Source organism: Streptomyces sp. AMJ-169 (genome assembly GCF_055597585.1).
Window position 1 is genome coordinate 1 of the sequence record NZ_JBVLTJ010000012.1, and the last position, 56,297, is coordinate 56,297.

Consider the following 56,297-nt stretch of genomic DNA (forward strand, 5'->3'; position numbering starts at 1 on the left):
GCTTCCCTTCGTTCTTGCGTTTCCGACTCTATCAGATCTTTTTCCGATCCGATTTCCTCGGTGCTTTCCAGTTCCCCGCTTTTGTTTCGCGGTTTCCTTTCCGGCGGCTCCGACTTTATCAGAACTTCCGGGCCGGTCTGACCGGCCGTTCGTTTTCCGATTTCATCGGGGGAGGCTTCAACGGGAGCGAATTGAATCGATCTTCCGGAGAGGCGCTGTAGATACTAGCTGACTGCCGACCGGATCAGATCCAGTTCCAGGCAACTGTTCGAATCTACCGCCCTGCAAGACCCGTGTCAACGGTTCTTGTGGGGCGAGGAGGAGACTAACAGCTCAACGGCGGTCGACGCACATCAGGCGGCTGTGGGAACAGTGGCGCTGCGTTCGGCGGCTGCCACGTCCCCCGTCGTACCCGTGCGGGCCGCGCGTCCGCCGACGACGTAGACGTAGGCCAGGAAGGCCAGCTCGGCGGTGACGCCGATGGTGATGCGGGCCCAGGTGGGCAGGCCGGAGGGGGTGACGAAGCCTTCTATGGCGCCGGAGACGAACAGGACCAGGGCCAGGCCGATCGCCATGCCCACGGCGGCGCGGCCCTCCTCCGCGAGGGCGGTACGGCGGGTGCGCGGGCCGGGGTCGATGACGGTCCAGCCCAGGCGCAGACCCGTACCGGCGGCCACGAAGACGGCGGTCAGTTCGAGCAGGCCGTGCGGGAGGACCAGGCCGAGGAAGGTGTCCAGGCGTCCGGCGGAGGACATGAGGCCGAAGCCGACGCCCAGGTTGAGCATGTTCTGGAAGAGGATCCATAGGACGGGCAGTCCGAGGAAGACCCCTAGGACGAGGCACATGGCGGCGGCCTGTGCGTTGTTCGTCCAGACCTGGGCGGCGAAGGAGGCCGCCGGGTGGCTGGAGTAGTAGGTCTCGTACTCCCCACCGGGGCGGGTGAGTTCGCGCAGGTGGCTGGGGGCGGCGATGGCCGACTGCACCTCTGGGTGGGTGCCGATCCACCACCCCAGGAGGACGGCCACGGCGGTCGACAGGAGCGCGGTCGGCACCCACCAGCGGCGGGAGCGGTAGACGGCGGCCGGGAAGTCGTGGCCGAGGAAGCGGGTGACGTCGCGCCAGGAGGCGCGGCGGGTTCCGGTGACGGTGTTCCGCGCGCGGGCGACGAGTTGGCTGAGGCGGCCGGTCAGCTGGGGGTCGGGGGCGCTGGACTGGATCAGGGAGAGATGGGTGGCCGTGCGCTGGTAGAGCGTGACGAGTTCGTCGGCCTCAGTGCCGGTGAGCCGGCGGCGCAGAAGGGCGTCGAGGCGGTCCCATTCCGCGCGGTGGGCGGAGACGAAGACGTCGAGGTCCATCGGTGTGCGTGCTCCTGGGCTGTTCGTCGGCGTCCGGTGCGCTCGGGTCAGCTTGTCGTACTGGGGCGCGAAGTGCGTTCAGCTTGGCAGACTTGCCGTTCAAGGGGCAGGCCAGGGAAGGGGACGGGCGTGAGCGAGCTGGTGACGGGTGAGGCGGTGGCGCTGGAGGTGCAGCCCGCGCGGTTGCCCAGCAGGGCGCTGGCCGTGGTCCTGGATCTGGTGGTGGTGTTCGTCGTCTACGTGGTGGTGTCGGTCGGGTTGCTGGCGGCGACGGCGTCGTTGGACGAGGCGGCGCAGTTCGCGGTGGCGGTCGCCGCGTTCCTGCTGGTGCTGGTGGGGGCGCCGATCGCGGTGGAGACGCTCAGCCAGGGGCGTTCCCTGGGGAAGCTGGTGTGCGGGCTGCGGGTGGTGCGCGACGACGGGGGGCCGATCCGGTTCCGGCACGCGTTGGTGCGGGGGGCGATCGGGGCGGTGGAGATCCTGTTCACGGGCGGGGTGGTCGCCGTCCTGGCTTCGCTGGTGTCCGCGCGCGGGCGGCGGCTCGGGGACGTCTTCGCGGGGACGCTGGTGGTGCGGGAGCGGGTGCCGGTGGCGCGTACGGGGTTCCTGGCGCCGCCTCCGCCGTGGCTCGCGGGCCGGTTCGCGGAGCTGGACCTGTCGGCCGTGCCGGACGGGCTGTGGCTGGCTGTACGGCAGTACCTGGGGCGGATGGGGCAGTTGGACCCGAAGGTCGGCTGGGACATGGCGGTGCGGCTGGCGGGCGATCTGGCGGCCTGCACGGGGGTGCCGGCGCCGGAGGGGGTGACGCCCGCGGCGTATCTGGCGGGCGTGCTCCAGGAGCGTCAGGCGCGCGAGTCCCGGCGGACGTTCCCGGGCACTCCCCCGGTCCCGGACGCTTCCCCGGTCCCGGGCGCTCCCCCGGCGGGTGGTTCTTCGGCGTACGAGGCTCAGGGCGCCGTTCCTCAAGTGCCGGTCCAGCCTTCTCGTCCCGAGCCGTCGGTGTCTCCGGTGTCTTCCGTGTCCGAGCCCGCCGCCGTGCCGAGGACGGGGTTCGTGCCGCCGGTGTGACGTCGGGTCAGGTGAAGGTCGACGGGGGTGAGGTCAGGTCTTCCAGTTCGATGCCGGGGGCGGACAGGACGACGTCGCCGGTGAGGTGAACGGTGTGCCGTTCGCCGGTGTCCAGGGCTGTGACCTGGTATTCGTCCACGGTCAGGGGGCCGTTGTCAGTGGCGTGTGCTTCGCTGTTCACCAAGGCCCAGGACTGGTCCACGGTGCGGGGGGCGAGGACGGGGTCGGTGAAGGAGACGAGGCGGACGCGGGTCGCGGGGGAGGCGGGCGTGAGGCGCAGGAGGCGGGCGGTGGCGATGAGGAAGGCCGGGGAGGTGCCGGTGAAGGCGTGGGCGGGGGCGTTGCCTTCGGTGGCGTGGGCGCCGGTGGGGTCGCCGCGGACCCAGGTGACGCCGTCGAGGGCGGCGGCGCGTACCTGCCAGCCGGCGGCGTGGAGTTCGAGGCGGATGGGGCGGCCGAGGGCGTCGAGGGCGAGGTCGACGGAGCCGGCGGGTTCGCCTTGGGGGGTGGTGCGCTGGGCGACGTAGCGCCAGCCGGTGGGGCCGGGGGCGCATTGGAAATGTTCTTCTGCGAGAGGGGTGTGGTCGTGCGGGTCGTGGAGCGAATAGCGGCCGCGGGGCATGGGGGTCCTGGGTCGTGACAGGGCGGGCCGGGATGTCTTAGCGCGGGCTGGGGCGCGTGGACGCTGGACGGCCCGGCTGGAGCGTCGTGGGCGCTGGTCGGCTCGGGCTGAGGCGCGTAGGCGTTGCCCGGTCCGGCTGGGGCGTCGTGGGCGTGGCTCGGGTGGGGCGGGAAAGGGGCAGGCCCCCGGCACGGGGGTGCGGGGGCCTGCCTCTGCGGTGCTGCCGGGTGCTGCCGGGTGGGCTCTGGGGGAGCCTCGGCCCGGCGGCGGGGGCGGTCAGTAGCGGTAGTGGTCCGCCTTGTACGGGCCCTCGACCTCGACGCCGATGTACGAGGCCTGCTCGGGGCGCAGGGTCGTCAGCTTGACGCCGAGCGCGTCGAGGTGGAGGCGGGCGACCTTCTCGTCGAGGTGCTTGGGCAGCGTGTAGACGCCGACCGGGTACTCCTCCTGCTTGGCGAACAGCTCGATCTGGGCCAGGGTCTGGTCCGCGAAGGAGTTGGACATCACGAAGGAGGGGTGGCCGGTGGCGTTGCCCAGGTTCAGCAGGCGGCCCTCGGACAGGACGATGAGGACCTTGCCGTCGGCGAAGGTCCAGGTGTGGACCTGCGGCTTGACCTCGTCCTTGACGATGCCGGGGATCTTGGCGAGGCCGGCCATGTCGATCTCGTTGTCGAAGTGGCCGATGTTCCCGACGATGGCCTGGTGCTTCATCTTGGCCATGTCGGCGGCCATGATGATGTCCTTGTTGCCGGTCGTGGTGATGAAGATGTCGGCCTTGTCGACGACCTCGTCGAGGGTCGTGACCTGGTAGCCGTCCATCGCGGCCTGGAGGGCGCAGATGGGGTCGATCTCGGTGACGATGACGCGGGCGCCCTGGCCGCGCAGGGACTCGGCGCAGCCCTTGCCGACGTCGCCGTAGCCGAAGACGACGGCCGTCTTGCCGCCGATGAGGACGTCGGTGGCGCGGTTGATGCCGTCGATGAGGGAGTGGCGGCAGCCGTACTTGTTGTCGAACTTCGACTTGGTGACGGCGTCGTTGACGTTGATCGCCGGGAAGAGCAGGACGCCGTCGCGCTGCATCTCGTACAGGCGGTGGACGCCGGTGGTGGTCTCCTCGGTCACGCCGCGGATCTCGGAGGCGAGCTGGGTCCACTTCTGGGAGCCGCCGGAGATGGTGCGGTTGAGGAGTTCGAGGATGACGCGGTGCTCGTCGTTCTCCGCGGTGTCGACGGCGGGAACCTTGCCGTCCTTCTCGTACTCGACGCCCTTGTGGACGAGGAGGGTGGCGTCACCGCCGTCGTCCAGGATCATGTTCGGGCCGCCGGTGGGGCTGTCCGACCAGGTCAGGGCCTGCTCGGTGCACCACCAGTACTCCTCCAGGGTCTCGCCCTTCCAGGCGAAGACCGGGACGCCCTGAGGGTTCTCGGGGGTGCCGTCCGGGCCGACCGCGATGGCGGCGGCGGCGTGGTCCTGGGTGGAGAAGATGTTGCAGGAGGCCCAGCGGACCCGCGCGCCGAGGGCGACGAGGGTCTCGATCAGCACGGCGGTCTGCACGGTCATGTGCAGCGAGCCGGTGACGCGGGCGCCGGCCAGGGGCTGGGTCGCGGCGTACTCCTTGCGGATCGCCATCAGGCCGGGCATCTCGTGCTCGGCGAGGGTGATCTCCTTGCGGCCGAAGGCGGCCAGGGAGAGGTCGGCGACCTTGAAGTCCTGTCGGTTCTCGACAGCCATGGTGAACTGCTCCTCGGGTTCGGGGCGAGGTCGATGGGTACGGCTGGTCTGCGCGGCGGCGGACACAGAAGTGCCCTCCGGGCATGGGAACGCACGGAGGAACACGGGCGGGCCCGCGTACGCGCAGCGCAGTCCGTCGGAGGCCCTCTCTCCCTCGGCCGGCCCGTGTACGGGCCGCCCGACCGCCATCAGCAGCGACGTCTGGCTTCCGCTCCAAGCTACACCGGCACGCCGGGCCCGCCCCAGCCCCTCTCGGAAGATCACGCCGATTCCGGGGTGAAGTCGGCCGGAAAGACGGGGTTGTAGGGGGAGGTACTGGGGTGAGGGGGCGGGAAGGGGGGCGAGGGTGGGGTGACGGGCGGCCGGAGCCGGGTTCCGGGGCCGGCCGGGGTGGCTGTCCGTGTTGCTGCGGTGCAGGTCGGAGGGGGGTCGAGGGGCTGCGGGGAGGGCGTTGCGGGAGGGGGCCGTGCGGCTCGGGGCGGCCCGCTCGCGGGTGCCGGTTCGCCGCCGGGGTGGCCTCGCCGGTGGCCGACGGGCCGTGGTTTTTCCGGGCCGTCGCTCCAGCGGGCGTCGAGTTCGCCCCCAGCAGCCGCGGGTCTCGCCTGATGGAACCCCCTCTCGATCAGTGAGCCCCCGCTCCCGTTCCCGGCCCCCCGGGCGCCGCCTCCTTGTCCGCGCCCTTGGCCGCCTCCCTCTCGCTGTAGATGTCCGGCTCCAGGTAGATGACCCGGGCGATCGGGACGGCCTCCCGGATGCGGGATTCCGCGGCGTTGATGGCGGTGGCGACCTCGGTGGCGGTGTCGTCGTGCTGGACGGCGATCTTGGCGGCGACCAGGAGTTCCTCGGGGCCCAGGTGGAGCGTGCGCATGTGGATGACCCGGGTGACGGTGTCGCCGTCGACGATCGCCTTCTCGATCTTGCGCACCTCGTCCAGGCCCGCCGATTCGCCCAGCAGGAGGGACTTGGTCTCGGCGGCGAGGACCAGGGCGATGAGGACGAGGAGGATGCCGATGCAGAGGGTGCCGACGCCGTCCCAGACGCCGTCGCCGGTGGCCAGGGAGAGGGCCACGCCGGCGAGGGCGAGGACGAGGCCGATGAGGGCGCCGAAGTCCTCCAGGAGGACGACGGGGAGTTCGGGGGCCTTGGCGCGGCGGATGAAGTCCTTCCAGGACTGCTTGCCGCGCAGGGCGTTGGACTCCTTGATGGCGGTGCGGAAGGAGAAGCCCTCGGCGACGATCGCGAAGACGAGGACGCCCACCGGCCAGTACCAGTTCTCCAGCTCGTGCGGGTGGCGGATCTTCTCGTAACCCTCGTAGACGGCGAACATGCCGCCCACCGAGAACAGGACGATCGACACGAGGAAGGCGTAGATGTAGCGCTCGCGGCCGTAGCCGAAGGGGTGCTGGGGCGTCGCCTCGCGCTGGGCCTTCTTGCCGCCGATGAGCAGCAGCGCCTGGTTGCCGGAGTCGGCGAGCGAGTGCACGCCCTCGGCGAGCATCGACGACGAGCCGCTGAAGGCGAACGCCACGAACTTCGATACCGCGATCGCGAGGTTGGCGCCGAGTGCCGCCACGATCGCTTTGGTGCCGCCTGACGCGCTCATGTGCTCGCGTGTTCCCTTCCTGTTCGGCGCTGTGCCGGGCTTCTGTACGGCGCCGGTGCCGGGCCTCGGCGCTTTGCCGGGCCTTTGCCGGTGCGCCATTCTTGCAGCCCCGGCGCCGGCCACGTCGCAGGTTGTCCACAGCCCCGGTGCGATGATCGGACCGCCCGCAATAGGGGCAGGTCAGACGACGACCGTCGCCCGGAACACCGTCCCCGCCCCGCTCACCCCGACCCGCTCCCCCGCCGGCACGAACACCGCCTGCCCCGGCGCCAGTCCGTTCTCCCCGGCCCGCACCGCGCCCGCCGTGCAGAGCAGGATCTGCGGGGTCTCCAGGGTGAGGTCCGGTCCTGCGGCGCCCTCGGCCAGGACGTACCGCGAGAGCCGGAACTCGTCGATCGGGGTGTCGTAGACCTCTTCGCCGTCCGGCGCGGCCTCGGGGCGCAGGACGCCCGGGTCGGTCGGCTCGAAGCGGACGACGCGCAGGAGTTCGGGGACGTCGACGTGCTTGGGGGTGAGGCCGCAGCGCAGGACGTTGTCGGAGTTGGCCATGATCTCGACGCCGAGTCCGCTGAGGTAGGCATGCGGGATGCCCGCGCCGAGGAAGAGGGCCTCGCCGGGCTGGAGGCGGACGTGGTTGAGGAGCATCGCGGCGATGACACCGGGGTCGCCGGGGTAGTCGCGGGCGATCTCCGCGTACGGGGCGTAGTCGCCGCCTATGCGCGCACACGCGTGGGTGGCCTCGGTGACCGTGCGGGCCATCTCCGTGCGGTCGGCGGTCAGGACGGCGGTGAGGACCTCGCGCAGGGCCGCGTCCTCGGGGTGGGCGCGCAGGAGGTCGACGTACGGCTTCAGGGAGTCGACGTCCAGGCCGGCGAGCAGGTCGGCCGCCCGGAGGGGGTCGCGGAAGCCGCACAGGCCCTCGAACTCGGTGAGCGCGCAGATGAGTTCGGGCTTGTGGTTGGCGTCCTTGTAGTTGCGGTGCGGGGCGTCCACGGGGATGCCCCGGCGCTCCTCGTCGGCGTAGCCCTCCTTGGCCTGCGCCAGGTTCGGGTGCACCTGGAGGGACAAGGGGGCGCCCGCGGCGAGGAGTTTGAGGAGGAAGGGGAGGCGGGGGCCGAACTTGGCGACCGCGCGGGGGCCGAGTTCGGTCTCCGGGTGGGCCGCGATGACCTCGTCGAGCGTCCCGCGCGCGGTGCGCGAGGGGGCGCCCGGGTGGGCCCCCAGCCACATCTCCGCCTGCGGCTCACCGGTCGGCTCGACGCCGAGGAGCTGCGGGATCGCGGTGGTCGAACCCCAGGCGTAGGGGCGGACGGTGTTGTCGAGGCGGTCCATGGGGTGCTTTCTGTACGACGGTCAGGGGGCCGTGGGCATGATCAGGCTCCCGAGGCGAGCGCCAGGTAAACGGCGGCGAAATCCGTGACGGCGATCAGCTCCGCGAGGGTCTCCAGTTCGGCGCCCGGTTCGGGGTCGAGCTCGCTGATCGGGGTGTCGTGGCCGAGGGCCAGGTCACGGGCGTTCGGGGCGGCGGTGAGGCCGCCGATCGGGCGGTCCCGCAGGAGCACCACGCGCGCGTGGAGGGTCGGTGCCTCCTCCACGCGGTCGCGGAAGAAGTCGTCCGGGTCGGCGCTCGCCGCCAGCGGGCCCGCGAGGAGGGCGCTGTGTTCGGCGAGGGCCTCGGGGAGTTCGGCGACCAGGGCGGGGCGGCCGGCGAGTTCGGCCAGGGCGGCGGCGAACCTGCGGCCCGCCGGGCCCGCCGAGACGCCTTCCGTCCAGATCACCGGGAGGGCGTCGGCGAGTTCGGCGGCCAGGGTCTTCGCCGGGTTGCCGTACGTCGCGATCGCCGGGCCGCAGCGCTCGGCGACGTGGTCGAGCCGGTCGGCGATCTTCTCGACGGCCTCAGGAGGGGCTGTGAGCAGCCCTACGCGGTCCAGGAGCGCCAGCAGCGGGGTCAGCAGCGCCCACAGCGCCCCGGGCGCCGACGCGGCCGTCTGCTGCCGTTCGTAGGACGTCGTCGCCATCGGGATGAACAGGCTGTGCGTCGCGCCCACCGTCTCCGTCAGCGGGGAGCGGCTGGGGGCCACGGCGACGACCGTGCAGCCGCGGCGGTACGCCTGTTCCGCCAGCAGCGCCAGGCCCGGCTCGCTGCCGTCCGGGGTCGCGATGAGCAGCAGGTCCACCGAGCCCGCCCAGCCCGGGAGTTCCCAGCGCAGGGCGCCCGCCGCCGGGGCGACGCCGGTCGGGGCGAGGCGGGTGACCGGGCAGGACGCGCCGGCCAAGGTGCGCAGGAGGTCCGCCACGCAGGTCGCCGCGGCGCCGGGGCCCGCGATCAGGATCGCCCGGGGGCGGCCGTCCGGTTTCAGCTCCTGTAGGCCGGCCTCGGCGGCCAGTCTCGCGGCCGTGCGGACGCGGGCGCCGGCCTCCGCCGCGCCGCGCAGGAGGCCGCGGCGGTCGGCCTCGGCCAGGGCGTCCGGCGAGTCCAGCAGCGATTCGTCGAGCATGTGCGGGGGTCTCCGATCACCGGGGTCTTCGGGAGCGGGGCGGCTTGGAGCGGGGGGGTCCTGGCAGGGCTTTGGGAGCGCGTGGGAGCTTCGGCCGGGACTTCGGCAGCCGCCTCGTCAGAGGCTTCGGCGGCTTCGGCCGGGGGGTCTGCCGTAGGGCTCGCCTGGGGCTCTGTGGGGTACGGCTGCCGCGCTCGGCGGGGTGTGCCTCGGGCGGGCTCGTACGGGCGGCTCCGCGCGGGTCACGCGGGGCGGCGGGCCTCGTCGACCAGGAGGACGGGGATGCCGTCGCGGACGGGGTAGGCGAGGGCGCAGTCCGTTGCGGTGCAGATCAGCTCGGTGTCCTGCTCCTTGAGGGGGGCGTGGCAGGCCGGGCAGGCCAGGATCTCCAGGAGGCCGGCTTCGAGCGGCATGGGGTGTCCCTTCGGTGGGATGCGTGACGTGCCTGGTCAGGGTACCGCCGTGGGGGCGGGCGGGCCGCGCCGTCCAGCTCCTTCGCCCCCGCCGCCCCTACCCGCCCCTCCCGCAGCACCCCCGCGATCACCCCCTGATGATCCCCAACACCTCATCCCGCACCCTCTCCATCGTCTCCCGGTCCCTCGCCTCCGCGTTCAGGCGGAGCAGGGGCTCTGTGTTGGAGGGGCGGACGTTGAACCAGTAGGTCGGGGTCGTCACCGTCAGGCCGTCCAAGTCGTCCAACTCCGTGTCCGGGCGGGACGCGTACTCCTTGCGGATCGCGGTCAGGCTTGCCTGTTGGTCGGTCACCGTGGAGTTGATCTCGCCGGAGCCCTGGTAGCGGTCGTACTCCGCCACCAGGGAGGACAGGCCCGCTTCCTGGGTGCCCAGGGCGGCCAGGACGTGGAGGGCGGCCAGCATGCCGGTGTCGGCGTTCCAGAAGTCCTTGAAGTAGTAGTGGGCGGAGTGTTCGCCGCCGAAGATGGCGCCGGTGGTGGCCATCTCGGCCTTGATGAAGGAGTGGCCGACCCGGGTGCGGACGGGGGTGCCGCCGTGCTCCTTCACCACCTCGGGGACCGTCCAGGAGGTGATCAGGTTGTGGATGACGGTGCCCTTGCCGCCGTTGCGCCTGAGTTCCCTGGCCGCCACCAGGGCCGTGATGGCGGAGGGGGACACCGGGTCGCCGTTCTCGTCGACGACGAAGCAGCGGTCGGCGTCGCCGTCGAAGGCGAGCCCCAGGTCGGCCTGTTCCTCGCGGACCCGCTTCTGGAGGTCCACCAGGTTGGCCGGGTCCAGGGGGTTGGCCTCGTGGTTGGGGAACGTGCCGTCGAGTTCGAAGTACATCGGGACCAGGGTCAGGGGCAGGCCCTCGAACACCGTGGGGACGGTGTGGCCGCCCATGCCGTTGCCTGCGTCGACGACGACCTTGAGCGGGCGGATCGAGGTCAGGTCGACCAGGGAGCGGAGGTGGGCCGCGTAATCCTCCAACGTCTCGCGGCGCGTCACGGTTCCCGGCCGCCCGGAGAACTCCGGCGCCCCCGACTCGCTCCAGAGTTCGGCCAGTTCACGGATCTCGGTGAGGCCGGTGTCCTGGCCGACCGGCGCCGCCCCGGCCCGGCACAGCTTGATGCCGTTGTACTGGGCGGGGTTGTGGGAGGCGGTGAACATCGCGCCGGGCAGGTCGAGGGCGCCGGAGGCGTAGTAGAGCTGGTCGGTGGAGCACAGGCCGATCTCGGTGACGTCGGCGCCCTGGGCGGTGGCCCCGCGCGCGAAGGCGGCGGTGAGGGCGGGTGAGGAGGGGCGCATGTCGTGGCCCACGACGATCGCGCGCGCGTCGGTCACCCGGACGAAGGCCGCGCCGAAGAGTTCCGCCAGGGGCTCGCCCCACTGGTCGGGGACCACTCCGCGCACGTCGTACGCCTTCACGATCCGCGACAGGTCAACAGCCACAGCCCAACCCTCCTGAAGTCCCACTGGTCGCCTCAAACTACCCGGCCCGGTGCCGGGTGCGGGGCGCGGTCGGCGGGCTGTGCCCCGGTGGGGGCGGGGCCCGCCATCGGGGCGTCATCGGCGCTTCACGCGGGCTTCCGGGGAGCTTCATGTCGTGGCGCGACAAAGGCTTCGGGGGGCCTCAGGTGAGAGGTCGGCAAGAGGTTGTGCGGGGCTCCTGAAAGCCCGTCCGCGCGTGGGAGGCTGCCGCAGGAACCGTTCCTCAGGGAGGGTCAGTTGTCGGGTGAGCGCAGGACGCGGAGGTGGCCGCGGCGGGCGACCTCCATGGGGTCCGCGGCGCGCCCGGTGGGGCCTTTGGAGGCGCGCTCCTGGGGGCGGGCGGCTTCGCGTACGGCGTTGGCGAGGGCCTCCAGGTCGTCGCCGCTGGGGCGGGCCGGGGCGGAGGCGTCGAGGAGGCGGACGACCTCCCAGCCGCGCGGGGCGGTGAGGCGCTCGGAGTGCTCGGCGCACAGGTCGTAGCAGTGGGGTTCGGCGTAGGTGGCGAGCGGTCCGAGGACGGCCGTCGAGTCGGCGTAGACGTACGTCAGCGTCGCGACGGCGGGTCGGCCGCAGGCGGTGCGCGAACAGCGACGTACAGGGCTCACGACGTTGGACGGTACCGCACTCTTGAGCGGGCCGCGACGACTCTCCACCAGGTCACTCCACCGTGTCGGGTTGTGAAACGCCCCACAGATCTCTTCAGTCATACCCCGCTGACCTGCGTCGACGCCAGTTTCCGGCCGGGCGGGACGGACTGTATCCGGTCACCGTCACGTACAAACCCCGCCCATTGTCATGAAATCGACGGCCTCTTGGGGATACGAAATCGAGCCCAACCTTGGCTTGATCACTGATGGTGCGACATGCCGGGGAGGTCGGCGGGGCGGCCTCGGCGGGGACTACGCTTCAGTAGTGATGGACGAGTCCGTACCGCCCCCTGCCGCAGGCCCCCGGCCCCGCCGTCGTGATCGCCATGGGCGCGGTATGCGCGGGCCGATCGCGCCGCCGCAGGTGCCGCTGGCCGCGAGCCGTGCCGAGCTGTTCGCCGACCTCGTGCAGGACTCGGTGGAGCGGCTGGAGCGGCGCTGGCCGCAGCTCGCGGACATCGACTTCATGGTCCTTGAGGTGCCCCGGCTGGATGCTCCCGGGGAGCCGTGGAACGACGAGGCGGTGCCCCTGGGTGGGACGGTGCCGTCGCGGGAGGGGCGGCCCGCGCGGGTCGTCGTCTACCGGCGTCCGGTGGAGATCCGCACCAAGGGGCGTGACGAGCGGGCCGCGCTCGTCCATGAGGTCGTCGTCGAGCAGGTCGCGGAGCTGCTGGGGCTGACTCCGGAGACCGTCGATCCCCGGTACGGGGAGGACTGAGCGTCCGCCTAAGGCTCACTGAGCGTCTGCTCAAGGCTTGGGGCGCCCCCTAGGAGGCGCCCCTGCTGCTACTTCTGGAGGACCGTCAGGTCCTCGCGCGCATCCGGTACCGCCACCGTCCCCCGGTCGTCCGGGAGGGTCTGGGTGGTGAACCCTGAGGCGTCCCCGTCGCTCTCGGAGAGCATGCGGGAGGCGTAGACGGGGCCTCCGGAGACGGTCTCGACGGTCAGCGCGTAGGTGCCCTTGAGCCCCGCGGGGACGGGCGGGGTGATGTCCTGGGTCGTGCCGGCCTTGACGGTGTACGTCTTGGAGACGGCCGTACCGCCCTCGGTGCCCGCCGAGGAGGTCACCTTGATCTGGGCGTCGGCCGTGGGGGCGGTGACGGACAGGACGGTGCCCTTGGCGGTGTTGCCGACGGCGGACGCGCGCGTGCCGACCGGGGCGGTGGCCGGGATGAACGACGTCTCCGCCTTGTCGCCCTTGCCGCGGGTGATGCGGACGGCGGCGACGACCGGGGTGGAGACGTCGCCCGGGGAGAGCACCAGGGAGCCCGCCTCGCCCCGGGTGACGTCGCCGAGGTCGACGGCGGTGGTCATGCCGGCCTTGACGTGCAGCGTCTCGTGGCCCGCCGGGGTGATGAGGCTGCTGGCGGAGGCGAGTTGGAGCTTCAGGTCGGCGTCGGAGTCGTCCGGGGTGAAGGCGACCAGGCGGACGGCGGTGGCGTCCTTGGGGATGCCGGGGATGACCAGGGTGTTCGAGGGGTCGGTGGCGGCGGCCAGCCAGTCGCCGCCGAGCTTGTCGTCCAGGGCCTGCACGGCGGCGCCGACGCGTCCGCTGCGGACGGTGACGCGGACGGTGACGTCGTCGAGCTTCTGGTCGGTGAGCGTGGAGAGCAGCACCGGGTCGCTGGAGTGCGCGGGGATGGTGATGCCCTCGCCGACGGCGCTGGTGAGGGCGCCCTCGGGGCCGTAGAGCTGGAGATCGACGACGGCCGCGGAGTCGTCGGGGTTGGTGAGGTGGAGGTAGTCGGTGCGGTCGGCGGCGGTGGAGGCGCCGGGGAACCAGAACTGGGTGTCGGGGGCGGTGCAGGCGACGCCCAGGAGGCCGCGGCCGGTGCCGGCGGCGACCTCGGTGGTGGCCTGGAGGGTCCAGCCGGGGGCGTACTTGCCGGTGGCGGTGGCGACCAGGGCGGGCGCGCCGCCGCCGCTGACGGTGCCGGCGGCGGGGGTGCCGGGCTCCTTGGCGGTGAGCGGGGACTTGGCGGTCTTCTGGGTGGCGCCGGCCTTGCTGGCGTCGGCGCTGTCCTCGGCGGCCGGTTGGAGGGTCGCCTTGCCGTCGCTTCCGGTGCCCTTGGTGACGGGCGTGAACGACTCGTAGGACGTGTCGGCGAGGTCGGAGGTGCTGGGGGCGGGGCAGACCAGGCTGGTGCGCTCCACGGGCAGCTGGGCGGCCGTCGTGGCCGTGCTCGCGGTGCCGGTGGCGGCGGGGGCCTCCAGGACGGCGAACCCGGCGACGGCGGCCAGCGCGGCCGTACCGGCGATCAGGGACAGGGTGGTGCGGTTCACTGCTGGCTCCCGTCAGGGCGCTGGTACGGCTGCTGCTGCGTCTGGTCGTAGCCCTGCGGGTAGCCGGCCGGGTCGTAGCCCTGCGGGTCGTACTGCTGCTGTTGCGGGGCGTTCGGGTCGTAGGCGTACGGGTCGTACTGGCCGGCCTGGTAGGGGTCGTACTGGGCGTTGTAGTCGTAGCCCTGGGCGCTTTGGTACTGCTGCTCGGCGCCCGCGTAGGCGTTCGTGTCCCAGTCGCCGTAGGGCTGCTGCTGGGGCGGGACCGCGGCCGGCTCTTCCTGGGCGGGCGGGGGCTGTTCGGCCTCTGTGGGTTCCTCGGCCTCCGCGCGGTCGCGCAGGCGGCGGGCGCGGCGGCCCTCGCCGCTCGCCTGGGCGGGGATGGGCTGCTCCTCCTCGGGGAGGTCGTCGTCGACGTCGCGGCGGCGGCCGGGGAGGGCGAGGACGACCAGGACGACGGCCAGGAGGCCCTGGGCCCACAGCCACAGGGTGTGGCCGATCGGATCGTCGTAGGTGACGTCCAGCTTGCCGCCGGTGGAGGGGAGTTCGAAGCCCTGGGCCCAGCCGTCGACGGTGGTCCTGGTGAGGGGCTTGCCGTCGAGGGTGGCGCTCCAGCCGTCGGCGGCGGCGTCGGCGAGGCGCAGGACGCGGCCGTCGGTGCCGTCGGGGACGGTCGTGTGGATCTCGACGGGACCCGCGGCGACGACGGCGGGGGTGCCGGAGCCGTCGGCGGCGACGATCGCCGCGCGGGACACCTCCCGGTTCACCCGCCACAGGGCGCCGCCGCTCTGCGCGCTGAGCCGGCTGAGGCCCGGGGTGGCGTCGAGGACGCGGGTGATGTCGCGGGGGGCGCCCTTGTGGACGAGGACGTAGCGGACGGCGAACTTGCCGAGCTCGTCGGTCTGGTCGGCGCCGGAGCCGGCGACCAGGTTGGCGACGACCTTGTCGAGCTGCTTGTTCTCGCCGTCGGCCGCCGCGCTCTCGGCGTCCCCGAGGCGGGCGCCGGAACCACGCACCAGCATGTAGGAGACGTGGGCTGCGGAGGCGGAGTCGAGGACCAGGGTGCGCGCCTGGTCGCTCGTACCGGCCTCCTCGGCGACGAACGCGGGCACCTGCACGGGGTCGCGGCGCTCCAGGGGGCCGTCGGCGCCGCGGATCATCCAGCCGGCGGCGATCAGCAGGGGGCCGGCCGCGCAGGCGAAGGCGATGAGGGCGGCGACGGGCTGGCGCCAGCCGAAGCTCTGCTCGGCGACCCGCGCGCGGGCGCCGTCGGCGCCGATGACGGCCGCGCACAGCAGGGCGATGCCGTAGACCAGGGTGGCGGGGCCGGCCCAGCTGGAGGTGTTGGACAGGACGGCGAAGACCAGGCCGACGAGGGCGACGGCCCAGGAGGCCCACACTCCGGTGTGCCGCTCGGAGCGCAGGAGGGCGGCCAGGGCGGCCAGGACGACGCCGGTGAGCATCAGTCCGCTGACGGTGCCGGGGCCGCCGGGGCTGGCGCCCAGGAGGTCGAGCGGGGAGGCGGCGGAGGCGCCGTACTCCAGGCCCGCCTGGTGGAAGAAGCCGGTCGGCAGGAGGGTCAGCGACCAGGGGGCGAGAATCAGCAGGGGGGTGCCGAGCTGGGCGAGGAACCGCAGGCCGTACGGGACGGGTTCGGTGCGGCGCACGGCCAGGACGGCGAGGCCGAGGACCAGCGCGATGGGCCACACGATCGGCGTGAACGCGGTGGTGACCGTCAGCAGCAGCGCGTACGCCCAGGTCGCGCGCCAGCTGCCGCGCGCGCCCGAGGAGCTGGCCAGGCCGCTGGCGGCGAGGCCCGCGCGGGCGATGAGCGGGAGCAGGATCGCGAGGACGGCGGTGCCGATGTGGCCGCCCGCCAGGGCGCCGGTGGCGGCGGGCAGGAAGGCGTAGCCGACGGCCGCCCACGCGCGCAGGAGGCGGGATTCGACGAGGGGCCGGGAGGCGAAGTAGGCGGCGAACCCGGCGAGCGGGACGGAGCAGACCAGCAGGACGGTGACGGCCAGGCCGGTCGAGCCGAGCAGGAGGGTCGCGAACGCGGCGACGATCGCCAGGTAGGGCGGCGCGGCAGGGGTGCCGCCGGCGCCGACGGGATGCCAGCTGTCGGTGTAGCGGGCCCACAGGTCGGAGGCGTCGGCCGGGGCGGGCAGGAGGGCGCCGCCGGAGAGGGCGCCGCTGCCCAGGAGGGCGCGGCAGGCGGCCAGGGAGACCAGCAGCAGGATCAGGAAGAGCACCGGGCCGGGTTTGCGGGCGATCCGCTTCAGCCGCGCGAACTGCTCGATCTCCAGGAAGTCCGCGTCGTCGCCGCCGGGCCCGGACTCCAGGCCGCCGCCGTGCCGGCCCGCGGTGGTGTCGGTGTCGGAAGAGCCGAAGAAGCTGCTCGCGGCCTGTTCGACGGTCGCGCGGACGGTCGCGCCGGGCGGCGGGAACAGGGGGCGCAGTTCGCCCTTGTCGACGACCGGCTTCTCGCGCGCGCGCCGCCCGGCGATGATCCGCTCGGGCCGCAGCAAGGTGCCGAGCAGCCCCCGGATCTCGTCGAGGGCCTGCCCCGGGACCTTGCCGACGAGGTTGGCGACGGTCCGCAGGACGGTGCCGACGATCAGCCGCAGCAGCACCCAGGGCAGCGCGGCCGCACGGCTGTTGACGAGGAGGGTGTAGGCGGCGCCCGCCTTGTCGACCTTGTGCGGCGAGGCGGTCGTACGGCCCGCGCAGTCGACCGCGCGGCGCTCGCGGGAGGCGGCCTCCGCGTGGCGTACGACGGCCTCGGGGGCGACCAGGACGCGGTGGCCGCGCGCGGTGGCGCGCCAGCACAGGTCGACGTCGTCGCGCATGAGGGGCAGGCGGCGGTCGAAGCCGCCGAGTTCCTCGAAGAGGTCGCGGCGGATCAGCATGCCGGCGGAGGAGACGGCGAGGACCGCGCGCACGTGGTCGTGCTGCCCCTGGTCCTGTTCGCGGCGGTCCAGGCCGGTCCAGCGGCGGCCGGAGGGCGCGATGGTGACGCCGACCTCCAGGAGCTGGCGCCGGTCGTACCAGCCGCGGAGTTTGGGGCCGACGATGCCTACGTCGTCGCGTCCGAGGTCGAGTTCGTTGTCGACGACGCGCAGCATCTCGGCGAGCGCGTCGGGTTCGGGGGCGCAGTCGTCGTGCAGCAGCCAGAGCCACTGGAGCGGTTCGCCGTGCGGCAGTTCGGGCAGGTCGTAGGCGTCGTCGCGCCAGGTGCGCGTGACGGGGTCCCAGCCGCTGGGGCGTTTGAGGTAGGGCAGGTCGTCGGGGCCGAGGACCGGGGTGGAGCGGGCGGCCTCCTCGACGGCCTGGCCGAAGCCGGTGCGCCGGGCGAGATGCAGGACCCGGCCGTCGCCGAGGGCGTCGGTCAGGAGCCGCGCGGAGTCGTCGGCGCTGCCGGTGTCGGCGGCGACGGCGGCCTGGACGGGGCGCTCCTGGCCGAGCAGCCCGGCGAGCGCGTCGGGCAGCCAGCGGGCGCCGTCGTGGGCGACGAGGACCGCGGTCACCACGTGACGCGGGAACTCTGGCGTGGCAGCGCCTTGCTGGGCTGCCGTATGGCTGTGCACGGACATCGAGGTACGGGCCCCGGTTCGATGGACTGCGGTGGACGCCTGCGCCGTCTGCTGACGACGGGGTGTCTCGGACGAGCGCCCACACTACCGACTGGGCACGACGACGGCCCGCCGCCTGTGGATAACCCACCTGCGACGGGCCGTTGAAGAGGTTTAACCCGAGGCCAGAGGCCCGTAAGAAAGTAGTACAGCGGTCAGACGGCCGCTTTCTTGAGCCTGCGCCGCTCGCGTTCGGACAGGCCGCCCCAGATGCCGAAGCGCTCGTCGTTGGCGAGGGCGTATTCGAGGCATTCGGAGCGGACCTCACAGGCGAGGCAGACTTTCTTGGCCTCGCGCGTGGAGCCGCCCTTCTCGGGGAAGAAGGACTCGGGATCGGTCTGGGCGCACAGCGCGCGCTCCTGCCAGCCGAGTTCCTCGTCCGCGTCGTCGACCAGCAGTTGCTGCACCAGCTCGGTCATGTGCGCCCCTCGTCTGTCTTTCGCGTCCCCGTGCCGTGGTCGTCAACCATCGGTACCGACCAAACGACACGAGTGAAATTACAAGTGTGCTGCTCCGGGCGAGTCAAGCCGAGATCTGCTATTGGGCCCCTTATTCACTCTGCGGAACCAAGGTGGCGCAGAAAGTGTTCAAATCGCCATAAACCTTGACACGCAGACGAGGCCTGCCGGCCTGTACGAGGAAGGACGCCCTCAACCGCGTTCTCGTTCCGACACGCAGGTCGCGCGCCCGGTTGTGCGCCATGTGTCCCGGTCAGACCACGAACAAACCTTTCACCGCACAGACGTACCGGATGAGGTGAATCGCGTCCCACTTTTCGGGGGTCGGGTTGACAGTGGAGGTGTGAACCGATTGCCTTGTGGGCATGCTCGCGAACTTGGCATCCACCTCGACCGGCTCCGCCGGGTCCCACGGTGCTGCCCGCGCTCGCTGTAGCTGTTGTTGTCCCAGCTGTTGAGCCGTATCCGAACGCTCCAGCTGTGAACCGGGTCCCCCAGGGGCTCGGTTTTCGCTTTTCGCCATCCGCTCAAGCCTCGTTCCCCCGCTGACCTCTCTTAGCCGAGGAATCACCGCACCCCCATGAACAGCGACAACGACCTCCAGATCGCCGGCGACCTCCTCGAGGTCCCGCACCTCCTCCAGCCCCCGCGCGAACACCCCGTCACCGTCGCCGAGTTCGTCGGCCTCGCCCGCGCGATCGCCGCGGACCGCGCACAGTGGGCCGACCTGGTGCGCTACGACGCCGTCAGCCGCTGGTACCACCGCCTGCGCACCGGCCCCGGCTACGAGGTCTGGCTGCTGACCTGGCTGCCCGGCCAGGGCACCGGCGCCCACGACCACGGCCGCTCCTGCGGCATCCTGACCGTCCTCGACGGCACCCTCACCGAGCGCACCGAGCAGGGGGCGCGGGCGCTCGCGGAGGGCGCGCAGCGGGTGTTCGCGCCCGGGTACGTCCACGACGTCGTCAACGACACCCTCGAACCCGCCGTCAGCCTGCACGTCTACCACCCGGGCCTCACCGAGATGCCGGCGCGGCCGGCGCTGCGGGCGGGCGAGGGGCGGGCGGTGACGGTCTGATCCGCCGGGCCCCGGACCCCGTTGTCAGTGGCGCCTGCGAGACTTCTTCCCATGCGCATTGTGGTTCTGGCAGGCGGTATCGGTGGCGCCCGCTTCCTGCGCGGTCTGAAAAAGGCCGTGCCGGACGCGGACATCACCGTGGTCGGCAACACGGGGGACGACATCCACCTCTTCGGGCTGAAGGTCTGCCCGGACCTCGACACGGTGATGTACACCCTGGGCGGCGGCATCAACGAGGAGCAGGGCTGGGGGCGGACCGACGAGTCCTTCCGGCTCAAGGAGGAGCTCGCGGCGTACGGCGTGGGGCCCGAGTGGTTCGGGCTCGGCGACCGGGACTTCGCGACGCACATCGTACGGACGCAGATGATCGGCGCCGGATATCCGCTCAGCGCGGTGACCGAGGCGCTGTGCGACCGGTGGCAGCCCGGGGTGCGGCTGCTGCCGATGACCGACGACCGCGTCGAGACCCATGTCGCCGTCCAGCTCGACGGCGAACGGCGCGCCGTCCACTTCCAGGAGTACTGGGTCCGGCTGCGGGCCTCCGTCCCGGCCGAGGCGATCGTGCCCGTCGGCGCCGAGCAGGCCAAACCGGCGCCGGGCGTCCTGGAGGCGATCGCCGCCGCCGACGTCATCCTCTTCCCGCCGTCCAACCCGGTCGTCTCCGTCGGGACGATCCTCGCCGTGCCCGGCATCCGGGAGGCGATCGCCGGGGCCGGGGTGCCCGTGGTCGGCCTCTCCCCCATCGTCGGGGACGCGCCCGTGCGCGGGATGGCCGACAAGGTCCTGGCCGCCGTCGGCGTCGAGTCCACCGCCGCCGCCGTCGCCGAGCACTACGGCTCCGGGCTGCTCGACGGCTGGCTCGTCGACAGCGTCGACGCGGGGGCCGTCGAGCGGGTCGAGGCGGCCGGGATCCGCTGCCGCGCGGTGCCGTTGATGATGACCGACGTGGAGGCGGCGGCGGAGATGGCGCGGGCCGCGCTGGAGCTGGCGGAGGAGGTGCGGGGGGCTTGAGCGGGATCGAGGGTGTCGAGGGTTCTGAGCGTTCTGAGAGTGCGGTGACTTCGGTGACTTCTGGCGGTTCGGTGGCTTCTTCGGCTTCTGTCGTGTCCTCGTCGGGCAGCGGTGCCCCCGAGTTCCGGGTCTGGGCGCTCGGGGGGCTGCCCGAGGTGCGCGGCGGTGACGATCTCGCTCAGCTCATCGCCGGGGCCGAGCCGGAACTGCGGGACGGGGACGTCGTCATCGTCACCTCCAAGATCGTCTCCAAGGCCGAGGGGCGGGTCGTCGCCGCCGCGGACCGGGAAGCCGCGATCGACGCCGAGACCGTACGCGTCGTCGCCCGGCGCGGGACGCTGCGGATCGTCGAGAACCGGCAGGGGCTCGTCATGGCCGCCGCCGGGGTCGACGCCTCCAACACGCCGGCCGGGACGATCCTGTTGCTGCCCGAGGATCCCGACGCGTCCGCGCGGGGCATTCGCAAGGGGCTGCGGGATCTGCTCGGCGTCAATGTCGGGGTGGTCGTCACCGACACGTTCGGGCGGCCCTGGCGTTCGGGGCTCACCGATGTCGCGATCGGGGCGGCCGGGGTGCGGGTGCTCGACGATCTGCGCGGGGGGACCGACGCGTACGGCAATCCGCTCGTCGCCACCATCGTCGCCACCGCCGATGAGCTGGCCGCCGCCGGGGATCTCGTCAAGGGCAAGGCCGAGGGGCGGCCCGTCGCCGTCGTGCGCGGGCTCGGGCATGTCGTCGGGGAGGACGACGGGGACGGGGCGCGGGCGCTCGTCCGCAGTGGGCCGGGGGACATGTTCCGGCTCGGGACGTCCGAGGCGGTGCGGCTCGCCGTCACTCAGCGGCGGACCGTGCGGGCGTTCACCGAGCAGCCGGTCGATCCCGGGGCCGTGCGGCGGGCCGTCGCCGCGGCCGTCACCGCGCCCGCGCCGCATCACACCACTCCCTGGCGGTTCGTGCTGCTGGAGTCCGCAGAGGCTCGGGAGCAGTTGCTCGACGCCATGCGGGAGGCCTGGGTCGCCGATCTGCGGCGGGACGGGAAGAGCGAGGAGGCGATCGCCAAGCGGGTGCGGCGGGGGGATGTGCTGCGGGGGGCGCCTTATCTCGTGGTGCCTTGTCTGGTGACCGAGGGGGCGCATTTCTACGGGGATGCCCGGCGGGACGGGGCCGAGCGGGAGATGTTCGTCGTCGCCGCCGGGGCCGGGGTGCAGAACTTTCTTGTCGCGCTGGCCGGGGAGCGGCTGGGGTCCGCGTGGGTTTCCTCGACGATGTTCTGCCGGGATGTGGTGCGGGAGGTGCTGGGGTTGCCTGTGGGGTGGGATCCGATGGGGGCTGTTGCTGTGGGGCATGCGGCTGAGGAGCCTCGGGAGCGGGGGGAGAGGGGGGTGGAGGGGTTTATCGAGGTGCGGTGAGGGGTGGGGTGGGCTGGGGTGGCCGGGGATGTTGCCTGCCGGGTCCGGGGGTGGGGGCTTGGCGGGCTTCGGGTTCGGCTTCGGCTTCGGCTTCGGCTTCGGCTTCGGCTTCGGCTTCGGCTTCGGCTTCGGCTTCTACGTGAGGATTTCTTGTGGCTGGGCGGTTCGTTCCTTCCCTCGGGGCTGTGAAGCGTGGGGTGCCTGGGGGGTCCGGCGTGGTCCGGGGTGGGCGGGTGCGGACTTATGTTCCTTCCGGGCCGCTTGATCTGGGGCTCGTGCTCGGGCCGTTGCGGCGGGGGCCCAGGGATCCCACCTATCGCGTCACTCCCGACGGGGCTGTGTGGCGGGGGAGTCTCACTCCGTGTGGGCCCGGGGCTTTGCGGGTCTCTCTCGATGGGGGTGTGGTGCGGGGGGAGGCCTGGGGGGACGGGGGTGAGTGGCTTCTTGAGCAGCTGCCGTTGCTGGTCGGGGGTGGGGATGATCCGTCCTCGTTCGTGCCTCGGCATCGGGTGGTCGCCGAGGTCGCCCGGGTGCGGGCGGGGTTGCGGATCGGGCGGAGTGGGCTGGTGATGGAGTCGTTGATTCCTTCTGTGCTGGAGCAGAAGGTGACGACCGATGAGGCTTATCGGGCCTGGCGGTTGCTCGTGCGGAAGTTCGGGGAGCCGGCGCCGGGGGCCGGCGGGGGTGTGGGGGTGTGGGTGATGCCCTCGCCTCGGGTGTGGGCGATGGTTCCGTCCTGGGAGTGGCATCTTGCCGGGGTGGACGGGAAGCGGGCGGGGACCGTGGTGCGGGCGGCTCGGGTTGCGGCTCGGTTGGAGGAGGTTGTGGGGATGGGGGTTGAGGGGGCTCGGGAGCGGTTGGAGACGGTGGGTGGGGTGGGGGTGTGGACTTCTGCGGAGGTGGTGCAGCGGAGTCATGGGGCGGTGGATGCGGTGACGGTGGGGGATCTGCATCTGCCGGGGATTGTGGGGTGGGTGCTGGGTGGGGAGCGGGGGGTTGATGATGGGCGGATGCTGGAGTTGCTGGAGCCTTATGCGGGGCAGCGGCAGAGGGCTGTGCGGTTGGTGTTGTTGAGTGGGAGGGGGCCTGAGCGGAGGGGGGCTCGGGGGGCTGTGGGGGATGTTCGGGGGTTGTGAGGTGGGGGTTCCGCGGAGGGTTTCTCGCCCCCGCCGCCCCTACCCGTCCCATCCTGAAGGGGCTCCGCCCCTTCGACCCCGGGGGTGGGTGGGGGAGCCGCTTGGGGGTGGGTGAGGGGTCGGAGCTCGAGGGGATGGGTCCGCCGCTCGGGGGGGGTGGGGTGTCGGGGTTCGGGGTGGGGGGGCAAGCTTTCCGGGGTGGGTGGGGGTGTTGGGTCCCGGGGGGATGGGTCCGCCGCTCGAGGGGGGGGGTGGGGTGTCGGGGTTCGGGGTGGGTGGGCAAGCTTTCCGGGGTGGGTGGGGGTGTTGGGTCCCGGGGGGGGTGAGCAAGCTCTTGTGGGTGGGCGAGGGTGCTGGGGGTCCGGGTGAGTGGGGCAGCCTCTCGCCGGTGGGTGGGAAAGCCCGGCCCTGAACGGGCCTTGTCCTCAAACGCCGGACGGGCTGGAGGGTGCCGGACCGGTTGGAGCAGTGCCGGCCCTGCCGGGAAGCCACGTCTCGTACCTAAGCGCCAGCCCGGCTGGAGAGTTGCGTCTCGTCCTGAAACGCCGGACAGGCTTGGTGGTGCCGGGCCCGGCTGGGGAGTTGGGCCACGTCCTCAAGCTCCACGTCCTCAAGCGCCACGGCCTCAAGCGCCTCGTCCACCAGCTCCTGGCCGTGCGTCCAGCCTCAAGCTCCGGGCAGGCTGAAGTTCGCCGAACCCCGCTGGAAAGCCGCGTCTCGTCAACGGGCCGGAGGGTGCGGGCTGCTCCCCCGAGTCAGCTGCGGCCTCGGCAATCTCGGCTCGCGCCCCGCCCGTAGACGTCCGTCGGGCCCCGCCCCCCCTGTAATGGCCTGCTGGAAGACAGGCGTGGGCGGGCCCCCGCCCCTCTCCGCCCGCCCCCGCCCCCCTACTGATCCGAAGAAAACCTCACCGCCCCCGCCGGAATCCTCGCGTCGCACCACACCCTTGCCCCCTGGGTCAGTTCGTTGTCGGGGCCGATTACCGCGTTGTCGCCGATGACCGTTCCCGTCAGGATCGAGCGGGTGCCTACCCTTGCTCTTGTGCCGATCAGGGAGTCTGTGATGACGACGCCTGGTTCGATCACCGCGCCCGGGAGGATCGTCGAGCCGTCCACCCTTGCGCCCTCGGAGATCAGGGCGCCCTCGCCCACCACCGTGCCGCCCGTCAGCTTCGCGTCCGGGGCCACCTTTGCCGTGGGCAGGATCAGGCGGTCGCCGCAGCGGCCGGGGACCGCGGGGGACGGGGCGCGGCCCAGGACCAGGTCCGCCGAGCCGCGGACGAAGGCCGCCGGGGTTCCCAGGTCCAGCCAGTACGTCGAGTCCACCATTCCCTGAAGGTGGGCGCCTGCCTTCAGCAGGTCCGGGAACGTTTCCCTTTCCACCGACACCGGGCGGCCCGTGGGGATCGTGTCGATGACCGAGCGGCGGAAGACGTACGCGCCCGCGTTGATCTGGTCGGTGACGATCTCCTCGGGGGTCGTCGGCTTCTCCAGGAACGCCAGGACCCGGCCCGTCTCGTCGGTCGGGACCAGGCCGTACGCCCTCGGGTCCGTCACCTTCGTCAGGTGGAGCGACACATCCGCTCCCGTCGTCTCGTGCGTATGCACCAGGCGCCTGATGTCGAGGCCCGTGAGGATGTCGCCGTTGAAGATGAGGACGGGGTCGTCGGGGGCGGAGTGCAGGCGGGACGCCACGTTGCGGATCGCGCCGCCGGTGCCGAGGGGTTCGTCCTCGGTGACGTACTCGATGTGGAGGCCGAGGGACGAGCCGTCGCCGAAGTACGGTTCGAAGACCTCTGCCAGGTAGGACGTCGCGAGGACGATGTGGTCGACGCCGGCCGCTCTCGCCCTCGCCAGCTGATGGGTGAGGAACGGCACCCCCGCCGCCCTGACCATCGGTTTCGGGGTGTGCACCGTGAGCGGGCGCAGCCGGGTTCCCTTGCCGCCGACCAGGAGGATCGCTTCTGTCACCTGTCGTCTCTGCTTCCTGCCGGGACCGGCCGAACTGTCTTTCGGCCGGTCAGTGTATGCAGACCGATACGCGGTGGCCCCCCACCCCTCGTGTCCCCGGCTCAGCGCCCCTGATAGCGCGCCGCTGTCGTACGGACCGAGCCGAGCTTGCCGTAGAGCTGCCTTCCGGGGCAGTCGGTGGCGAAGCCGTCGCGGTGTCCGGAGATCACGTTCAGTCGTACGTTCTTTCCTTTTCGGTAGAGATTGCCACCCGCGGACTTCAGATATGTCTTTCCGCGCGGATCGACCCCGTAGAGGCCGAGTTTCCACGCGATCAGACGGGCCACGGCCGTCACCGCGTTCCCGGACGGACGGGTGGAGCCGTACGTGCCGAGGACCGCGATCCCCACGCTGTGCGCGTTGAATCCCATGGTGTGGGCACCGAGGACCGGCTTGGTCACTCCCCCGGCGCGGCCCTCGTAGATGGTGCCGCACTTGTCTACGAGGAAGTTGTAGCCGATGTCCTTCCAGCCCATGCTTTTTACGTGGTAACGGTAAATACCGCGAATGACGGACGGTGCCTGCGCGCAGGTATACCGGTTTCCGGTGGCCGTGTGGTGAACAAAAGCCGCCTTCAGGTCCTTCGTGTAACCGAACTTCTTCTCCCGCAGCTTCTCGTCGGCGCCCCAGCCGTGCCGGCTGACGATCTTCGGGCGGGGGGCGGTGTGCGGCGCGGCGATCATCCGGCGGCCCGGCTGCCCGAGCTGTTCGAGCTGTTCGAGCTGCCCGAGCTGTTCGATGCCTTCCGGTACGACCATCCCGTTGTCCTTCGGTACGACCGTCCCGGCTTCCTCCGGTACGACCGTCCCCGGGTCCACCAGTTCCAGGCTCAAGCCCGCCGGGAGTGCCGGTGCGGTGAGGGTTCTTGTGCGGTCGTCGGGGTTCTGGGGCCGGTCCGGGGTGACCCGTACCTCCACGCCGTCCGCGTCGCCCACCCACAGCGGTGCCGTGCCGCCCCGCCGGTTCGACTCGTCGTACTCCTCGGTGCCGGGGTCGGCGCCGTGGTCCTCGTTGTGGACGTCCAGGTCCTGCCAGTCGGACCAGCTGCCGGTGTCCGTGGCGCGGGTGCGGGTCTGGACCCGGCCGTGGAGTTCGGCGGCGGGGTCGGACCAGACGACGCCCAGCAGGGCGAAGGGGCTGACGTCGCGCCGGGAGAGGCCCTGGTCCGCGCCGGCCGCTCTGGTCAGGGGGGTCAGGGGGAGGGACTGGGTGCTGCCGTCCGGGGCGGCGGGCGGGCGGCGGGTGCCGGCCGCTGTCGCGGGGGTGAGGAGGGTGACGGTGAGGGTGACGCCGATCGAGACCGCTAGCAATCCACGCATGCCGTCGATAGTGGACATAGTCATACATATATGTCCATCCGGGAATTGACGGTCCGTCGGATTCGTTCGGCCGAATCGGTGAGGGGTGGCGGGGGTGGCGCGATTAGGCTTGATCGTGTGAACGCCACCGATCGCACCCCTGCCGACCTGCTGCGTTCCGCGCTTGCCGCGGATGCCGCGCGCCCCTTGGTGACCTTCTACGACGATGCCACCGGGGAGCGTGTCGAACTCTCTGTCGCCACCTTCGCCAATTGGGTGGCCAAGACCGCGAATCTGCTGCGGGACGGGGTGGGGGTGGAGCCTGGGGAGCGGGTCGCGTTGTTGCTTCCCGCGCACTGGCAGACTGCCGTCTGGTTGCTCGCGTGTTCGTCCGTCGGGGTGGTCGCGGATCTCGGGGGTGATGCCGGGCGGGCGGATGTCGTGGTCGCCGGGCCCGACACTCTGGATGCCGGGCTCGCGTGCCGTGGTGAGCGGTACGCGCTCTCGCTCGCGCCGCTCGGTCGGCGGTTCCTTCCTTCGGCGCCTGAGGGGTATGTGGATTACGCCGTCGAGGTGCCGACCTATGGGGATCAGTTCGTGCCGTACGGGGCTGTCGATCCTGATGAGGTCGCTCTGGTGGTCGGTGGGGTGGAGATGAGCGGGGGTGAGGTGGTGGAGCGGGCCCGGGCGGATGCGGGGGCGCTCGGGCTTGCCGGGAGTGGGGGGCGGTTGTTGTCCGGGCTGCCTTACGACACGTGGGAGGGGGTCAGCGCCGGGTTGTTCGCGCCGTTGGCCAATGGGGGGTCTGTGGTGTTGTGCCGGAATCTTGGGGGGGCTTCGGAGGGGGTTGTGGCTGGGCGGGTGGAGAGTGAGCGGGTTACGGGGATTGCTCGGTGAGGTGGTGATTCGGGTGCGGGTGAGTTGTGGCTGGTCGCTCCCCCAAGCTCTTCGAGCAGGGGGCACCCCCAACGCGGCGGAGCCGCGAATCGGCACAGCCCCGCGCCCCTGCACACCCCCTCCCCCGTTCGGCCTACCCCCAGCCTGCACAGGCCAGCGGGGCACGCCATCGTCGTAGAGACACCGGTGCCGATGGCCAAGGGGGGCCCGTATGACTCGTCCTTCCCCCTCCCCCCACCGCAAATGGCTCTGGCTCTCCGCCCTCGGTCTCCTCTCCTTCGCCATCACCGGTGGGCTCGCCGCCGCCTTTCTGTACTCCTCGCTCGATGGGAACATCACCTCTGACACCGCCGCCGCCGATGAGCTGGCGCGGTTCGAGAAGGAGCGGCCCACCGCGTTGGTTCATGGGGCGCAGAACATTTTGGTCATGGGGTCCGACTCGCGGGGCGGTGCCCAGAACAGTCAGTACGGGCGGGACTCCGGGAGTGAGCGGGCCGACTCCACCATCCTTCTGCATCTTGCCGCCGGGCGGCGCAGTGCCACCGCTGTTTCGCTGCCCCGGGATCTCATGGTGCGCATGCCGGGGTGTCTGCGGAGTGACGGGTCACGGTCGGCGCCCTCCTTCTCCATGCTCAACCGGGCGTTCGCCGTCGGCGGGTCCGCATGTGCCGTGCGGACCGTCGAGGAGCTGACCGGGGTGCGGATCGACCACCATCTCGTGGTCGATTTCCAGGGGTTCAAGGAGATGGTCGACGCCATTGACGGGGTGCGGGTCTGTCTGAAGGAGCCCGTCGATGATCCGGCCGCCAAGCTGAAGCTGCCCGCCGGGCTGGTGAACCTCGACGGGGAGCAGGCGCTGGGGTTCGTGCGGGCGCGGAAAACGCTCGGGGACGGGAGTGATACCGAGCGGATGGACCGGCAGCAGCGTTTTCTGGGGGCGCTCGTCAGCAAGGTGAGCGGGAATGGGGTGCTGCTGAATCCGGTGAAGCTGTATCCCGTTCTGGACGCGGCGACTTCTTCGCTCACCGCCGATCCGGGGCTGGCCAGTCTGCGGGGGCTCTATGAACTCGTGCGGGGATTGCGTGAGATTCCCACCGATCGGGTGCAATTCCTGACGGTACCGAGAGAGTCGTACGCCTATAACACCAATCGCGATCAGCTGGTGGAACCGGCCGCCGAGAAGTTGTTCGAACGGTTGCGCGGGGATCTTCCGATCACCGTCGCCTCCAGCCCGCAACCGTACGGACACCGTGCGCACACGCCTCCCACGCCCACCTTCCGGGGCACGGTCGCCGCTGAGGAGACGTGTGGGTAAAGCGCTCGCCAAGCGCAACCGAATCAACGAACTTCTGTTCAAGGAATTGCGGGGGAATGCCCGTTGTAGGGGCGTGGAATTTGTCACCGCCGTCGCTTGACGCCCGGACAGGCGGATAGTGTGAGCGATCCGACGCATGAGCTCTCTCCCCGGGGTCGTGTGTCGATGACCGAGACCCGAGCGCCTTTGAGGGGAAAGGCGCCGCGTGGCCCCGACGGAGGATTCGGACAACCGTGGACGCGCAAGGCCGTGGGCGGGCGGAGAACATCGATCCCGCAGACCAGTGGGTGCTCAATCCGAACACCGGTGAATACGAACTGCGACTGGGAACTTCCGCAGCGCAGTCGTCGGTTCCCGGTCCGCGCAGAGCGGCGGCCCGGGTGGGCGGCGCGTCGAGCCCTGCCGCGAGCCCCGGCGAGAGCCTGGGCGCCGACGCCGCCACCGCGCTGCCCGGCGCCCCCGGGCGGGACGTACCCGGCCCCCGGCGCCGGCGGAGCAACGGCAAACCCGAGGAGCCGCTGCCCGGCCGGCGCGGACGCGGGCCCGCCAAGAACGCGAAGGGCGCCAAGAAGAAGTCCAAGGGGCGCAAGATCCTCATGTGGACCGGCGGGACCATGGCGTTCGTGCTGGTCGGTACGGCCGCCGCCGCGTACTTCTACATCGAGCACCTCAACGGCAACATCACCTCGTCCTCCACCGACGGCGCCGGCACTGGCGGCTTCAGCAAGGACAAGGCGATCAACCTGCTGCTGATCGGCACCGACAAGCGCACCGGCGCGGGCAACGAGGGCTACGGCGACGCCGGGAGCGTCGGGCACGCGGACACCAACATCCTGCTGCACGTCTCCAAGGACCGGACGAACGCGACCGCGCTGTCCATCCCCCGCGACCTGATCGTCAATGTCCCCGACTGCCCGACCGAGCAGGAGGACGGCACCACCAAGGTCATCCCGGGCCAGGAGAACGTCCGGTTCAACACCAGCCTCGGGCAGGACGGGCGCACGCCCAGCTGCACCATGCGGACCGTGACCGAGCTGACCGGGATCACCCCGGACAACTTCATGGTCGCCGACTTCAACGCCGTCAAGACGCTGACGTCGGCCGTGGGCGGCGTCGAGGTGTGTCTCGCCAAGGACATCGACGACAAGGACTCGCACCTCAAGCTGTCCAAGGGCACGCACACCATCGAGGGCGAGCAGGCGCTGGCGTTCGTGCGGACGCGGCACTCGGTCGGGTTCGGCGGGGACCTGAGCCGGATCCAGATCCAGCAGCAGTTCCTCAGCGCGCTGATGCGCAAGCTGAAGTCGAACGACACCCTGACCGATCCGGCGAAGATGATAAAGCTGGCCGAGGCGGGCACGAAGGCGCTCACCGTCGACTCCCAGCTCGACAGCATCGGCAAGCTCAAGGACCTCGGTCTCGAGCTGGGCAAGCTGAACGTCAAGAACCTGACGTTCACCACGATCCCGGTGCTCGACAACCCGGCCGAGAAGGTCAAGGCGACCGTCGTCCTCAACACCTCGACCGCGCCGACCGTCTTCCAGATGATCCGGGACGACGTGTCGTTCACGGAGGTCGCGCAGAAGGCCAAGGAGTCCAAGTCGGCCGCCGCCGCCGAGGCCGCGGCCCGGCTGGAGGGGACGCAGTCCGCCGCCGGCGACGTACGCGTGCAGGTCATGAACGGCGGGGCCGTGGCCGGCAGTGCGCAGGAGACGCTGAGCTGGTTGCAGAACCAGGAAGGCATCACCAAGTCGGAGAACGCGGGCAACGCGGGCACCGAGCTGGCGAACACGACTCTGGAGTACGCCCCCGAACAGGCCGACCAGGCGCGCAAGCTGGCCGCCGTCATGGGGCTGCCGGGGACCGCGCTGAAGCCGGGCAAGAGCGTGACGAACTCTCAAGGGCTGCCGACGATGACGCTGACGCTGGGCAAGGACTTCAAGGGGGCCGGGGTCTCGCTGACCACGCCCACGAAGGTGCCGGACTCGGTGGACAAGTCGACCGCCGACAAGGTGCAGTGCGCGAAGTAGCTGAACCGGCCGCCGGTAAGGGCACGTTAAGAGAGCGGCCGGACGGCAAAAGGTTCTTGCCTTCGCGGTGACCGGGACGGGCCGCCGCGCGTCTTCCTGTACGTGAGGTCCACGCGAGTACAACGCATGGGGCGGTCCGCGTGTCTCACCTTTCGGCGCGGGGTGGTCCCGCGATGTGGTGGCGGGAGGGCAGGGGATGGTGCAGAGCAGGACTCGGGGGGAGGCTTCGGTCGCCCAGGGCACGACAGACGGTTCCGGCGGGACAGGCGTACGCGCCCCCCGCCGGCGCCGGATACTCCGCTGGTCCGCCTCCGTCCTCGCCGTCGTCATACTCGGGACCGCCGGCGCGGGCTACCTCTACTACCGGCATCTCAACGGCAACATCCGCAGCGACGCCCTGAACCTCGGTGACGCGAAGGACCGCGCGGCCACCACGCAGGCCAACTCGGCCGGGCAGAAGGCGCTGAACATCCTCCTCATCGGCTCCGACGCCCGCGACACCGCCGAGAACCAGGCGCTGGGCGGCGCGAAGGACACCTTCGGCGGACCTCCCCTCGCCGATGTGCAGATGCTGCTGCACGTCTCCGCCGACCGCGGCAACATGTCGGTCGTGAGCATGCCGCGCGACACGCTGCTGGCCATCCCGAAGTGCACCGACCCGCACACCGGGCAGAAGTACGCGGCGAGCACCCGGGTCATGACCAACGAGTCGCTCGGGCGCGGGGGCCCCGGCTGCACGGTCGCGACCTGGGAGAAGCTGACCGGCATCCACATCGACCACTTCATGCTGGTCGACTTCTCCGGTGTCGTCTCGATGGCCGACGCGATCGGCGGCGTCCCGGTCTGCGTGGACGCCAACATCTACTCGCACACCAGCAGCGGCAAGGGCTCGGGGCTGAAGCTCGCCAAGGGCACGACGGACGTCAAGGGCAAGCAGGCCCTCCAGTGGCTGCGCACCCGCTACGGCTTCGAGGACGGCAGCGACCTCGCCCGCGCCAAGGCCCAGCACATGTACATGAACTCGATGGTCCGCGAACTGCGCCAGAGCGCCAAGCTGACCAGCCCCAACAAACTCCGCAAACTGGCCGAGGCCGCGACCAAGGCGATCACCGTGGACGACGGCCTGGACAGCATCACGAAGATGTACGACCTCGCCGGCGAACTCCAGAAGGTCCCCACGGACCGGATCACGATGACGACTATGCCCAACCGCTACGTCGGCGCCCGCGTCGAGCCCACCGACGAGGCCGACCAGCTCTTCCGCCTCGTCCGCCAGGACATCGCCCTCGACGGCAAGGACAAGGCCAAGGCGACCCCGTCGCCCTCCCCCACCCCGGACGTGACGGCCGCCCCGGACGCGCAGATCGCCGTCCAGGTCCACAACGGCACCCGCACCGACACCCTCGCCCCCGCCCGGGGCCGCGCCTCCACCATCGCGGACGTCCTCACCGGCAAGGGCTTCACGCAGGCCGTGGCCGACCCGGGCGCCGCGACCGCCGAGCCGGCGACCGTCGTCCGCTACCCGAGCGCCGACCTCCAGGGCGACGCGCTGCGGGTCGCGAAGGTCCTCGGCGTCACCAAGGTCGAGCAGTCCACCGACGTCTCCGGCGTCACGCTGGTCGTAGGGGCCGACTGGCGGTCGGGGACGGCGTACAAGGCGCCGGTGCGGGACGACACCACGCCCGACTCGGCGGAGGCCATGAACGCCTCCGACACGAGCCAGTGCATGAAGGTGAACCCCGGGTTCACCTGGAGCTGAGGACCGCCGGGCGGCGGGACGCGATGACCTTCCTGGCCAGCGACTTGGGGCTGGTCAGGAAGCCGAACCCCCAGCACATGTGCATCATCGCGAGGGCGACCGGGATCTGGGCGCGGGCCTTCAGGCCGAGACCCTTTCCGGCGGGGAGCGAGCCCGCGGCGATCGCGGCGAGGTAGCCGGCGGGGACGACGAACCCCAGCGGTGAGACCACAGCGCCGATCAGCACCCCGGCGGCGATCGCGCACACCGCCGTCGGCGGCGCCAGATAGCGCAGGTTGATCGACCCGGAGTGGTAGCGCGCGACCACGTGCCGCCAGCGCCCGTAGTCCTTGTACTGCTTGGCCAGCGCCTTCACCGAGGGCCTCGGCCGGTACGACACCTTCAGCTCGGGCGAGAACCAGATCAGGCCGCCCGCCTCGCGGATGCGGAAGTTCAGCTCCCAGTCCTGGGCGCGGACGAACTCCTCGTTGTAGCCGCCCTGTTGCTCCAGCGCCTCGCGCCGGAAGACGCCGAGGTAGACCGTCTCGGCGGGGCCCGCCTGCCCGCCGGTGTGGAAGGCCGCGTTGCCGACGCCGATCTTCGACGTCATCGCGGCGGCGACGGCGCGCTCCCAGTCGTTCTCGCCCTCGGCGTGCATGATCCCGCCGACGTTCTGCGCGCCGGTCTCCGCCAGGAGGCGGACGGCGGTGGCGATGTAGTCGGGGGAGAGCATGCCGTGGCCGTCGACGCGGACGACGACCGGGTGCCGGGACGCCTTGATCGCGGCGTTCAGGGCGGCGGGGGTGCGGCCGGTGGGGTTGGGGACCGTGTGCACCCGCTTGTTTTTAAGAGAAGCGGTTTCGGCGACGAGCCGGGCCGCGATCTCGTCCGTGCGGTCCTTCGAGGGACCGAGGGCGATCACGACCTCCATCTCGCCGTCGTACGCCTGCGCGAGGATCGCCTCGACGGCGCCGCGCAGGTGCCGCTCCTCGTTGAGGACCGGCATGATCACGGACACAGCGGGGGGCTTGGCGTTCATAGGGGGATCACGTTACCGCGAACGGGGGAACCGGATGCGCGCCGCCGTGGGTCGAAGATCGTATGGGCCTACGGTGCTCACGGCTCCCCCACCTGGCCGGAGGTCTTCCGATGCCCGCATCCGCACCGCCCCGCCGCCGCCCGCGCCGCCGCCGCACCCGTCCGCGCTGGGCCCTGCGGGTGGTGACGACGGTGTCGGTCGTCGTGCTCGCCTCGGCCGGGATCGGGCATTCGCTGGTGTCGACGCTGGACGCGGACATCGCGCGGGTGGACCCCTTCAAGGACATGAAGAACCGGCCGCGCGCCGGACACGGGATGAACGTCCTGCTGGTCGGCACCGACGGCCGGGACAAGATCACCGAGGAGGAGCGCCGGAAGTACCGCCTGGGCGGGGCGCCCTGCCACTGCACGGACACGATGATGCTGGTGCACATCTCGGAGGACCGGGAGCGGGCCAGCGTCATCAGCCTCCCGCGCGACTCGTACGCCGAGACGCCCCCGCACACCGACGACACCACCGGGCAGAAGCACCACGGGCATCCGATCCGGCTCAACGCGGCCTACGCGGAGGGCGGTCCGCAGCTGACCGTGCGGACGGTCGAGCACATGACGCACGTGAAGATCGACCACTATCTGGAGGTCGACTTCACGAGCTTCATGAAGACCGTGGACGTCCTGGACGGCGTGAAGATCTGCACCGCCGAGCCCCTGAAGGACTCCTACACCGGCCTCGACCTCTCCCCCGGCACCCACACCCTGATGGGCGGCGAGGCCCTCCAGTACGTGCGCGCCCGGCACATGGACGCCTCCTCCGACCTCGGCCGGATGAAACGCCAGCAGCGCTTCATGGCGGCCCTCATCGACCGTACGACGTCCTCGGGCATCCTCCTCAACCCGCTGAAGTTCCGGGACGTGACCCGCGCGGTGCTCGGGTCGGTGCGCGCGGACCGGGGGTTCGGCACCGATGAACTGCTGGACCTGGGGCGGGCGATGCGGGACTTCTCGCCGTCGTCCTCGGAGTTCACCACCGTCCCCGTCGCCGACATGGCCTTCCAGGTCAAGAAGATCGGCTCGACCCTGAAGTGGGACCCGGAGAAGTCGGAGCGGCTGTTCCAGGCGGTCCGCGACGACAAGCCGCTCACCGGCGCCCGCAAGGCGCCGGCCGTGCGGCAGGCGGCGGCCGTCGAGATCGCGCCGGAGCAGATCCACGTCCAGGTGGAGAACGGCACCCACACCGACGGCCTCGGCCGCAAGCTCGACGCGGCGCTCGCGGGGGCGGGGTTCCGGACGACGGGCAGGCCGGTCCCGGCGGAGCGGCGCGAGGAGGCGCACACCGTCGTCGTGTACGACCCCCGCTGGGACCGGTCCGCGAAGACGCTGACGGCGGCCGTGCCGGGGAGTGTGCCGCGGGCGCAGCCGGGGCTCGGGCCGACGCTGAAGGTGATCGCGGGGGCCGACTTCCACGAGGTGCGCAAGGTGAAGGTGAGCGGCGGGGAGGTCGAGGAGAAGGTCGTGCGCGGGGACGAAGTGGGGTGCGCGGGTCACTAGTTGGAAAACGGTGTCCTGAATCCGCCCCCCTGGACCCCCTTCCCGATCTACCTTGGTCCCCATGCTCGGGACTTCGCACTTCCGGACCGATGTGTCACATTCCGCCCGGATATGGAACTACTGGCTGGGCGGCATGGGCCACTACCCGGTCGACGCCGAGGTCGGCGACCGCATCCTGTCCCTGGTCCCGGCGCTGCCGCGGTCGGCGGTCGCGGACCGGCGCTTCCTCGCCCGCGCCGTCCGCCACCTCGCCGGGGCGGAGGGCATCCGGCAGTTTCTGGACATCGGCACCGGACTGCCCATCACCGACAACACCCATGAGCTGGCCCAGCGGGTGGACCCCGGCTGCCGGGTGGTGTGCGTCGACAACGACCCCCTGGTCTTCGCCCACGCCCACGCGCTGCTGACCAGCACCCCGGAAGGGGCGGCGGTGTTCGTCGAGGGGGACGTCCACGACCCGGCGAAGATCCTCGAGAAGGCCGCCGGAACGCTGGACTTCGGCCGGCCTGTCGCGATCACACTTTTGGGCATCCTCAACTTCGTCCTCGACACCGAGGAGGCCGCCGCGATCGTCCGCACCCTGCTGGACGCGGTGCCCTCCGGCAGCCACCTCGTCATCTCCCACCCGACGACCGAGGTCGACGGGGACGCCATGAACACGGCCGTCTCCTACTGGAACGGGCAGGGTTCCGCGCCGATGACGCTGCGCTCGCGGGCCGAGCTGATCCGGCTGTTCGAGGGGACGCGGCTGCTGGAGCCGGGGGTGGTGACGTGCACGCGGTGGCGGCCCGAGGGGACGGCCGCGGACATCGGCGCGGTGACGCACTTCGCCGGGGTCGGGCGCAAAGCGTAAGGGCGGGCGCCCCTTACGGACGCCCGCCCCTGCTGTGCCTGCTTTACGGGACGACCGTCAGCGTGGTCGCCGCGTTGATGTTCTTGCCGTCGCCGTAGCCGACGAGACCGACGTAGGACTGGCCCTTCTTGAGGCCCTTCCAGGAGACGGTCGACTTCGCGACCGTGCCCGAGATGGCCTTCTGCGTGGCCGGGGTGACCGCCGGCTTCACGGTGGGCTTGGCCGAGCCGCCGATCAGCCAGGTGTGGACGGTGTACTTCTGGCTGTCCGTGCCCTTGGGGGCCTGGAACTGGTTGACGTACACCGTGTAGGTGCCCGGCGCGAGGTCGATGTGCTCGTCGTCGCCGGCGCCCGGGTTGGTGAGCGCGGCGCCGTTCTTGTCGAGGACCCACAGGTCGACGTCGCCGCCCGCCTTGAAGTCCGCCGGCAGGATCGCGACCCGCGCGAGGGCGAGGCCCTCGGGGACGGTCAGGGCGAACTTGGCCGTGCGGGGGGCCGGCTTGGTGGGGTCGAACTCACCGGAGCCGGTCAGCGTGCCCGTCTTCGCCGTCCCCGCGTAGAGGCCGTTCACCGAGGTGGTGAAGGTGCCCGAGTAGCCGGCGCGGGGGGTGAGGACCGTCTTGCCGGTGGCGCCGGTGGCGCGCAGTTCGGCGGGGGCGGTGACGCGGGTGGCGCGCAGGGCGACCGTGGAGCGGACCTGGTGCTGCTGGTCGGACCAGGTGACCGCGCCGAAGGAGAACGCCCCGAAGGCGGCGGTCGTCCGCGTGAAGGTCACCTTGTACGACGCCTTCGCGCCCGCCTTGACCGTCAGCTTGGCCGGGGTGACCGTCGCCTTGTAGCCGGCCGGGGTCTGGACGCTCGCCGTGTAGACGGCGGTGGTGCGGCCGACGTTGGTGACCGTACGCGTCACCGTCTGGACGCCCGTGAGGTCACCGACGGCGATGTTCGGCGTGTTCAGGTCGCTCGGGTCGGTCTTCCTGACGCCCCGGCAGGAGTCGGAGCCGTCCTCGGTGACCGGGGCCTGGCCGAGCGCGCACAGGTACGACGCCCAGTCGGCGGCGGAGGAGTCGTAGACCAGGCCGGGGTCGGCGGCGGTGTTCGGGACGACGTGTCCGGAGCCGAAGTCGAGCGGGGTCGCGTTCGCGCCGGAGCGCTGGATCGGCTTGCCCGTGTCGTCCTTCGGGGTCGCGGTCGTCATCAGCGCCGACTTGACCTCCATCGGCGACCACTTCGGGTGCAGCTGGCGCAGGAGGAGGGCGAGGCCCGCCACGTGCGGGGCCGACATCGACGTGCCGGACATGATGCCCTGCGTGCCCGGGAAGCCCGGGGTGCCCGGGGAGGTGCCGGCGACGATGTCGACGCCGGGGGCGGTGATGTCGGGCTTGAGCAGGTCACCGGTGCTGTTGAGGTCCGGGCCGCTGGAGGAGAAGGCGGCCATCTGCGGGGAGCGCTGCTTCACCGCGACGGGAGTCGCCAGCTGGGCGGTCGCTCCGGCGGTCGCGGCGTACGCCTTGACGGCCTCGCCGGACGCCTTGTCGAGGTGGACGCTCGGGATGCTGTGCGCGTCCGCGACCTCCTCGTCGGCGGCGTTGGTGTTGTACAGCACCATGCCGACACCGCCGGACGCCTGGACCTGGGCGCTCTTGTCGGTGCGGGCGTTGCCGCCGCGCGCGCAGACCACGACCGCGCCCGTGACCTTCGCCGGGTCGAGGGTGTCCGGCATGCAGAGGGCTGCCTGGGCCGGGTCGGCGCCGGACTTCGCGGCCTGCGCGCCGTCGACCAGCGGGGCCGAGGGGGCGCCGCCGGCGCTGATGCTGACGCCGGTGTACGTCTTGCCGTCGCCGAGGGTCAGGGTCGCGCGGTAGCCGGTGGAGTGGCCGGAGGCGGCGACCGTCGTGACCCACGGGACGCCGTTGGAGGCGGTGCGCGGGCCGGAGTTGCCGGCCGAGGCGGAGATGAAGACGCCCGCCTTCGCCGCGTTCAGCATCGCCAGGTACTCGGGGCGGCCGGCCGGATCGGTGTTGGAGCCGCCGAGCGAGTAGTTGATGACGTCGACGCCGTCCGCGACCGCCTTCTCCATCGCCGCGACGATGTCGATCGTGCCGCAGCCGTTGCTGTAGCAGACGCGGTAGGCGGCGATCCTCGCGGCCGGGGCGAGGCCGGATATCTTGCCGCGGATGCCGGTGCCGGGGACGGCCGCGTCGACGTCCGCCGCGCCGGCGGCGGTCGTCGCGGTGTGCGTGCCGTGCGACTCGCCGTCCAGCGGGGACGCCCAGTCGGTGTCCTTCGGGTCGGTGACGCTCTTGTTGAAGTACTGGGCGCCGATGACCTTGTTGTTGCAGGCGATCTTGTGGGTGGCGTCCTGGCCGGGGTCGCAGGTGCCCTTCCACTTCTTGGCGATGAGCGCCGCGTCGGGGCGGGGCTCGGGGAGCGCCTTGAGGGAGGGGTTGGGGTTGCCCGCGGGCATGTCGATGCCGGTGTCGAGGACGCCGAGGATCATGCCGGCGCCGGCGTTCGGCCGACCGCCGGGGATCCTGGAGTAGAGGCCGCCGGGGGATGTGAGGCCGAGGTAGGCGGGGCTGTCTATGGGGGGTAGGGCGGCGGAGGCGGTTTTCGCGGTGGCGGCCTTTGCGGGGGCCGCGTTTGCGGTGGCTGCTTTTTCGGTGAGCGCCGCGCCGGTTGTCGTGGTCGTATCGTCCGATGACCCGGTCGACGCCGTCGGGTGGCTCATCACGTTGCGGCTCAGCGAGACGACGCCCGGCGTGCGGGCGAGGGCGTTCGCCTGGAACGCCGTCAGCTTGGCGGCGAAGCCGTTGACGAGGAGCTGGTAGCTGTAGAGCGGCTTGACCCCGTCGACCGCGTCGAGGACCTTGTCGCGCTCCTGCTTGAGCTTGCGTACGTGGTCGCGGACGGCGTCGGTCGCGGTGTTCAGGCGGGTGCCGGGCGCCGGGGCGGTGCTGGGGTCGGTCGCGACGGGCTGGTCGGCGAGCTGGACGAAGTAAGTGCCCGCGGAATAGGTCTGCTTGGCGGCGTCGGCCGGCTGGTCGGCGGCCGGCGCGGACGCGGCCAGGGCCGGGGTTCCCGAGCCGAGGACGAGGGCGGTGAGGAGCGCCGGGGTGAACACGGCGGCAGCTCTGCGGCCGGAGCGTCGGCTCCGGTGGTGCTGGGACAAGTTGGGCCTTCCCCCGCGCACGCCGGCGTGGGGCGGGCATGCGCAATCACGGTCGTGCGGTGCATGGTCGAGTCCCCCGAGATGATCATCATCTTTGTCGTACGGGGGTTCGAGGGGAAGGGGGTCAGCTTGAAAGGTAAAGAGCTTTACAGGAAATTCACAGCTTTTTGATATTGGCGAGTCCGGGAGTTCACGGGGCTTCGGGAGGCACGGCTGCTTGGGAGCTTCACGGGCGCAGCAGCGGCGCGAGCGCCCGTTCCAGATCCCCGGCCGCCCTGAAGTGCACGCCCGTCATCCCGAGGGCCACCGCCGCCTCGACGTTCTCCGGGGTGTCGTCCACGAACAGGCACCGCTCGGGCGGTACGCCGGCCCGGCGCGCGGCGAGCCGGTAGATCCGCGGGTCCGGCTTGGCGAGTCCGACGCGGGCGCTGCTGACGACGGCGTCGGCGAGGTCGGTGAGCTTCAGCTCGGCGAGGTCCGCCTCCAGGCCGAGGGTGGCGTTGGTGACGAGGACGAGGGGGACGTGGACCCGGGCGCGGCGCAGGAGGGCGACGACGGCGTCGTCCGCCTTGAAGGGGGACTCGACGAGGGCGGTCGCGAGGCTCCAGGCGGTGTGTTCGTCGGTCATGCCGGCCCCGGCGAGCTGGGCGGCGACGGCGGCGGCCCACTCCTGCTCGGTGATCTCGCCGAGGAGGGCCGGGAGGACGGCCTCCGGGGAGAAGGCGACCTTGGCGGTGGTGCCCTCGGCGAGACCGGCGGCGCGTTCGAGGGCGCGGACGGGGCTCGAGTCGAAGCGGCGTACGACGTTGTCGACGTCGCACAGGACGGCGTCGAAGGCTCTGGTGGTGGGGTCAGTCACTGGTGACGGTGACCTTCTCGTCGTTCTTCAGCTCCTGGACCAGCTGCTTGACCTTGGTCTTGTCCCAGACCAGGTTGCCGCCGGTGGAGCCGGAGATCGGCATGTTCATGGAGGTGCCGCCGCCTCCGTTGACGTCCTTCATCGCGAAGAACATCGAGCCGAGGTCCCACAGCGACATGTCCTTGTCGACGATCAGGGTGTCGAGGCCCGCGCCCAGCGTCGGGTACAGCTTGAAGGGGTTCAGGACCGTGCCCGGGGTCGCGACCTGGTGGGCGAGCGCCGCGAGGAACTTCTGCTGGTTCTTCGTCCGCTGGAGGTCGGAGGCGGCGAACGCGTGCCGGGTGCGGACGAACGCCAGCGCCTGCTCGCCGTTCAGGGTCTGCTTGCCGGCCTTGAAGTCGGCGCCGGACCACTTGTCCGTGAACCCCTTGTCGATCGTCATCTCGACCCCGCCGACCGCGTCGACGATGTTCGCGAACCCGGCGAAGCCGATCTCGACGTAGTGGTCGATGCGCAGGCCGGTGTTGAACTCGACGGTGCGCACGAGGAGTTCGGGACCGTCCTCGGCGTAGGCGGCGTTGAGCTTGGTGCGCCGTCCGGTGCCCTTGTACGTCTTGCCCGACTCGGAGCCGACGTACGACGGGATCTCGACGTCCGAGTCGCGCGGCAGGGAGACCAGCGTGTCCCCGTTGTCGCCGACGTGCAGGATCATCATCGAGTCCGTGCGCTTGCCTTCGGCGGAGCCGGTGTGGAGGGCCTTCTTCTCCTCGGCGGACATGCCTTCGCGGCTGTCGGAGCCGACGATCAGGTAGTTGGTGCCCTTGCCGGCGTCGGGCCGGTCGATGACCTTCGCGAGGTCGACCTCGCGGCGGAGTTTGCCGTCGGCCCAGAAGTAGGTGCCGATGGTGGTGACGAGCAGGGCGCCGGTGAGGGTGATGGCGGTCCACTTGATGCGTTTGCGCCAGTTGGGGCCGGGGCCTTGGGGGCCGTGTCCTTGGCCTTGTCCTCCGTTGCCGCCGCCGTAGACCTGGCCGGTGTTGTAGTCGGTGGAGGTCTGTTGGGGGACGACTCGGTAGGGGGCGGCGGCGGGGTTGGCGGGGTTGGCGTACTGGTCCTGGCCGTACGAGTTCTGGCCGTACGGGTTCTGGCCGTACTGGTCCTGTGACGGGGGTGCGCCCGGGGTGTCCCGGCGTACCTGCCGCATGACGCGCGCGCCCTCGGGCTGTGCGCTGGCGCTACCGCGTCCGTAGCCGTTGCCGCGGCCGTTGCCGGCACGGTTGCTGTCGGACCATCCCTCGGGCCAATCGTTCATGGGCCCCAGTGTGCCGGTCGGGGCTATGCCCCCGACAAGGCATGTCGGGAAATCAGCTCCCGCCTGTTGCCAAGCCGACACAAAGTCTGGGGGGTGTGGGGGGGGGTATTTACTGAGCAATGTGGTGGAGGGCACATGTCGGGTGGGGGGGTGGGGGGTGAGGGGGCCGGGGGTGCGGGGGGGGCCGGGGTGTCAGGAGCGGCGGGGCGGCGGGGGCGGCGGGGGCGGCGGGGATGTCAGGGGCGGCGGGGGACCTGGGACCGGGGTGGCAGGAGCTCCGCGGCGCCGGAGTACTGGGGCTCCAGGGCGGCGGGGCTCCGGGGGCTCCGGGGCGGTGGAGTACCGGCCGGCTCCGGGGCGGCGGGGATGTCGGGGAACCGGGGATCGGGGCGGCAGGGGCGCTGGAGTACCGGGGGCTCTAGGGCAGCGGGGTGCCGGGGGCTCCCGGAGCGCCGGAGTACCAGGGGTCCTGGGCGGCGGGGTGCTGGGGCGCCGGAGTACCGGGGGGGGCGCCGGGGCGGCGGGGATGTTGGGAAACCGGGGATCGGGGCGGCAGGGGTGCCGGAGTACCGGGGGCTCCGGGGCGGCGGGGGTGCCGGGACTCCAGGAGTGCCGGAGTACCGGAGTACCGGGGTGCCGGAGTACCGGGGTGCCGGAGTACCGAGGTGCCGGAGTACCGGGGTGCCGGTGACGTGTCCGGGGTCGGGTCGTTGGACCGGGTCCGGGGTGGGGCTGTCCCCCTTGGCTTTCTTGTTTTGAGGAGCTTCATGATCCGCTTATCCGTCCTGGCCTCCGCCGTGCTCGCCGGGGCGGCTGCCCTGCTGGCGGCGGGGGCGCTCGCCGCTCCGGCGACGGCCGTCCCCTTGGCGGCCGTGACTCCGCCGCCGGTCTGCCCGGCCCAGGATCCCGACTACTCGGTGATGTACGCGGACCCTGACGACCCGACGGCGTTCTACCACTGCTCGGGTGGGGTCGCGTACCGGAAGATCTGTCCGGCTGGGCTGCATTGGAACTCGGCGCTGGATACGTGCGACTGGCCTGAGAATGTGGCTGCCGGGGGGTCGGGGGCTGGGGGTCGGTCGGGGCGGTGAGGTGTGCGGGGCTGGGGTGGCGGGGCGGTGAGACGTACGACTCTGTGGCGGCGGGCCGATGAGGCTTCGCTCCAGCGGACCGGTGAGCGGTACGGCTTCGCGCCGTAGCGACAGGGAGCCGCACAGCCGCCGGCGAACCGGTAACTCGTACAGCTCCGTGTCATCGGACCAGTGAGCGGCACGGCTCCGCACCGTAAGGACAGGGAGCCGCACCGCTGCCGACGGACCAGTGACCCGTACAGCCCCATGCCGCCAGACCAGTAACCCATTCGGCCCCGTCTCGTTGGACTAGGCCCGGGGTGGAGTGGCCGCCCCGGCAGCCGAAGGAGCCCCATGCCGCGTACCGGTCTGCCCGCTCGCACCTCCGCTGCTCGCGCCTCCGCCCCCGCCTCCGTCGTCTCCGCCGCCCTCGCCCCCGCCGCCTCCGCTCTCGCCGGGGCTCTGCTGGCGGTCTTCGCGTTCGGCGCCCCCGCCTCGGCCGCCCCCCTCCCGGTGCAGGGCCCCGCGCCGACCTGTACCTCAGCCTCGTCGGGGCCGTACCCGGACCCCAGTGACCCGACCGGCTACTACGTGTGCTCGAACGGCATCCCGGTCCGCCAGTCCTGTCCCCCCGGCCTCCTCTTCAACCCCATCGGCCTGTACTGCGACTGGCCGGCCAACGTCCCCCTGACCCGCGGCTGACACATGCCCCGCACCACAGCCACCCTCATCGCCACGGCCCTGCTGACCACCCTGGCCCTCACCCCTCCGGCGACGGCCACCCCCATCGGCACCTGCCCCGCCGTGGACCCCGACGACCGCTCGGTACTCCTCCCGGACACCACCGACCCGACCGTCTTCCACCTGTGCTCCCACGGCACCCCGACCCTCATGCACTGCCCGCCGGGTCTCCACTTCAACTCTGTTCTTGAGGTCTGCGACTGGCCGGAGTCGGCCCCCGGCGTCACCACCGGGGGCCGAAGGCTCAACTCCCCACGCCCTACGGCAAGTTCCGCGCCATCACAATCCGCTGGACCTGATTCGTCCCCTCATAGATCTGCGTGATCTTCGCATCCCGCATCATCCGCTCCACCGGATAGTCCCGGGTGTAGCCATAACCCCCCAGCAACTGCACCGCATCCGTAGTGACCTCCATGGCCACGTCAGAGGCGAAGCACTTCGCGGCAGCCCCCAGGTACGTCAGATCCGCGTCGAGGCGTTCCGAGGCCGCCGCCGCCTGGTACGTCAGGGCCCGTGCGGCGGAGATCTTCATCGACATGTCCGCGAGCATGAACTGGATGCCCTGGAAGTCGGCGATGGCCTTGCCGAACTGCTTGCGTTCCTGGACGTAGCCCTTGGCGTAGTCGAAGGCGCCCTGGGCGACGCCGAGGGCCTGGGCGGCGATGGTGATGCGGGTGTGGTCGAGGGTCTTCATGGCGGTCGCGAAACCGGTGCCCTCCTCGCCGATCATGCGGTCCGCGGGGATGCGGACGTTGTCGAAGTAGACCTCACGGGTCGGCGAACCCTTGATCCCGAGCTTCTTCTCCGGCGCCCCGAAGGAGACCCCCTCGTCGGACTTCTCGACGACGAACGCGGAGATCCCCTTGGACCGCTTGGAGGGGTCGGTGACCGCCATCACCGTGTAGTACTCGGACACCCCGGCGTTGGTGATCCACCGCTTCACGCCGTTCAGGATCCAGTGGTCGCCGTCGCGCACCGCACGGGTCTTCATGCCGGCCGCATCCGAGCCGGCGTCCGGCTCGGAGAGGGCGTAGGAGAAGAGGCCGTCGCCCTTGGCCAGCGGCGTCAGGTACTTCTTCTTCAGCTCCTCGGAGCCGGAGAGGATGACGGGCAGCGAGCCGAGCTTGTTGACCGCGGGGATGAGGGAGGACGACACACAGGCGCGGGCCACCTCCTCGATGACGATGACCACGGCCAGCGCGTCCGCGCCCGCGCCGCCGTACTCCTCGGGGACGTGCACGGCGTGCAGGTCACCCGCGACCAGGGCCTCCAGCGCCTCGCGCGGGAACCGGGCCTCCTCGTCGACCGCCGCCGCGTACGGCGCGATCTTCGCCTCGGTGAGCGCGCGCACGGAGTCGCGGAGCATGTCGTGCTCCTCGGACGGGCGGTACAGGTCGAAATCAGCCGATCCGGCCAAGGTCTCTCACTCCAGACGACGCTAATTACCGTTAAAACCCAAAGTTTAGAGGGCTGCCCACAGCACGGATACGTGAGCTAGGCGACAGGGGGAATCCTGCCCGGCGAGGGGCGCCGACACGCCCCGGACTATGCTCTGGCAGCGCACATCCGGTCGTAACCCTGTGGAGTCCCCATGACCCTCAAGATCACTGTGATCGGCACCGGGTACCTCGGCGCCACGCACGCCGCGGCCATGGCCGAGCTGGGCTTCGAGGTGCTGGGGCTCGACGTGGTGCCGGAGAAGATCGAGCTGCTCCAGCGCGGGCGGGTGCCCATGTACGAGCCGGGGCTCGAAGACCTGCTGCGCAAGCATGTCGCCGGGATCGAGGGGTCCAGCGGGCGGCTGCGGTTCACCATGGACTTCGCCGAGGCCGCGGCCTTCGGGGACGTGCACTTCGTGTGCGTCAACACGCCCCAGCGGCACGGCGAGTACGCCGCCGACATGTCGTACGTCGAGTCCGCGCTCGCCTCCCTCGCCCCGCACCTCGACCGGCCCACCCTCGTCGTCGGCAAGTCCACCGTCCCCGTCGGCTCCGCCGACCGCCTCGCCGCCTACCTCGCCGCCCACGCCCCCGCCGGCGCCGCCGCCGAGCTGGCCTGGAACCCCGAGTTCCTGCGCGAGGGCTTCGCCGTGCAGGACACCCTGCGGCCCGACCGGATCGTCGTCGGCGTCCGCAGCGAGCGCGCGGAAGGGCTGCTGCGCGAGGTGTACGCGGCCCCCGTCGCGGCCGGCACCCCCTTCGTCGTCACCGACTTCCCGACCGCCGAGCTGGTCAAGACCTCCGCGAACTCCTTCCTCGCCACCAAGATCTCCTTCATCAACGCCATGGCCGAGGTCTGCGAGGCGGCCGGCGGCGATGTCGCCAAGCTCGCCGAGGCCATCGGGTACGACGACCGCATCGGCCACAAGTTCCTGCGCGCCGGCATCGGCTTCGGCGGGGGCTGTCTGCCCAAGGACATCCGCGCGTTCATGGCCCGCGCGGGCGAGCTGGGCGCCGACCAGGCGCTGACCTTCCTGCGCGAGATCGATTCCATCAACATGCGCCGGCGCGGGCAGATGGTCGAGATGGCCCGCGAGGCGCTGGGCGGCGGGGCGTTCCTGGGCAAGCGGGTGGCCGTCCTCGGCGCGGCCTTCAAGCCCGACTCCGACGACGTCCGCGACTCCCCCGCGCTGAACGTCGCCGGCCAGATCCACCTCCAGGGCGGCCAGGTCACGGTGTACGACCCCAAGGGCATGACCAACGCCCGCCGCCTCTTCCCGACCCTCGCCTACGCCGACTCCGCACTGGACGCCGTCCGGGGCGCCGACGTCGTCCTCCACCTCACGGAATGGAAGGAGTTCCGCGAGCTGGACCCGGCGGAGCTGGGGGAGGCGGCACGGGCGAGGGTGCTCCTGGACGGCCGCAACGCGCTGGATCCGGCGGTGTGGCGGAAGGCCGGCTGGACGTACCGGGCGATGGGACGGCCGACGGCTTAGCGCCTACGGCGTCGTAGGCGGGTGTGGGTGACGGTGGTTCGGCCGAGGCTCAGTCGGCCGAACCACCGTCTGCCTGCATTCTGCCCCACCCACTCGTGAACTCGCTGTGCATCAGCCCCCATTGACCCCCTTCGCGGCCTCCCCTTTGCGCCCCCGGTACCTCCGCATCTTCGCCCGCGCCCCGCACACCCGCATCGAGCACCACCGGCTGCGGCCCGCCGGGCTGCGGTCGTAGTACGCCCAGAGGCAGTCCTCCGCCTCGCACGCCTTCAGCCGCGCCCACGTCCCGTCCACCAGCGCCTCCGCGACGGCGACGGCGATCCGCGCGGGCAGGGTGGTGCCGGGCCCGGCGGGGGCGGGGCGGGCCCGGCCGGCGGGGTCGAACACGAGCCGCAGCGGCGGCAGGAGGTCCGCCAGCGGGGCCGTCCGGCGGTGCGGCGGGTGCCCGGCGTGCGCGAGGAGGACGACCCGCAGCGCCTCCCGCAGCTCGCGCGCCCCCTCGACGTCGGTCACGCCCAGCTCGCTCCGTACGCCGGCCCGGTCCAGCGCGTCCCTGCCGGTCTCGACGTCCAGCGTGTTCACCAGGGCCTCGATCAGGGCCAGCCCGCCGGGGGCGGGCGCTCTCTCACTCACCTCTGCACGGTACCTCCGGAATTCGCTTGCGGCGTTACCGGTATGGGGGGACCATCAGGTAACGGAAGTTACCGGAACACCCGCTCCACAGGTAACCGCTTCGAGGAGGAAGCCATGCCGATCGCCACGCTCAGCTCCGTCGTTCTGGACTGCCCCGATCCCGCCGCCCTCGCCGGGTTCTACGCCGCTGTCCTGGGCGGGGAGGTCAGGCAGGACGGGACCGATGAGTGGACCGATCTGAGGCTGCCCACGGGGCAGGTTCTCTCCTTTCAGCCGGCCCCGGGGTACACCGCCCCGGTCTGGCCCTCCCCCGACGGCTCGCAGCAGTTCCACATCGACGTGGACGTCCCGGACCTCGACGCCGCCGAGAAGGAGGTGCTGGCGCTGGGGGCGAGGGTGCTGGACGCGGCGGACCGGGAGCGGAGCTTCAGGGTGTACGCGGATCCGGCGGGGCATCCGTTCTGTCTGTGCAGGGCGTGAACGCCGCCTGACCGGCGACGCCCTCGCCCAAGAGGCCCCCTGCTCAAGGGAGCCCCTTAAGAAGAGCCCTCCCTCAGTCCCCGTCCAACTCCCCCCTAGTAGCCGTAGACGGCTCCCGCCGGTCCCGCGTCGCCCGGGACAGGAAATCCGCCCCCCTGAACACCCGCTGCACATTCCCCCAGCTCAGCAGCGCCGCCTCCGCGTCGGACCAGCCTCGTTGGAGGAGTTCGGCGATGAGGTGGGGGTAGGCGGAGGGGTCGGGGAGGTCGTCGGGGTGGGCGGCGCCGGAGTCGTACGCGCCGGAGAGGGCGACCGACTCCGGGCCCGCCAGGGTGCGGATGTGGTCGAGGTGGTCGGCCACGTCCCGCAGGGTCGGGCCCGTCTGGTCGGCCGTCAGGGGGACCATGCAGACGCCCTGCGCCTCGCCCAGCGCCTTCAGTTGGGGGTCGGAGAGGTTGTCGGGGTGGTCGCGGAGGGCGCGGGCGCCGGAGCGGGTGCACAGGACCGGGGTTCTGGACAGGGCCAGGGTGCGTTCGATCGTCGCGTCCGAGGCGCCGGACAGGTCCGGGATCACGCCCAGGCGGTTCATCTCGCGGACGACCTCCTCGCCGAACCGCGTCAGCCCGGCCTCGCTCGCCCAGCTGGTGCCGGCCAGGGTCAGGGCGCGCAGGCCGAGGCCGTGCAGGACGCGGAGGATGCCGAGGGAGTCGTCGAGGGCGGCGGCGTCGGCGGGGCCGAGGACGACGGCGACCCGGCCGCAGTGGCGGGCGTCGATGACCTCGCTGGCCGAGCCCGCGAGCCGCAGCCCCTCGGGGTGGGCGCGGACCACGGCGTGGACGAGGTCGAGCTGCTCCAGGGTCGCGCTCAGCGGGCGGAGCGTGCCCGGCGCCTGGCGCAGCGCCCAGAACACGGCGCCGACCTGGCCCTCGCGCAGCCGGGGGACGTCGGTCTCGACCGCGCTCTCGCCCAGTTCGAGGTCGTACCAGGGCAGTCCGCGCAGCACCCACGGCAGGGCGCAGTACCCGTCGGCGACGGGGTGTCCGTCGAGGATCAGCCGCGCCCGCTCCAGCGGATCCGAGATCTCCGGCCCCGGCAGCCTCGGGGCCGCGGGGAACGCGTCCTCCAGCGGCAGTTCGCCGATCTCGGTCGTGGGGTGCGCTTCGGCCATGGCTGTCTCCGTACGTCGGGCTCGGCGTAGTGAACGGCAGTACGGCCACCGTGGCACGCGGCCCGGAGAATCACCTGATGAACGGCGCGTTAGGGGTACCCGCCCTGTTTTCGGCGGGCACCCCCGGAGACACCCCCGGAGGCACCCCCGGAGGCACCCTCGAGAAGCGCCGGGCGGGCGCCCCCCGGAGCGCCCCGGAGAGACCCCGGGCGCGGCCCTACTTGTCGAGATCCTCGATCCGCGCGTACGACGCCCCCCGGCTCCCCCGCAGCCCCCGCGCGACATCCTCCGCCGCCCCCAGCACCCGTACCGCGTTCTTCCAGGTCAGCTTGGCGAGGTCGGCCTTGGACCAGCCGCGGTCGAGGAGTTCGGCGATGAGGTTCGGGTAGCCGGAGACGTCGCTGAGGCCCTCCGGCGTGAACGCCGTGCCGTCGTAGTCGCCGCCGATGCCGAGGTGGTCGACGCCGGCCGCCTCGCGCATGTGGTCGAGGTGGTCGGCGACCGTCGAGACCGTGGCGACCGGGCGGGGGTGGGCCGCCTCGAAGGCGCGGTGCACGGCCATCGCCTCGGGGGTGGTGGCGAGGTGGTGGAAGCCGTGGGCGCGCATGTTCTCGTCGGCCTCGGCGGTCCAGTCGACGGCGGCCTGGAGGACGAACTTCGGCACGAACGTCACCATCGCCATACCGCCGTTGGCGGGGAGGCGTTCGAGGACGTCGTCGGGGATGTTGCGCGGGTGGTCGCAGACGGCGCGCGCGGAGGAGTGCGAGAAGATGACCGGCGCGGACGAGGTGTCGAGCGCCGCCCGCATCGTCGTCACCGCCACGTGCGACAGGTCGACGAGCATGCCCAGCCGGTTCATCTCGCGGACGACCTCGCGGCCGAACTCCGAGAGCCCGCCGACGTTGGGGACGTCCGTCGCGGAGTCCGCCCACGCGATGTTGTCGTTGTGGGTGAGGGTCATGTAGCGCACGCCGAGCGCGTACAACCCCCGCAAGGTACCGAGGGAGTTGGCGATGGAGTGGCCGCCCTCGGCGCCCATCAGGGAGGCGATACGGCCCTGCGCACGCGCCGCCTCCATGTCGGCGGCGGTGAACGCGGCCCGCAGCACGGTCGGGTGACGGTCGATCAACTGCCGTACACAGTCGATCTGTTCGAGCGTCGCGGGGACGGCGTCCGGCAGGTCGGAGCGCACGTACACGGACCAGTACTGCGCGCCCACCCCGCCCTCGCGCAGGCGCGGCAGGTCCGTGTGGAGGTGGGTGTCCTGGCGTACGGAGATGTCGCGGGCGGCGAGGTCGTAGTGGACCTGTTCGCGCAGCGCCCAGGGCAGGTCGTTGTGGCCGTCGACGACGGGGAACTCGGAGAGGAGGTCGAGCGCTTCGGCCAACCGGGGGCCGGGGGACGGCACGTGGCCCGCCCCGCTCACTTGGCGAACCCGAAGGACGCCGCCGAACCCTCGACCTTGGACCGCAGCCGCCGCCCCTTCTCGCTGGCCTGGTCGTTCAGCTCCTGCTGGAACTCCCGCATCCGGGCGAGGAGTTCCTCGTCGTGCGCGGCGAGGATGCGGGCGGCGAGGAGGCCGGCGTTGCGGGCGCCGCCGACGGAGACGGTCGCGACGGGCACCCCGGCCGGCATCTGCACGATCGACAGCAGCGAGTCCATGCCGTCGAGGTACTTGAGCGGGACGGGCACGCCGATGACGGGGAGCGGGGTGACGGAGGCGAGCATCCCGGGCAGGTGCGCGGCTCCCCCGGCGCCCGCGATGACGACCTTCAGCCCGCGCTCGGCCGCCTGCTCCCCGTAGGCGATCATCTCGCGGGGCATCCGGTGCGCGGAGACGACGTCGACCTCGTAGGGGATCTCGAACTCGTCGAGCGCCTTGGCGGCGGCCTCCATGACGGGCCAGTCGGAGTCGGACCCCATGACAATGCCTACGACAGGGCTCATTCGGTGATCGTGCCTCTCAGGTAACCGGCTGCGTGACGGGCTCGTTCCAGGGTGTCGGAGAGGTCGTCGCCGTAGGTGTTGACGTGGCCGACCTTGCGGCCGGGCTTGACGTCCTTGCCGTACATGTGGATCTTCAGCTGGGGGTCGCGGGCCATGCAGTGCAGGTACGCGGAGTACATGTCGGGGTAGTCGCCGCCCAGGACGTTCGCCATGACCGTCCACCTGGCGCGCGGGCGCGGGTCGCCGAGGGGGAGGTCGAGGACCGCGCGGACGTGGTTGGCGAACTGGGACGTCATCGCGCCGTCCTGGGTCCAGTGGCCCGAGTTGTGCGGGCGCATCGCCAGTTCGTTGACGAGGATGCGGCCGTCGCGGGTCTCGAACAGCTCGACCGCGAGGTGGCCGACCACGCCGAGTTCCTTCGCGATCGTCAGCGCCATCTCCTCCGCCTTCAGGGCGAGGGTGTCGTCCAGTTCCGGGGCCGGGGCGATCACGGTGTCGCAGACCCCGTTCACCTGGCGGGACTCGACGACCGGGTAGGCGACGGCCTGGCCGTGCGGGGAGCGCACGACGTTGGCGGCCAGCTCGCGGGCGTAGTCGACCTTCTCCTCGGCGAGGACGGGGACTCCGGCGCGGAAGGGGTCGGCGGCCTGCGCGGCCGAGTCGACGACCCAGACGCCCTTGCCGTCGTAACCGCCGCGCACGGTCTTGAGGACGACCGGGAAGCCGCCCACCTCGGCGGCGAACGCGGCGACGTCCGCGGGGTCGGTCACGATCCGGTGCCGGGGGCACGGGACGCCGATCTCCGTGAGCCGCGCGCGCATCTCGCCCTTGTCCTGGGCGTAGAGGAGGGCGTCGGGACCGGGGCGGACGGGGATGCCGTCGGCCTCCAGGGCCCGTAGATGTTCGGTGGGAACGTGTTCGTGATCGAAGGTGATCACATCGCAGCCCCGCGCGAAGGCGCGCAGCGTCTCCAGGTCGCGGTAGTCGCCGATGACGACATCGCTGACGACCTGGGCCGCCGAATCCTGCGGGGTGTCACTGAGGAGCTTGAACCTGATGCCCAACGGGATGCCCGCCTCGTGTGTCATACGAGCGAGCTGGCCTCCGCCGACCATGCCGACTACCGGGAACGTCACACCCTTAGGGTATCGGCCACCCCGCGCGGGCCCGTCCACCTGTCCGGCCTGCGGCTCTTACCTGGCCTTTTCCCTGCTCACACCGGCAGTTTCCCTGTTGCTCGCCGATCCGTTCCCGACCCGTGAGGCGGACCACAGGAAACCTCCATCGGGGGTGGTTAGCATGACTGGGTTGACGAAATCGAGACCCGGATGGGGGCCTTTACGGACATGGGACAAGGTTCCGGTGGGCAGCCTTCCGCCTTGCGCAGAGTCACCCGCGAGCTGGCCAAGTTCGGTGCCGTGGGCGGTACCGGGCTGCTGGTCAACCTGGTCGTCTTCAACCTGGTGCGGCATCTGACCGACCTCCAGGTGGTGCGCGCCAGCGTGGTCGCGACGGTCGTCTCGATCGTCTTCAACTACATCGGGTTCCGGTACTTCACCTACCGTGACCGCGACAAGGGCGGGCGGACGAAGGAACTCACGCTGTTCCTGATGTTCAGCGCGGTCGGCATGGTCATCGAGAACGGTGTGCTGTACGTCGCCACGTACGGGTTCCAGTGGGACTCGCCGCTCCAGAGCAACGTCTTCAAGTTCCTCGGCATCGGGATCGCGACGCTGTTCCGGTTCTGGTCGTACCGGACGTGGGTGTTCAAGGCGCTGCCGGCGAAGGAGGCCGTGGCGAGCGCCGAGGCGTTTCTGGGGGAGGCTTCGCCGGAGGAGCCGCAGGTGAGCGGACGCCGGTAAGCCTCAGCGGACCGTGGGCGGCTCTTCGGCTTCCTCCACCTTCGGCAGCGGCGCCGTGCGCGACAGGAACAGGCCGAAGACCGGCGGCTGGGCCTGGAGCATCTCCAGCCGGCCCCCGTCCGCCTCCGCGAGGTCGCGGGCGACCGCGAGGCCGATGCCCGTCGAGTTGCGCCCGCTGATCGCCCGCTCGAAGATCCGCGCCCCGAGGTCGGCGGGGACGCCGGGCCCCTCGTCGGTGACCTCGATGACGGACTGGTTGCCGGTGACGCGGGTGCGCAGGGCGACCGTACCGCCGCCGTGCATCAGGGAGTTCTCGATCAGCGCGGCCAGCACCTGCGCGACGGCGCCCGGGGTGCCGACGGCCGGCAGGTGCCGCTTCCCGGAGCTGACGATCGCGCGCCCGGCCGAGCGGTAGGCGGGCCGCCACTCGGCGAGCTGCTGCTGGATGACCTCGTCGAGGTCGAAGGTGACCGCGTTCCCGCTGCGCGGGTCACGGGAGTTGGTGAGCAGCCGCTCCACGACGTCGGTGAGCCGCTCGACCTGCGTGAGCGCGACGTTCGCCTCCTCCTTCACCGTCTCCAGATCCTCGGTGAGGGTGATCTCCTCCAGCCGCATCGACAGCGCCGTCAGCGGCGTGCGCAGCTGGTGGGAGGCGTCGGCGGCGAGCCGGCGTTCGGCCGTCAGCATCCGCGCGATGCGCTCGGCGGAGGAGTCGAGCACGTCCGCGACCCGGTCCAGCTCCGGGACGCCGTAGCGCTTGTGGCGCGGGCGCGGGTCGCCGGAGCCGAGGCGTTCGGCGGTCTCGGCGAGGTCGGTGAGCGGGGAGGCGAGCTTGTTGGCCTGGCGGACGGCGAGCAGGACGGCCGCGACGACCGCCAGCAGCGCGACCAGGGCGATGATGAGCAGGGTCCGGCCGACCTCACGCGTCACGGTCGACTTGGGCTCCTCGACCCGTACGATCTCCCCGCCCTCGCCGGCCTCCTGCGCGTGGATGACCTCGCCCTCGGGCTTCGTACCGACCTCGATCGGCGGGCGGCCCGGGATGGTGATGATCGCGTACCGGTCCTGGGTGACCTGGTCGCGCAGGATCGCCGGGGTGACGTCCTCGGCCCCCAGCAGCCGGCTGTCCACGATCCCGACCAGCCGCACGGCCTCGGACTCGACGCGTTCCTGGGCGCTGTTGCTGATCGTCCGGCTCTCGACGATGACCAGGGAGACACCGAAGACGGCGATCACGACGAGGACGACGGCGAGGGTGGACTGGATGAGACGACGACGCACAGCGAATCTCCGGGAACTTTTGAACGCCGGGGCAGGGAGACAGAGTCAGGGGCGCGGGGAACTGCGCGATCAGCCACGACGATCCCGCAGAAGCCGACGCCCCTGAACCCGCACGGCGGTTACGCGCGTAGCGTCAGCTCTTCTCGAACCGGAACCCGACGCCCCGGACGGTGGCGATATAGCGCGGGTTGGCCGCGTCGTCGCCCAACTTCTTACGCAGCCACGAGATATGCATGTCGAGCGTCTTGGTCGACGACCACCAGGTCGTGTCCCACACCTCCCGCATGAGCTGATCCCGCGTCACCACCCGCCCGGCGTCCCGCACCAGCACCCGCAGCAGGTCGAACTCCTTGGCGGTGAGCTGGAGTTCCTCGTCCCCCATCCACGCCCGGTGCGACTCGACATCGATACGCACCCCATGGGTGGCGGGCGGCTGCGCCGGTTCGGCAGCCCCACGCCGAAGCAGCGCACGCACCCGCGCGAGCAGCTCGGCGAGCCGGAACGGCTTGGTGACGTAGTCGTCGGCGCCGGCGTCGAGCCCCACGACGGTGTCGACCTCGTCGGCTCGGGCGGTGAGGATGAGGATGGGTACGGCGTGGCCCTCGGAGCGCAGCCGCCGGGCCACCTCCAGGCCGTCCATGCCGGGGAGGCCGAGGTCCAGCACGACCAGGTCGACACCGCCCTGCATCCCGGCGTCGAGCGCGGTCGGTCCGTCCTCGCGCACCTCGACCTCGTACCCTTCCCGGCGAAGTGCGCGGGCCAGTGGCTCCGAGATGGACGCGTCGTCCTCGGCTAGCAGTACTCGGGTCATGAGGCTGATGGTAGTCCGCGTAAAGCCGGGCCAGGGGTGTGATCGACCGGTCAGTTTCTTACTGAGGGACAGGACGGGGCATGCCGGACAGCGGGCGGGCGGCGCGGGCCGCTGGTCCGTACCATGTGATCCGTGTCTCAAGTCCTTCCATTTCGGTCACTGTCGTGTCGTATGGTGAGCAAACGCCTGTAGCACTGTGGGGACCTTCGGCGACATCCGCCGGGGGTCTTTTTTGTGCATGCGCGCGGCAATGAACGGTAAACAGCAGCAAGGAACGACATGGCGTCCAGCCTGACGAAGGACTCGTCCCCTCCGGGGGCTCCGGACTCCGACCGGGTCTTCTTCGGCCACCCCAGCGGTCTGGCCATCCTCTTCCTGACGGAGATGTGGGAACGCTTCTCCTACTACGGCATGAGGGCCCTGCTCCCGCTCTACCTGGTCGCTCCGGGCGGTCTGCACCTCAGCGCGGGTACGGCCACCGCGATCTACTCGGTGTACGTCTCCCTCGTGTACCTGCTCGCCCTGCCCGGCGGCTGGTTCGCCGACCGGGTGCTCGGTCCGCGCAAGACGGTCGCCGTCGCCGGTGTGATCATCATGATCGGGCATCTGTGCCTGGCGGTCCCGGCGACCGCGAGCTTCTACGGCGGCCTCGGGCTCGTCGCGATCGGGTCGGGTCTGCTGAAGGCCAACATCTCGACGATGGTCGGCCACCTCTACCAGGGCCCGGACGACCCGCGCCGGGACGGCGGCTTCACGCTCTTCTACATCGGCATCAACGCCGGCGCGTTCGCCGCGCCGCTGGTCATCGGGACCGTCGGCGAGAACGTGAACTGGCACCTCGGGTTCGCACTGGCCGCCGTCGGCATGGCCATCGGCCTGGCGCTGTACCTGATCGGCGGGCGGGCCGGGATGCTCAGCGAGCGCAGCGACGTCGTCCCGACGCCGCTCAGCCCCGCGGAGAAGGCGGCCACCCTGCGCAAGGGCCTGATCTGGCTGGCGGTCGCCGCGCTCTTCTACGGCGTCGTCGGCGGCACCGGGCACTTCACGCTGAACTGGGCGCTGATCCCGCTGACGCTCGTCGGTCTGCTCGTGCCCGTCCTCGTCATCGGCCGGATCCGCCGCGACAAGGACCTGGAGCCGGCGGAGCGCTCGAAGGTGTCGGCGTACATCTGGTTCTTCGTCGCCGCCGCCGTGTTCTGGATGATCTACGACCAGGGCGGTTCGACGCTGTCGCTGTTCGCCGACAAGAGCGCCGAGAACACCGTCTTCGGCTGGCACTTCCCGGTCTCCTGGTACCAGTCCGTGAACCCGGTCATGATCATGGCGCTGGCCCCGGTCTTCGCCTGGCTGTGGATCTGGCTGAACCGGCGGGGCCAGGAGCCGAGCACGATCGTGAAGTTCGCCTCCGGCCTGGTGCTGGTGGGCCTGTCCTTCTTCCTCTTCCTGGCGCCCCTGTCGATCGCCGAGGGCGGCCACAAGGCGGCGGCCCTGTGGATCGCGGGCATCTACTTCATCCAGACCCTGGGCGAGCTGACCCTCTCCCCGGTCGGCCTCTCGGTCACCACCAAGATGGCCCCGAAGAAGTACGCCTCCCAGATGATGGGCGTCTGGTTCCTCGCGGTGACCGCGGGCGACTCGGTCACCGCCCTCCTCTCCAACCCGGCCGTAGGCGGAGTCGACCTCGACCGCATGGGCTTCGTGGCCCTGGAGGCGGCCCTGGCGGTCATCGCGGGCGCGGCGGTCTGGATGTACCGCAAGAAGGTCAACGCACTGATGGGGGACGTCCACTAGGGACTCCATCAGCCCGAGGGGCCGCCGCACCTGCGGGGTACGGCGGCCCTTTCAGCATTTAGCAGCACCTTCGAGTATTCACCTGTATTCTCTGGGCATGGCTGACACCACGCTCAAGATCAGTGCCGAGATAAGAGATCGTCTGCGGACACTCGCCGAGGAACGCGGCATGAGCACACGCGCTTACGTCGAGCGTATGGCCGCCGCGACTCCGACAGAGGAGGAGCGGGCGGAGCGCACGGCCCGCGCGATCGCTTACGTCCAAGCCAACTTCTGCCCCGACCTCACCACGGAAGACGTGCGCGCGGCGCAGGAATGGCGTGCCGCGATCGCGGCCAGGCAGGTAGGGGAACGCCGTTGATCATCCTGGACCACACAGCGGTGCTCGCGCTGTGCCGTGGCCATCGGATGCTGTCCGGCCTCGCCGTGGTCGAGGTCGACGACCCACGCCACCGCGCCCACATCCCGGCCCTGTGCCTGATCGCCGCCAGCCTGGAACTCCCCGGTGTCGCCGCCCATGTCGGAGCCCTGCCCGGCTTGGAGTTCCTCCCGCTCGACTACGCCGGCACCGCCACGGTCGAGCAGACCGTGGCGGCCGGCGTGGACTGGGCGTACGGACACGCCGTCCACGCCGCTGCCGGCAGCATGAACGAGGGCCAAGTACTGACCGCTCGCCCTGAGGTGTACGACGGCACGGGAGTGTGGGCGGTGGACATCGGGAAGCCCTGAAGTCTCGCCGCTACCGGGTACGCCGCCTGCCGGGCAGGAAGGTGAAGACGGCTGCTCCCAGCAGGATCGCCGTTCCTGCCACCAGGCCCAGGGCCTTCAGTGCGCCCTCGTTCTCCGCTCCTGTCGCCGCCAGGCCGCCGGTTGTCGTCGTGGAGCCGCCGGTTGAGGTGCCGCCTGTTGAGGTGCCGCCCGCCGCGCCGCCCGCCTGTTTTTCCGTGGTCAGGGTCAGGGAGACCAGGGTGGTGTCGGGGGTGCAGGTCGTCTTCGTGCCCAGGGCCTCTATCAGGAGGACGCCCGGCGCCAGCGTC

At 71.4% G+C, this 56,297-nt stretch carries 49 protein-coding genes (1 of these 49 running past the window's edge); 22 read left to right on the plus strand and 27 right to left on the minus strand.

All coding sequences use genetic code 11. The annotated features are described in order from the left end of the window. On the plus strand, positions 1-221 hold a 221-nt coding region (locus ACYUD3_RS27155), incomplete at its 5' end, for a hypothetical protein (RefSeq protein WP_470974985.1). Between the two features lie 132 nt (positions 222-353). On the opposite strand, the gene ACYUD3_RS27160 is transcribed toward ACYUD3_RS27155, so the two are convergent. Beyond that, positions 354-1,355 carry a stage II sporulation protein M gene (locus ACYUD3_RS27160; RefSeq protein ID WP_470974988.1) on the minus strand — a complete coding sequence of 334 codons (1,002 nt, stop codon included), beginning with the start codon at positions 1,353-1,355 and terminating at the stop codon, positions 354-356. Between the two features lie 129 nt (positions 1,356-1,484). Here ACYUD3_RS27160 and ACYUD3_RS27165 point away from each other — a divergent pair, with 129 nt between their 5' ends. Continuing rightward, positions 1,485-2,423, plus strand: a complete 939-nt coding sequence (locus ACYUD3_RS27165) for an RDD family protein (RefSeq protein WP_470974991.1) — start codon at positions 1,485-1,487, stop codon at positions 2,421-2,423. A 7-nt stretch (positions 2,424-2,430) separates the two neighbouring features. Here ACYUD3_RS27165 and ACYUD3_RS27170 read toward each other — a convergent pair whose 3' ends face one another. From ACYUD3_RS27170 to ACYUD3_RS27205, 8 genes are all read right to left on the minus strand, one after another. Beyond that, entirely contained in the window at positions 2,431-3,045 is a 615-nt protein-coding gene (locus ACYUD3_RS27170) for a hypothetical protein (protein ID WP_470974994.1), read from the minus strand. A gap of 276 nt (positions 3,046-3,321) precedes the next feature. Next, a complete protein-coding gene (gene ahcY, locus ACYUD3_RS27175; RefSeq protein WP_470974997.1) occupies positions 3,322-4,776 on the minus strand; it encodes an adenosylhomocysteinase in 1,455 nt (484 codons plus the stop codon). 622 nt (positions 4,777-5,398) lie between these two features. After that, positions 5,399-6,379, minus strand: a complete 981-nt coding sequence (locus ACYUD3_RS27180) for a cation diffusion facilitator family transporter (RefSeq protein ID WP_470975000.1) — start codon at positions 6,377-6,379, stop codon at positions 5,399-5,401. Between the two features lie 180 nt (positions 6,380-6,559). Next, positions 6,560-7,711, minus strand: coding sequence for a mannose-6-phosphate isomerase, class I (gene manA, locus ACYUD3_RS27185; protein ID WP_470975003.1), 1,152 nt, complete (start codon positions 7,709-7,711; stop codon positions 6,560-6,562). A 41-nt stretch (positions 7,712-7,752) separates the two neighbouring features. Next, positions 7,753-8,877 carry an SIS domain-containing protein gene (locus ACYUD3_RS27190; protein ID WP_470975006.1) on the minus strand — a complete coding sequence of 375 codons (1,125 nt, stop codon included), beginning with the start codon at positions 8,875-8,877 and terminating at the stop codon, positions 7,753-7,755. A 242-nt stretch (positions 8,878-9,119) separates the two neighbouring features. Beyond that, on the minus strand, positions 9,120-9,290 hold the full coding sequence (locus ACYUD3_RS27195; RefSeq protein ID WP_470975009.1) for a Trm112 family protein: 171 nt from the start codon (positions 9,288-9,290) through the stop codon (positions 9,120-9,122). 127 nt (positions 9,291-9,417) lie between these two features. Next, on the minus strand, positions 9,418-10,782 hold the full coding sequence (locus ACYUD3_RS27200) for a phosphomannomutase/phosphoglucomutase (protein ID WP_470975012.1): 1,365 nt from the start codon (positions 10,780-10,782) through the stop codon (positions 9,418-9,420). Between the two features lie 272 nt (positions 10,783-11,054). Then, positions 11,055-11,474, minus strand: coding sequence for a DUF3499 domain-containing protein (locus ACYUD3_RS27205; RefSeq protein WP_470975015.1), 420 nt, complete (start codon positions 11,472-11,474; stop codon positions 11,055-11,057). 262 nt (positions 11,475-11,736) lie between these two features. On the opposite strand from ACYUD3_RS27205, the gene ACYUD3_RS27210 reads away from it, so the two are divergent. Then, complete coding sequence (locus ACYUD3_RS27210) at positions 11,737-12,186, plus strand: metallopeptidase family protein (protein ID WP_470975018.1); 450 nt, start codon at positions 11,737-11,739, stop codon at positions 12,184-12,186. Between the two features lie 68 nt (positions 12,187-12,254). Here ACYUD3_RS27210 and ACYUD3_RS27215 read toward each other — a convergent pair whose 3' ends face one another. The 3 genes from ACYUD3_RS27215 to ACYUD3_RS27225 all read right to left on the minus strand — a co-directional run bounded on the left by ACYUD3_RS27215 (position 12,255) and on the right by ACYUD3_RS27225 (position 17,799). Continuing rightward, positions 12,255-13,751, minus strand: a complete 1,497-nt coding sequence (locus ACYUD3_RS27215; protein ID WP_470975021.1) for a DUF5719 family protein — start codon at positions 13,749-13,751, stop codon at positions 12,255-12,257. Next, entirely contained in the window at positions 13,748-17,341 is a 3,594-nt protein-coding gene (locus ACYUD3_RS27220) for a glycosyltransferase (RefSeq protein WP_470975024.1), read from the minus strand. The genes ACYUD3_RS27215 and ACYUD3_RS27220 overlap by 4 nt, the downstream gene beginning before the upstream one ends. A 194-nt stretch (positions 17,342-17,535) precedes the next feature. Further along, a complete protein-coding gene (locus ACYUD3_RS27225; RefSeq protein ID WP_003975777.1) occupies positions 17,536-17,799 on the minus strand; it encodes a WhiB family transcriptional regulator in 264 nt (87 codons plus the stop codon). A gap of 619 nt (positions 17,800-18,418) precedes the next feature. Here ACYUD3_RS27225 and ACYUD3_RS27230 point away from each other — a divergent pair. The 4 genes from ACYUD3_RS27230 (at position 18,419) to ACYUD3_RS27245 (ending at position 22,472) form a co-directional block, all read left to right on the plus strand. Next, positions 18,419-18,916 (plus strand): cysteine dioxygenase, encoded by a 498-nt coding sequence (locus ACYUD3_RS27230; protein ID WP_470975027.1) that lies wholly within the window; start codon positions 18,419-18,421, stop codon positions 18,914-18,916. A gap of 51 nt (positions 18,917-18,967) precedes the next feature. Then, positions 18,968-19,927: a 2-phospho-L-lactate transferase gene (gene cofD / locus ACYUD3_RS27235; protein ID WP_470975030.1), complete on the plus strand. Its 960-nt coding sequence runs from the start codon at positions 18,968-18,970 to the stop codon at positions 19,925-19,927. A 92-nt stretch (positions 19,928-20,019) separates the two neighbouring features. Next, the gene (locus ACYUD3_RS27240; protein WP_470975724.1) at positions 20,020-21,336 is read left to right on the plus strand and encodes a coenzyme F420-0:L-glutamate ligase; all 1,317 of its coding nucleotides are present in this window, start codon (positions 20,020-20,022) and stop codon (positions 21,334-21,336) included. A 152-nt stretch (positions 21,337-21,488) separates the two neighbouring features. Further along, positions 21,489-22,472, plus strand: a complete 984-nt coding sequence (locus ACYUD3_RS27245) for a DNA-3-methyladenine glycosylase family protein (RefSeq protein ID WP_470975033.1) — start codon at positions 21,489-21,491, stop codon at positions 22,470-22,472. An 887-nt stretch (positions 22,473-23,359) separates the two neighbouring features. Here ACYUD3_RS27245 and manB read toward each other — a convergent pair. Together manB and ACYUD3_RS27255 are read right to left on the minus strand one after the other, a co-directional pair. Then, entirely contained in the window at positions 23,360-24,442 is a 1,083-nt protein-coding gene (manB, locus tag ACYUD3_RS27250) for a mannose-1-phosphate guanylyltransferase (RefSeq protein ID WP_470975035.1), read from the minus strand. Between the two features lie 101 nt (positions 24,443-24,543). Then, a complete protein-coding gene (locus tag ACYUD3_RS27255; protein ID WP_470975038.1) occupies positions 24,544-25,800 on the minus strand; it encodes a peptidoglycan recognition protein family protein in 1,257 nt (418 codons plus the stop codon). A 117-nt stretch (positions 25,801-25,917) separates the two neighbouring features. On the opposite strand from ACYUD3_RS27255, the gene ACYUD3_RS27260 reads away from it, so the two are divergent. The 4 genes from ACYUD3_RS27260 (at position 25,918) to ACYUD3_RS27275 (ending at position 31,780) form a co-directional block, all read left to right on the plus strand. Continuing rightward, complete coding sequence (locus tag ACYUD3_RS27260; protein ID WP_470975042.1) at positions 25,918-26,676, plus strand: TIGR03089 family protein; 759 nt, start codon at positions 25,918-25,920, stop codon at positions 26,674-26,676. A 211-nt stretch (positions 26,677-26,887) separates the two neighbouring features. Continuing rightward, on the plus strand, positions 26,888-27,991 hold the full coding sequence (locus tag ACYUD3_RS27265; RefSeq protein WP_470975045.1) for an LCP family protein: 1,104 nt from the start codon (positions 26,888-26,890) through the stop codon (positions 27,989-27,991). Between the two features lie 233 nt (positions 27,992-28,224). After that, complete coding sequence (locus tag ACYUD3_RS27270) at positions 28,225-30,021, plus strand: LCP family protein (protein ID WP_470975048.1); 1,797 nt, start codon at positions 28,225-28,227, stop codon at positions 30,019-30,021. 196 nt (positions 30,022-30,217) lie between these two features. Next, entirely contained in the window at positions 30,218-31,780 is a 1,563-nt protein-coding gene (locus ACYUD3_RS27275; RefSeq protein WP_470975051.1) for an LCP family protein, read from the plus strand. On the opposite strand, the gene ACYUD3_RS27280 is transcribed toward ACYUD3_RS27275, so the two are convergent. Continuing rightward, positions 31,767-32,798: a glycosyltransferase family 2 protein gene (locus ACYUD3_RS27280; RefSeq protein WP_470975054.1), complete on the minus strand. Its 1,032-nt coding sequence runs from the start codon at positions 32,796-32,798 to the stop codon at positions 31,767-31,769. The genes ACYUD3_RS27275 and ACYUD3_RS27280 overlap by 14 nt on opposite strands. Before the next feature lie 110 nt (positions 32,799-32,908). Here ACYUD3_RS27280 and ACYUD3_RS27285 point away from each other — a divergent pair, with 110 nt between their 5' ends. Next, positions 32,909-34,345, plus strand: coding sequence for an LCP family protein (locus ACYUD3_RS27285; RefSeq protein WP_470975057.1), 1,437 nt, complete (start codon positions 32,909-32,911; stop codon positions 34,343-34,345). A 61-nt stretch (positions 34,346-34,406) separates the two neighbouring features. After that, the gene (locus ACYUD3_RS27290) at positions 34,407-35,198 is read left to right on the plus strand and encodes an SAM-dependent methyltransferase (protein ID WP_470975060.1); all 792 of its coding nucleotides are present in this window, start codon (positions 34,407-34,409) and stop codon (positions 35,196-35,198) included. A 43-nt stretch (positions 35,199-35,241) separates the two neighbouring features. Here the strand turns inward: ACYUD3_RS27290 and ACYUD3_RS27295 are convergent, their stop codons facing one another. From ACYUD3_RS27295 to ACYUD3_RS27305, 3 genes are all read right to left on the minus strand, one after another. Next, on the minus strand, positions 35,242-38,370 hold the full coding sequence (locus ACYUD3_RS27295) for a S8 family serine peptidase (protein WP_470975063.1): 3,129 nt from the start codon (positions 38,368-38,370) through the stop codon (positions 35,242-35,244). A gap of 226 nt (positions 38,371-38,596) precedes the next feature. After that, on the minus strand, positions 38,597-39,229 hold the full coding sequence (locus ACYUD3_RS27300) for an HAD-IA family hydrolase (RefSeq protein WP_470975066.1): 633 nt from the start codon (positions 39,227-39,229) through the stop codon (positions 38,597-38,599). After that, complete coding sequence (locus tag ACYUD3_RS27305) at positions 39,222-40,541, minus strand: LCP family protein (RefSeq protein WP_470975069.1); 1,320 nt, start codon at positions 40,539-40,541, stop codon at positions 39,222-39,224. The genes ACYUD3_RS27300 and ACYUD3_RS27305 overlap by 8 nt, the downstream gene beginning before the upstream one ends. Positions 40,542-41,308: 767 nt before the next feature. On the opposite strand from ACYUD3_RS27305, the gene ACYUD3_RS27310 reads away from it, so the two are divergent. The 3 genes from ACYUD3_RS27310 to ACYUD3_RS27320 all read left to right on the plus strand — a co-directional run bounded on the left by ACYUD3_RS27310 (position 41,309) and on the right by ACYUD3_RS27320 (position 42,676). Next, positions 41,309-41,632: a carbohydrate-binding module family 14 protein gene (locus tag ACYUD3_RS27310; RefSeq protein ID WP_470975072.1), complete on the plus strand. Its 324-nt coding sequence runs from the start codon at positions 41,309-41,311 to the stop codon at positions 41,630-41,632. Positions 41,633-41,965: 333 nt separating this feature from the next. Beyond that, positions 41,966-42,313, plus strand: coding sequence for a chitin binding peritrophin-A domain-containing protein (locus ACYUD3_RS27315; RefSeq protein ID WP_470975075.1), 348 nt, complete (start codon positions 41,966-41,968; stop codon positions 42,311-42,313). Between the two features lie 3 nt (positions 42,314-42,316). Further along, entirely contained in the window at positions 42,317-42,676 is a 360-nt protein-coding gene (locus ACYUD3_RS27320) for a chitin binding peritrophin-A domain-containing protein (RefSeq protein WP_470975078.1), read from the plus strand. Here ACYUD3_RS27320 and ACYUD3_RS27325 read toward each other — a convergent pair. Continuing rightward, the gene (locus ACYUD3_RS27325) at positions 42,612-43,769 is read right to left on the minus strand and encodes an acyl-CoA dehydrogenase family protein (protein WP_470975081.1); all 1,158 of its coding nucleotides are present in this window, start codon (positions 43,767-43,769) and stop codon (positions 42,612-42,614) included. The genes ACYUD3_RS27320 and ACYUD3_RS27325 overlap by 65 nt on opposite strands. Positions 43,770-43,943: 174 nt before the next feature. Between ACYUD3_RS27325 and ACYUD3_RS27330 the strand changes: the two genes are divergently transcribed. Then, entirely contained in the window at positions 43,944-45,287 is a 1,344-nt protein-coding gene (locus ACYUD3_RS27330) for a UDP-glucose dehydrogenase family protein (RefSeq protein WP_470975084.1), read from the plus strand. Positions 45,288-45,398: 111 nt separating this feature from the next. Here the strand turns inward: ACYUD3_RS27330 and ACYUD3_RS27335 are convergent, their stop codons facing one another. Then, positions 45,399-45,920 carry a CGNR zinc finger domain-containing protein gene (locus ACYUD3_RS27335; protein ID WP_470975087.1) on the minus strand — a complete coding sequence of 174 codons (522 nt, stop codon included), beginning with the start codon at positions 45,918-45,920 and terminating at the stop codon, positions 45,399-45,401. A 114-nt stretch (positions 45,921-46,034) separates the two neighbouring features. On the opposite strand from ACYUD3_RS27335, the gene ACYUD3_RS27340 reads away from it, so the two are divergent. Further along, positions 46,035-46,400 carry a VOC family protein gene (locus tag ACYUD3_RS27340; RefSeq protein ID WP_470975090.1) on the plus strand — a complete coding sequence of 122 codons (366 nt, stop codon included), beginning with the start codon at positions 46,035-46,037 and terminating at the stop codon, positions 46,398-46,400. 73 nt (positions 46,401-46,473) lie between these two features. Here the strand turns inward: ACYUD3_RS27340 and ACYUD3_RS27345 are convergent, their stop codons facing one another. From ACYUD3_RS27345 to ACYUD3_RS27360, 4 genes are all read right to left on the minus strand, one after another. Next, entirely contained in the window at positions 46,474-47,568 is a 1,095-nt protein-coding gene (locus ACYUD3_RS27345) for a dipeptidase (RefSeq protein ID WP_470975093.1), read from the minus strand. A gap of 217 nt (positions 47,569-47,785) precedes the next feature. Next, positions 47,786-48,994, minus strand: coding sequence for a dipeptidase (locus tag ACYUD3_RS27350; protein WP_470975096.1), 1,209 nt, complete (start codon positions 48,992-48,994; stop codon positions 47,786-47,788). Then, positions 48,991-49,515, minus strand: coding sequence for a 5-(carboxyamino)imidazole ribonucleotide mutase (gene purE, locus ACYUD3_RS27355; RefSeq protein WP_470975098.1), 525 nt, complete (start codon positions 49,513-49,515; stop codon positions 48,991-48,993). Before purE ends, ACYUD3_RS27350 begins: the two co-directional genes overlap by 4 nt. Then, the gene (locus ACYUD3_RS27360; RefSeq protein WP_470975100.1) at positions 49,512-50,651 is read right to left on the minus strand and encodes a 5-(carboxyamino)imidazole ribonucleotide synthase; all 1,140 of its coding nucleotides are present in this window, start codon (positions 50,649-50,651) and stop codon (positions 49,512-49,514) included. Before ACYUD3_RS27360 ends, purE begins: the two co-directional genes overlap by 4 nt. 210 nt (positions 50,652-50,861) lie before the next feature. Here ACYUD3_RS27360 and ACYUD3_RS27365 point away from each other — a divergent pair, with 210 nt between their 5' ends. Then, positions 50,862-51,377 carry a GtrA family protein gene (locus ACYUD3_RS27365; RefSeq protein ID WP_470975103.1) on the plus strand — a complete coding sequence of 172 codons (516 nt, stop codon included), beginning with the start codon at positions 50,862-50,864 and terminating at the stop codon, positions 51,375-51,377. A 3-nt stretch (positions 51,378-51,380) separates the two neighbouring features. On the opposite strand, the gene ACYUD3_RS27370 is transcribed toward ACYUD3_RS27365, so the two are convergent. Together ACYUD3_RS27370 and ACYUD3_RS27375 are read right to left on the minus strand one after the other, a co-directional pair. Beyond that, positions 51,381-52,658 (minus strand): ATP-binding protein, encoded by a 1,278-nt coding sequence (locus ACYUD3_RS27370; protein ID WP_470975107.1) that lies wholly within the window; start codon positions 52,656-52,658, stop codon positions 51,381-51,383. A gap of 133 nt (positions 52,659-52,791) precedes the next feature. Further along, the gene (locus tag ACYUD3_RS27375) at positions 52,792-53,469 is read right to left on the minus strand and encodes a response regulator transcription factor (protein ID WP_067251025.1); all 678 of its coding nucleotides are present in this window, start codon (positions 53,467-53,469) and stop codon (positions 52,792-52,794) included. 279 nt (positions 53,470-53,748) lie between these two features. Between ACYUD3_RS27375 and ACYUD3_RS27380 the strand changes: the two genes are divergently transcribed. The 3 genes from ACYUD3_RS27380 to ACYUD3_RS27390 all read left to right on the plus strand — a co-directional run bounded on the left by ACYUD3_RS27380 (position 53,749) and on the right by ACYUD3_RS27390 (position 55,989). After that, the gene (locus tag ACYUD3_RS27380) at positions 53,749-55,260 is read left to right on the plus strand and encodes a peptide MFS transporter (RefSeq protein WP_470975111.1); all 1,512 of its coding nucleotides are present in this window, start codon (positions 53,749-53,751) and stop codon (positions 55,258-55,260) included. Positions 55,261-55,357: 97 nt separating this feature from the next. Next, positions 55,358-55,621: a hypothetical protein gene (locus ACYUD3_RS27385; protein WP_470975114.1), complete on the plus strand. Its 264-nt coding sequence runs from the start codon at positions 55,358-55,360 to the stop codon at positions 55,619-55,621. Further along, the gene (locus ACYUD3_RS27390) at positions 55,618-55,989 is read left to right on the plus strand and encodes a PIN domain-containing protein (protein WP_470975117.1); all 372 of its coding nucleotides are present in this window, start codon (positions 55,618-55,620) and stop codon (positions 55,987-55,989) included. The genes ACYUD3_RS27385 and ACYUD3_RS27390 overlap by 4 nt, the downstream gene beginning before the upstream one ends. 10 nt (positions 55,990-55,999) lie before the next feature. Here ACYUD3_RS27390 and ACYUD3_RS27395 read toward each other — a convergent pair whose 3' ends face one another. Beyond that, positions 56,000-56,297: the end of a hypothetical protein gene (locus tag ACYUD3_RS27395; protein WP_470975120.1), read on the minus strand. The gene runs 995 nt beyond the window's last position; the window shows 298 of its 1,293 coding nt (coding positions 996-1,293); the start codon falls outside the window, past its right edge; it ends in the stop codon at positions 56,000-56,002.

Excerpts from the sequence above, each read along its gene's own strand:
- ahcY (WP_470974997.1), bottom strand. The coding sequence starts at position 4,776 with ATGGCTGTCGAGAACCGACAGGACTTCAAGGTCGCCGACCTCTCCCTG.
- ACYUD3_RS27255 (WP_470975038.1), bottom strand. The coding sequence starts at position 25,800 with ATGCGTGGATTGCTAGCGGTCTCGATCGGCGTCACCCTCACCGTCACC.
- manA (WP_470975003.1), bottom strand. The coding sequence starts at position 7,711 with ATGGACCGCCTCGACAACACCGTCCGCCCCTACGCCTGGGGTTCGACC.
- ACYUD3_RS27170 (WP_470974994.1), bottom strand. The coding sequence starts at position 3,045 with ATGCCCCGCGGCCGCTATTCGCTCCACGACCCGCACGACCACACCCCT.
- ACYUD3_RS27365 (WP_470975103.1), top strand. The coding sequence starts at position 50,862 with ATGGGACAAGGTTCCGGTGGGCAGCCTTCCGCCTTGCGCAGAGTCACC.
- ACYUD3_RS27310 (WP_470975072.1), top strand. The coding sequence starts at position 41,309 with ATGATCCGCTTATCCGTCCTGGCCTCCGCCGTGCTCGCCGGGGCGGCT.
- ACYUD3_RS27375 (WP_067251025.1), bottom strand. The coding sequence starts at position 53,469 with ATGACCCGAGTACTGCTAGCCGAGGACGACGCGTCCATCTCGGAGCCA.
- ACYUD3_RS27160 (WP_470974988.1), bottom strand. The coding sequence starts at position 1,355 with ATGGACCTCGACGTCTTCGTCTCCGCCCACCGCGCGGAATGGGACCGC.
- ACYUD3_RS27345 (WP_470975093.1), bottom strand. The coding sequence starts at position 47,568 with ATGGCCGAAGCGCACCCCACGACCGAGATCGGCGAACTGCCGCTGGAG.
- ACYUD3_RS27275 (WP_470975051.1), top strand. The coding sequence starts at position 30,218 with ATGGTGCAGAGCAGGACTCGGGGGGAGGCTTCGGTCGCCCAGGGCACG.
- ACYUD3_RS27380 (WP_470975111.1), top strand. The coding sequence starts at position 53,749 with ATGGCGTCCAGCCTGACGAAGGACTCGTCCCCTCCGGGGGCTCCGGAC.
- ACYUD3_RS27220 (WP_470975024.1), bottom strand. The coding sequence starts at position 17,341 with ATGTCCGTGCACAGCCATACGGCAGCCCAGCAAGGCGCTGCCACGCCA.
- ACYUD3_RS27190 (WP_470975006.1), bottom strand. The coding sequence starts at position 8,877 with ATGCTCGACGAATCGCTGCTGGACTCGCCGGACGCCCTGGCCGAGGCC.
- ACYUD3_RS27230 (WP_470975027.1), top strand. The coding sequence starts at position 18,419 with ATGAACAGCGACAACGACCTCCAGATCGCCGGCGACCTCCTCGAGGTC.
- ACYUD3_RS27385 (WP_470975114.1), top strand. The coding sequence starts at position 55,358 with ATGGCTGACACCACGCTCAAGATCAGTGCCGAGATAAGAGATCGTCTG.
- ACYUD3_RS27285 (WP_470975057.1), top strand. The coding sequence starts at position 32,909 with ATGCCCGCATCCGCACCGCCCCGCCGCCGCCCGCGCCGCCGCCGCACC.
- ACYUD3_RS27265 (WP_470975045.1), top strand. The coding sequence starts at position 26,888 with ATGACTCGTCCTTCCCCCTCCCCCCACCGCAAATGGCTCTGGCTCTCC.
- cofD (WP_470975030.1), top strand. The coding sequence starts at position 18,968 with ATGCGCATTGTGGTTCTGGCAGGCGGTATCGGTGGCGCCCGCTTCCTG.
- ACYUD3_RS27340 (WP_470975090.1), top strand. The coding sequence starts at position 46,035 with ATGCCGATCGCCACGCTCAGCTCCGTCGTTCTGGACTGCCCCGATCCC.
- ACYUD3_RS27225 (WP_003975777.1), bottom strand. The coding sequence starts at position 17,799 with ATGACCGAGCTGGTGCAGCAACTGCTGGTCGACGACGCGGACGAGGAA.
- ACYUD3_RS27195 (WP_470975009.1), bottom strand. The coding sequence starts at position 9,290 with ATGCCGCTCGAAGCCGGCCTCCTGGAGATCCTGGCCTGCCCGGCCTGC.
- purE (WP_470975098.1), bottom strand. The coding sequence starts at position 49,515 with ATGAGCCCTGTCGTAGGCATTGTCATGGGGTCCGACTCCGACTGGCCC.
- ACYUD3_RS27315 (WP_470975075.1), top strand. The coding sequence starts at position 41,966 with ATGCCGCGTACCGGTCTGCCCGCTCGCACCTCCGCTGCTCGCGCCTCC.
- ACYUD3_RS27280 (WP_470975054.1), bottom strand. The coding sequence starts at position 32,798 with ATGAACGCCAAGCCCCCCGCTGTGTCCGTGATCATGCCGGTCCTCAAC.
- ACYUD3_RS27290 (WP_470975060.1), top strand. The coding sequence starts at position 34,407 with ATGCTCGGGACTTCGCACTTCCGGACCGATGTGTCACATTCCGCCCGG.
- ACYUD3_RS27210 (WP_470975018.1), top strand. The coding sequence starts at position 11,737 with ATGGACGAGTCCGTACCGCCCCCTGCCGCAGGCCCCCGGCCCCGCCGT.
- ACYUD3_RS27330 (WP_470975084.1), top strand. The coding sequence starts at position 43,944 with ATGACCCTCAAGATCACTGTGATCGGCACCGGGTACCTCGGCGCCACG.
- ACYUD3_RS27180 (WP_470975000.1), bottom strand. The coding sequence starts at position 6,379 with ATGAGCGCGTCAGGCGGCACCAAAGCGATCGTGGCGGCACTCGGCGCC.
- ACYUD3_RS27305 (WP_470975069.1), bottom strand. The coding sequence starts at position 40,541 with ATGAACGATTGGCCCGAGGGATGGTCCGACAGCAACCGTGCCGGCAAC.
- ACYUD3_RS27320 (WP_470975078.1), top strand. The coding sequence starts at position 42,317 with ATGCCCCGCACCACAGCCACCCTCATCGCCACGGCCCTGCTGACCACC.